Below are 56,104 nucleotides of genomic sequence, written 5' to 3' on the forward strand. Positions count from 1 at the left end.
GCTCGTGGATGCGCGGGAACCTCGACTGGTCGGCCCGGACCAAGCGTTACCGCCTGGAGGGCCTGAGCGCGGCGAGCGGGCCGAGCGACTACCTCGACGCCGTCGCGGAGGCGTGAGGTGACCACCGCTTCCCTTCCATCCGACCACGCGAACCGCCCACCACCCGAAGCCATCGAACGCAGGAAGGCGGTTACGAGCGTGACGAGCACTCACACACCGGTTCTGACGCCGGAAAGCCCGGTGCCGCCCTTTCCCTTCGGGATCGCGCATGCCCGGATGCTGCTTCCGCCGGTCCTGACCCACTGGGTCGACCTGCTCGAACCCGCCCTCCGGGACATCTGCGGATACCAGATCGGGCTGCGCGACGAGCAAGGACGCCCGACCGGCTCGGCGCACGGCAAGCTGGTGCGCCCGGCGTTCACGCTGCTGTGCGCGCGGGCCGCGGGCGGCCGCCTCCAGGACGCGGTCGCGGGAGCCGCCGCCGTCGAGCTGGTGCACAACGCCTCCCTCATCCACGACGACATCATGGACGGCGACCACGAGCGACGGCACCTGCCGACCGTGTGGGCGCGTTTCGGCGTACCCATGGCCATCCTCGCCGGTGACGCCCTGTTCAGCCTCGCCTTCGAGGCGCTGGCCTCCCCGGAACGACCGGAGTCGCGGGCGGCGAGCCACCACCTGGCCCGTACGCTGCGCGACCTGATGGCCGGTCAGAGCCACGACCTGGGTTTCGAGCGACGGCAGAAGCCCTCGATCGCCGCGTGCCTGGACATGATCGAGGGCAAGACGGGGGCGCTTCTCGGCTGCGCGTGCCGGCTCGGAGCGCTGTCGGCGTCGGCGCCCCCCGCCTGGGAGGACGGTTTCGAGCGGTTCGGCACCCACCTCGGAGTGGCGTTCCAGCTCGTGGACGACCTGCTCGGCATCTGGGGCGACCCGCAGGTGACCGGCAAGCCGGTCGGCTCGGACCTTCAGGCGCGCAAGAAGAGCGCCCCCATCGTGGCCGCGCTCACCTGCGACTCCGGCGCCTCGCGCCGGCTGGCCGAGCTGTACGGGAGCCCGGAGCCGTTCCACACCGACGAACTGGTGCTCGCCGCCGAGCTGATCGACCAGGCGGGGGGACGGGCGTGGGCCCGTACCGAGGCGAGGCGGCGGATCGACGCGGCCTGGGCTTGCGTCGACGACATCGACATGCCCGGCGACGCGCGGCTGGACCTGGAAGAGCTCACGGCTCTCCTCGTCGACCGCGACTGGTGAGGCGCCGGCGCCGGCTCATCGAGGGGGCCCGGCGACCGGCTCACCACGGGCGCGACGGACGGCGTTCGACCTCCGTCGCGCCGGGATCGACCGACCATACGCGACCGCTCAACGAGCGCGAAGCGCACGACCCCAGGAGCAGAGCAATGACCGACAACCGACCCGCGAACGATCCGGCCGACGTCATCGAGAAGTGGTTCGAGTACTTCAACACCTACGACTGCGCGCGCTGGGTCGAGTGCTATGCCGAGGACGCCGTCCTGGAGGACATCGCGCTCCAGCGGACCTTCAAGGGACGCGAGGAACTGGTGGAGTTCATGCGGGTATGGGTTGACGCGTGCCCCGACACCCGCATCGAGAAGGGAGACGTCATCCTGGCCGGTGACCGGGCGGCCGTGCCGTGGAACGGCCTGGGAACGCTGCTGGGGCACTTCCCGCACCTGCCGGAGACCGCCGTCAGGGGCAGCCGCATCAACAACCGGGGGCTGAGCCTCATGGAGTTCGCCGAGAACGGCCTCATCAAGCGGCAGACGGACTACTACGACGTCCTCGCCGTCCTGCGCCAGATCGGCGTCGTGCAGTGATGGCGCCGGAGGAGGTGGGCCGGTTCTTCGACGAGAAGGGCGACGTGCTCGGCGAGTTGCTGGGCGGCAACATCCACTTCGGGTACTGGCTCGGTCCCGACGACACCAGCACGTTCGCCGAGGCCGGGGAGCGCCTCACCGATCACATGATCGAGATCCTCGCTCCCAAGCCCGGCGAGCGGGTGCTGGACCTCGGGTGCGGCAGAGGCAGGCCCGCGATCCGGCTCGCCCAGGCCGCGGACGTGCGGATCGTCGGCATCTCGGTCAGCAAGCGGGACGTCGAGGTCTCCAACGCGCTCGCCCAGGCGGAGGGCGTCGCGGACCGGGTCGCCTTCCAGCACGCCGACGCCATGGACCTGCCGTTCGAACCCGGGTCCTTCGACGCGGTGTGGGCGCTGGAGTCCCTGCTGCACATGCCCGACCGGCTCCACGTGCTGAAGAACATCGCCGCCGTCCTCAAACCGGGGGGCAGGCTGGTGCTCTGCGACGTGTCCGGGGCGACACCCGCCACCGAAGAGGGTCGCGAGGCCCTCGCCGCGATCCTGCGGGACTGGGCGGTCGAGTCGCTGATCGGCGCCGACGACTACGCCGCGCTGGTCGCGGACGCGGGGCTGACCCTGACAGAGATCATCGACGTCAGCGAGCGCACGCGGTACTCGCCCGGCAAGGTCGTGGAGCTGTTCCAGAAGATGGTCGAGGCGCAGGGCATCCCGGTGGATTCCGTGGAGTTGCCCATGGACCTGTGGGAGAAGTCGTTCGCCGCGTTCGAGCACATGGGATACCTGCTACTGGCGGCCGAACGCCCCGCCGACCAACCCTGACGCCGCCGGCGGCCGGACGTCCCGCCGGCCGGCCCTGACGGTGCCGGCGGCCTGCGTCCGGCCGACCAGAACCGAAACGTCCGGCCGGAACGGACCTGACGACGTCTCGCCGCGCCCGTGGTTCAGAAGAACGGCGCGAAGGCGTGGCCGCGTTGGAGGCGCAGGCGGTTGAGTTGTTGCTGGACGAGCTCACGGACCTGGTCGGTGAGGTTGAAGACCAGCATCGGATCGTCGGCCTCCTCCGGGTCGTACTCGTCGGTGCGCACCGGCTCGCCGAACTGGATCATCCACTTGGACGGCAACGGGAGCAGGCCGAGCGGCCCGAGCCACGGGAACAGCGGCGTGATCGGGATGTACGGCAGGCCGAGCAGCCGGGCGAGCGACCGGAGGTCGCCGATCTTCGGATAGATCTCCTCCGCGCCCACGATCGAGCACGGGATGATCGGCACCTGGGCGCGGATCGCCGAGGCCACGAAGCCGCCCCGGCCGAATCGTTGCAGCTTGTAACGCTCGGAGAAGGGCTTGCCCACGCCCTTGAAGCCTTCGGGGAACACTCCCACCAGCTCGCCCTTGCGCATCAGCCGGTCGGCGTCCTCGGGGCAGGCCAGCGTGTGGCCCGACTTGCGGGACAGGTGGCCGAGGATGGGAAGCTGGTAGACCAGGTCGGCGCCGAGCAGCCGGAGCGGGCGGCGCGCCGGATGCTCGTCGTGCAGGGCCACCTGGAGCATGAGCGCGTCGACCGGCACGGTCCCCGAGTGGTTGGCGACGACGAGCGCCCCTGTCTCCTGCGGCACGTTCTCAAGGCCGATGGCCTGCACGCGAAACCAGTGCCGGTAGAGCGGGCGGATCAGCTCAAGGAGCACCTTGTCGTTGAGCTCGGGATCGAAGCCGAACTCGTCGACCTCGTACTCCCCGGCGAAGCGGCGCCGCAGGAAGGCCAGGAACTCCGCGACGCGGTCCTCGACGGCTTCGGACCTGCCGTTGCCGGAGCGCCGCCGCGCGGCCGTGATGGGAATGACCTGAGCGTCCCGGGACTCCCCATCGCGGAAGTCGAGCGGTTGCTTCACCGTTTCACACCTCCACCCATGACTGTCGTGACCCAGTCGATCACAGCGAGTGGGAAACCACCAAACAGGCCACGCGAATGGAGAAAATCATCGAACGCCGACGCGGTGGTGAACTTGGGCCGCCAGTCGAGCTCGACCGCGAGCCTGCCGGGATCGACGGCACGCCCGTAGCTCATGAGGGCGAGCTGCTCGGGGGAGAAGTCGACCCGCCCGATGCCGCGGGCGAGGTCGCCGATGACGCGGAAGGCGGTGGCCGGCACCGGCACCGTCGGCCGGCCGCTCCTGCGGACGCACTGCGACAGCAGCATGACGCCGTCGCCGACCACGTTGAACGTGCCGGGGTGGTCCTCCACGGCCATGCGGCGCAGCACCTCCACCCCGTCGTCCTCGTGGACGAACTGCAGCCGGGGGTCGAAGCCCAGCACGGTAGGCAGGACGGGCTGGATGAAGTAGCGCGTCAACGGTGAGTCGACGCCCGGCCCCATGAAGTTCGCGAAGCGAAGGGTGGAGACCGTCACGTCGGGCCGCCGCCGGGCGAAGCCGCGGACGTACGCCTCGACCTCGGTGGCGTCTTTGGCGTAGCCGGAGCTCGCCACCTCGATCGGCTCGGCCTCCTCGGTGAAGACCGCCGGATCGTGCGAGGAGGAGCCGTACACCGCGGTCGTGGATCGGACCACCACCCTGCGCACGGTCGCCGACCGCTGGCAGGCCGCCAGGAGCTGCATGGCGCCGATGACGTTGTGCTCTTTCATGGACAACCGGCCGGCGCTCTTAGAGGGAGCGCTGACCAGGCTCATGTGCACAACGGTGTCGATGTCGGCCGCCGCGATGACCTGTGCGATGTCCGGGCTGCGCAGATCAACCCGGACGAACTCCGTGCGGCCCAGCGCGACGCCGCCGCCTCGCGCGAGCGAGGGCGGCGGCACGGTGTCCACTCCGATGACCCGGTCGATGTCCGGGTCCGCTGCGAGAACGCTCGCCACTCGTGCGCCGATGTGCCGGGAGACCCCGGTGACAAGCACGGTGTGAGTCATCGGTGCCTCGCAGAATCACGTTTGTGGGTCGCGCTTGCTCGGGTGCTTACCGGGCTCGTGATCCCTCACACCCGGCCCGCCGCTCTGCGTCGTCGGTCCGCGCTCTACTTCTTGTTACGCCGCTGGATGCGGGTCTTCTTCAGAAGCTTGCGGTGCTTCTTCTTGGCCATGCGCTTACGACGCTTTTTGATCACAGAGCCCACGGGACCCCCAGGTGAAGGTAGGTTTTTGTCAAATCGGTGCGTGCCCTCCGGCGAGTCGCACGCCGCTCTCGGCCTCTGGACAGGCCGTTGTCACGGCATACCCGGAAACCCAGATCGGCGCCTCGCAAGAAGCACACCGATTCAACAGCCTACCGGCGATTCACGGTCGATCGCTCCCCGGGGGGAACCCGCGTAGTCCGCCGAGGGGTCGCGCCCCACGACCGGCCAGACGTGGGCGGTCCCCCACCCACCCCGTTCCGGTCTGTTTCGCACCCCTGGCGAACCATGCGCTCATAGTCCAGCGGTCTCAGACCCAGGTGACCGGTGATGTCGCTACTGGTCCATTCAACCCGCTTCGATGAACGCATCCCTCAGGTAGTCGTGCACCGCTTGCTCAGGCACCCTGAAGGATCGCCCGACCCGGATGGCCGGTAACTCACCCGAGTGCACGAGCCGGTACACCGTCATCTTGGACACCCGCATGACAGTGGCAACCTCTGCCACCGTCAGGAACTTCACCTCGCTGAGAGGTCTTTCGCCTGCACCCATCGGACGCCTCTTCCGCACGTGTTTCCGGGTTATCCCCACTGGTGCCATTGCTCACGCACGTGTACTGCTGTCAGCGTAGAACGCGTCTCCGATCGCGCAAACCCCCTATTCCACCAGTCTGAGGAGACGCCTGCCACCAGAACGGAGAAAATCGCTGGCCAGCAGCCAAGCCGAGCCCTGATCTCGATCTTGTGGACCGTCTAACTGTGTCCCATTAGAGTCGCTCGGGATCATAAAAAAGTTGGCAAACGGTCGACGCCCGGCTCCGAATGCGCGCGCGAAACGACCTTTAGGACAGGGCCGGATTCGGTGGAGGCCGCCTCACAGGCCACTCTGGACCCGTGAGACCAGATAGAGCGTCATCGGATTGTAATGGCGCGGTAGCACGTTGTCATCGAGTGGCACGGTAACGGCGATCTTCCCCTCGGCCTCCCCGACGAACAGCCCGGGGTCGTTGCTGTCGGCGAATCCGACGGTCTCGACCCCGGCCTCGCCCGCCGCGCCGGCCCAGCCGTGGTCGGCGATCACCAGATCGGGCTTCCCGTCCCCGAGCTCCCCGAGCATCGCCTGCATCGGGGCGGGGTCGTGGGTGTGGACCAGGGCGCCTCCGTCGTCGAGCATCGCCACGTCGTCCAGGTAGCGGATCCTGCGCTTGCGGCCGAGGCCTCCGCTCGCGAAGGACCGCTGCTCCCCGGGGGTGAGGATCGTGGCGCCGTGCTCCCTGGCGAGCCGCGCCAGCGCCAGATGCGTCGTGAGAAGCCCTGTGGGGTGGCCTGTGGCGATCAGGACCCTGGGGTTGTCTCGCTTGAGCACGGCGGCGACGCGATCGCCCATCGCGTCCAGGGCGTCGATCGTGCGATCGGGGTCGATCGTGTCCTGACCGTGGCGGTACTCGGGGTCGGCCACGACCCCGGCGGACTTCGCCATCAGCGCGAGGATGTCGCGGTAGGTCCAGTCCCCGTCCATGGTGAGGCCGAACATGTAGTGGGGATCCCGTACGGCGAGCGAGCGGTAGTGATCTAGGTTGTTCTCCCGGCTGGTGGCCACCTCACCGGCGATCTTCGTCCGGATCAGGTGGTCTCTCAGCTCTTCCCGCGAGAGAGCAGTCGCGGTCTCCATCGTTCACTCCGTCCACTTGGCAGGTTGGTGCGACCTTTGTGCAACCATCACGGCACAAACGCACCGGCGGCCACCATGCCTGGTGGGGTCAGGGCTGGGGGTCCAGCCCATGGAAAGGGAAGATCGCCTTTCGCGTTGCCATGATTGCTCGGTCGATTGCGTCCCCAGGGTCGTAACCACCAGAGAAATCCTGAAATTCCGCGCTACGGCCGTCCGTCATGCTCAGCGGCGGGACCTCGCCCGTACGCGCCCTGACGAACTCGCGCCAGCTCTCCGGCGTCGGCGTGCCCGGCTCGATCGGGTCGCCCGCGGCCTCGGCGATCAGATGGCTCCACGCGCGCGGCACCACCTGGACCAGCTCGTAGCCGCCACCGCCCGTCGCCAGCCACCTTCCGCCCGCCGTCTCGTGCGCCAGCGCGTGCAGCGCGGCGTACGCCTGGCGCTGGCCGTCGAGGCTCAGCATCAGGTGAGCCAGCGGATCGAGCGCGTGGCTGTCGCAGCCGTGCTGGGTGACCAGCACCTCGGGGTCGAACTCCCGGAGCAGCGGCGGGACCACCGCGTGGAACGCCCTGAGCCACCCGGCGTCCCCGCAGCCGGCCGGGAGCGCCACGTTGACGGCCGTCCCCTCAGCGCCGGTCTCGGTGGCGAAGCCGGTGCCGGGGAACAGCGTGCGCGGGCTCTCGTGCAGGCTGATCGTGAGCACCCTCGGATCGTCGTAGAACATCGCCTGGACGCCGTCCCCGTGGTGGACGTCGACGTCGACGTACGCGATGCGCCGCGCGCCCTGCGAGAGCATCCAGGCGATGCCCAGCGCCGGATCGTTGTACACGCAGAAGCCGCTGGCCGACGCCGGCATGGCGTGGTGCAGCCCTCCGGCGATGTTCAGCGCGTGCTCGGCCTCACCCGTCCACACCGCGCGCGCGGCGGCGAGCGTCGCCCCCGCGACCAGGGCCGACGCCTCGTGGACGCCGACGAAGGCCGGGTTGTCGGCCGTGCCCAGCCCGCACGCGAGGTCGGGCCTGCCGTCGGCGGACACGCGCCTCACAGCGTCGATGTAGCCGCGCTCGTGCACCAGGGCCAGCTCGTCGCCGGTCGCCGGGGCGCACCCCACCAGCTCCACCTTGTCGAGCACGCCGAGCTCGCGGGCGAGCGCCATGGTCAGCTCGACCCTGACGGGCGCCAGAGGATGGCCGGGCCCGAAGTCGTACGAGACCAGCTCGTCGTCCCAGACAACCCGCACGGACCGGCTCACGTCATCACCTCGCCCACGACGGATCGGCTCCGGCGACACGTGAAGGCTCGGCCAGGCCGGGGGCGCGGGATCGAAAGCTCACCGCGCACGCTCATGAAACCGACCGTACCGCACGCCTTGTGATCACCCGCAGACGGCCGTCACCCGTACGAGACCGGCCAGGCGTTCACTCGGCGCGCAGGGCGATCACGGGGTCGAGCCGGGCGGCCCTGCGCGCCGGGGCGACGCCGAAGAAGACGCCCACCGCCACCGAGACGCCGAAGGCCAGGACGATCGACCACCAGGTGATCGCGGCCGGCACCGGCGAGACCGCCTGGATCAGCAGGGAGCCGCCCACCCCGATCAGGATGCCGATCACCCCGCCGATCGTCGTGAGCAGCACGGCCTCGATGAGGAACTGCCCGAGGACGTCCCGCTGCCGGGCTCCGAGCGCCTTGCGCAGACCGATCTCGCGTGTACGCTCGCGCACGCTGACGAGCATGATGTTGGAGACGCCCACGCCGCCCACCAGCAGGGAGATGCCCGCGATGGCGGCCAGGACGCCCGTGAGCATGCCCAGCACGCTTCCGATGGTCCCAAGGAGCTGGGTCTGCGTCACCGCGCTGAACCGCTCGCCGGGGTAGCGCCCGCCGAGCGCCTGGACGACCCGCTCCCGAAGCGGCTCGATCTCGTCGGGTCCCGAGGCCCCGACGGCGATGCCGTTGATCCGTGACAGCCCGATCAGGCGCTGCGCGGTCGTGACGGGGACGTGGACCTCCTGGTCCCTGGCCACGCCGAACGTCGCGCCCACCGGCTCGTACAGGCCGATGACCCGGAACCGCACGCCCGAGATCGTGACCTGGCGGCCGACCGGATCGACGTCCCCGAAGAGCTTGGCCCCTACCTCGGAGCCGAGGACCGCGACCCGCCGCCGGGTGTCCACGTCGGTGGCGCTGAGGTACCGGCCCCGGCGCAGCGGCCGGTCGAAGATGTTCGGCAGGTTCTCGTCGGTGCCGGTGATCGTGGCGAAGACCTCGGTGCGCCCCACCCGTACGGACTCGCCCGAGTTGACGGCCACCGTCACCTTCGCCGGATCGCCGACGACACGGCGGACGAACGCGACGTCCGCGAGGTCGAGCCGGCTCTGCGTGGGCGCGGCCCCGAGGCCCACCTGCCCGGGAACGACCAGGATGATGTTGCTCCCCAGCCCCGCGATCTCCCTCTCGATCGCCTCCTTGGCGCCGGTCCCGATCGCGACCAGGATCACCACGGCCAGCACGCCGACCACGACGCCGAACATCGTCAGCGCGCTGCGCAACCGGTTGACCCGCAGCGCCTCCAGCGCCATGCGCGACGCCTCGGCGGTCCTCACAGCGCGTCCCCTCCCTGGATCGCGGTGTCGAGTTCGATGAGGCCGTCGCGGACGTGGATCCGCCGCCGGGCGAGATCGGCGACCTCGCGCTCGTGGGTGACCAGGACGACGGCCACGCCGCGCGCCGCGTTGAGGTCGGCCAGGATGCCCATCACCTCCTGGCCGTTGCGCGAGTCCAGGTTGCCGGTCGGCTCGTCGGCCAGCACCACCTTGGGATCCCCGACCAGCGCGCGGGCGATCGCCACCCGCTGCTGCTCGCCTCCGGACATCTGGGACGGCCGGTGGTCGAGCCGGTGCGCGAGGCCCACCGCGGAGAGCGCCCGCCTGGCCCGTTCCCGCCGCTCGGCCTTGCCCACCCCCCTGTAGACGAGGGGCAGGGCCACGTTGTCCAGCGCCGAGGTGCGGCCGAGCAGGTGGAAGGACTGGAACACGAACCCGACCGCCTGGTTGCGCAGCTCGGCGAGACCGGTGTCGTCGAGTGTTGCCACGTCGACGCCGTTGACCCGCAGCGTGCCGGAGGTGGGCCGGTCGAGGCAGCCCAGCAGATGCATGAGGGTCGACTTGCCTGAACCGGAGGGGCCGATGATGGCGACGAACTCGCCCCGCTCGATGCGGAGGCTCACCCCGCGCAGCGCGTCGACCGACACCCCCTCCAGCTTGTAGGACCGGGCGAGGTCGACCGCCTCGAAGGCGGGAGCGCCCTCCAGGTCGTTCACGTGAGCTTCTGACCCGGCCGTACGGTGTCGGCGCCCCTGACGACGACCCGCTCGCCGGACGAGAGACCCCGCGCCACCTCGACCACGGCCTCGCCCTGAGCGCCGAGCTTGACCACCCGGCGCTCCGCCGAGCCGTCGGCGCGGACGACCCACACCACGGTCTCCCTGCCGCTGGTGACGATGCTCGACGCGGGCACGGCCACGGCGTCCGGCGACTCGCGCACGGTCAGCCGGACGACCGCGCTCATGCCGGGCTTCGGTACGGGCGCGTCTCCCCCGTCGTCGTACGCGCCCCGGCCGAGCGTGAGGCGTACGGGATAGCTCACCCCTCCTGTGGTGCCCTCCTTCGGGGTGATTCCGACCCCGGTGACCTTCGCCCGGTAGGTGGCCCCCGAGACCGCGTCCAGCTCGACCTCTGCCCTGGTGCCGGGAGCGACCATGAGCACGTCGGTCTCGTCTACGTCGGCCGAGAGTGTCAGCTTGGACACGTCCGTCACGGTCACGATGGCGTCGCCCGCCGCGACCGGCACGCCCGTGGCGACCGTGCCGCCGGACGTGGAGGCTCCCGCGCCGCCGGACGGCCCCGCGGCCGTACCCGCCTGGGCGGCGAGCCCCGCGGGGAGCTGGCCGAGCAGGGAGCCGAGGCCCGGGGAGCCGCCGCCTGAGGGCCCGCCCAGGGTGACCACGCCGTCGAAGGGCGCCTTGATCACCAGGCCCTTCACGTTCGCCTCGGCGATCTTCACCGCCGCCTTCGCCTGCGACGTGGAGGCGGCCTGGAGGGAGGACATGGACGAGGCCAGCCCGCCCAGCCCTGCCCCGATCTGGCCGCTGACCTGCGAAAGCGCCTGGTTGACCGAACGCGTCAGGCTCTGGGTGAGCTGGTTCAGCGCGGCGCGCTGGGCCCGGTGCCGCGTCTCCGCGCCGTCGATGGCGGCGAGCAGTTTCGTCCTCACCTGGCGGTCCTTGATCTTCCTCGCCGCCGCACGCGCCCTGGTGAAGCCCCGCGCGACCTCGCGATCGAGGGACGAGGTGGCGTTCAGGCCGGCGAACCGGATGGCCGGCACCGCGACCCCGCCGCCGAACCGAACGGGCCTGGACGCCTGCCGCTCCGCCTGACGCGCCTGTTTCAGCTGGTCCTCGGCCTGCGGGGAGCTGATCCTCGCGAGGATCTCGCCCTTGTCGACCGTCTCGCCCTCGCGGACGTACAGCTTGGTGAGCGTGCCCGCGGCCGAGGACCGCAGCGTGGCGGTGGCGCGGGCGCCGACGGTCGCCGGGGCCTCGACCACCTCGCTGACCGGGGCGCGCCTGGCCTCACCGATCTGCACCTTGGGCGTCTCGTCCTGCGAACACGACGAGAGCAGCAGCGTGAGGCCGAGGAGAAGCGGGGGGATACCGCGACGAATCGTCACTCGGCCATCGTAGGAGCGGAATTCCCGCCCCGCTGGGGTCCCGGACAACCCGGACGCGCATCCCGTAACCGGCAGCCGCACGCCGAGTCCGTACCTGGGCACGCACGCGGAGTCCGTACCCGGGCACCGCACGCGGAGTCCGTACGGGCGGGTGCGGAGCGCGGGGGCTACGACGGGCCGGGGACGCGGCGCAGGCGGCGGATCGCGGGGACCGAGAGCATGACGACGCACCCGGTGACGGCCACCACCGAGGAGACCGCCAGCACCTCCCTCGCCCCGAGCAGCGACGCGACCGGACCGGCGAGGGACTGGCCGACCGGCAGGGCCATGACAGAACCGGCGACCTCGTAGGCGTGGACACGGTTCAGCACCTCGGGGGCCACCTGCGTCTGCACGCTGGTCATCCACATGACGCCCCAGAACGCGGACCCCGTACCCGCGGCGAGATGGCAGGCCGCCATCAGCGCGAGCGGCAGGCCGAGCGTGATCGACAACGGCTGGAGCGCGAAGAGGAACATGGCCATGGCCCCGGCGGCGAGCGGGCGGGGAGGTTTGACCCTCATGGCGACCACGCCGCCGAGGATCGTCCCCGCCCCGAAAGCCGAGGTGACGAACCCGTATCCGGTGGCGTGGTACGAGGCGTTGATCAGGGTGGAGCCGAGAGGGAGCACGGGACCGAAGGCCGCGACGCCCATGACCGCCCAGATGACGATCACGCCCCACATCCAGGTGCGGGAGCTGAACTCATGCCACCCCACCCTGAGGTTCGACCAGATCGACCCCTCCTCGGCCGCGCGCGTGACGGCCGTCAGACGCAGAAGCGCGAGGCAGAGCGCGCTGACGCCGTAGCCGAACGCGTCGATCAGGAACACCAGCCCCACGTCGGCGAACGCCACCAGGAGCCCCGCGACCGAGGGGCCGAGCAGGAACATCGCGTTCTCGGACGTGCGCTGGGTCGCCACGGCCCGCTGCACGTCCCTGGCCATCTGGGGGACGAGGCTCGCCAGGCCGGGCTGGAACATGGCCGCGGCCGTCCCGTTGACGGCCGAGATGACCATGAGCTGCCAGAGCGCGGGCGTGCCCGTGAGGAACAGGGCCGCCGTGACCGACTGCGAGACCAGTCGGGCGAGATCGGCGCCGACCATCATGCGGCGCGGCGTGAACCGGTCGGCGAACACCCCGCCGAAGAGCACGAGGAGCGCCATCGGCACCGTCGAGGAGGCGAGGGTGAAGCCGACGCCGCTGGCTCCGTACCCGGCCTGGATGACACCGAGCGCCATCGCGACCGGCACCATGGCCGTGCCGAGCGTGGAGACGGACCTGGCGGTGAAGAAGAGCCGGAACTCCCGGGTCCAGACCGCAGGCCCTTCCAGCCCCTCCGTGTCCTGCCTCGCCGCCCCTGCGGTGCTCGCCACGATGCCCCCATGTCCGCCGTTCCCCGCCGGCCATGATGCACTCTAACTACAAAGTTTCCTAACGATTTTGTCGGCTCCCTAGCACCCACCTGGGATGATTCCACCGTCACCCGGCGGCACGGCATCCTTGCCCCTCGTACATGGCCCCGAGGATGGGCCCGCGCTCGTCTTGGCGATATGTCCGAACTATGGTGTTCGCCGTACGAGTCACTTCTCGCGTCGGAGGCAGATCTCCTTGTCGGCAGTACCCGCGGATCAGCGATGGGCGCAGCTCAAGCAGCAGTTCGAGTCGATCGACAGCGATGGTGACGGCTTCATCACCCATGCGGAGTTCACCGAGCACTTCCCGCACCTCCCCGCCGAGGCGCTCGGAGCGCTGGACAGGGACGCCGACGCGGACGGCGACGGCCGCCTGTCGCTGGAGGAGTTCATCAGGCTGGCATCCGGCCACTGACCACCCCCGCGCGAGCCCCCCCGAAGCGGCCCGGTCCGTACGTACGGACCGGGCGGTGGCTTCGGGTCACTCCCGGGTCAGCCAGAGGCGAGTTGGCGGCTGCGGTCACGCGCGGCCTCGATGGCGGCGAGGAACGCGGCCCGGACGCTGTGGCGCTCAAGCTCGGCGATCGCGGAGATCGTGGTGCCGCCGGGCGAGGTGACGGCCTCGCGAAGGATCACGGGATGCTCGCCGGAGTCGCGGAGCATGATCGCCGCGCCGACGATCGACTGGGTCACCATGTCGAGCGCCGCCGCCCGGGGCATGCCCAGCAGGATGCCCGCGTCGACCATGGCCTCGACCAGGTAGAAGAAGTAGGCCGGGCCGCTGCCGGACAGCGCGGTCGCGGCGTCCTGCTGGGACTCGGGGATGCGCAGCACCTTGCCCACCGGCCTCAGCAGGTCTTCGGTGTGCTTCAGGTGGATCTCGGAGGCATGGGCCCCTGCCGAGATCACGCTCATGGCCTCGTCGACCAGCACCGGCGTGTTGGACATGACCCGCACCACCGGCACCTCGTCGCCCAGCCGGGACTCGACGAAGGACGTCGTGATGCCGGCCGCCACCGAGATGACGAGCCTGCCGGCGGGCACGTGGGCGCCGATCTCACCGAGCAGCGCCGCCATGTCCTGCGGCTTGACGGCGAGGATCAGGGTGTCGGCCATCTTGGCGGCCTCGCTGTTGGACACGATCTGCACGCCGTAGCGCTCGCGGAGCGCCCGGGCCCGCTCCTCGCGCCGCGCCGTGGCCATGATCTCACCCGGATCGACGCCGGCGCGCAGCAGCCCGGACAGCAGGGCCTCGCCCATCTTGCCGGTTCCGAGAATCGCGATCATTTGAAGGCACCTCGCGTAGGAGTCGGGAATCGCTCGCAGCCTACCGACTCTCCGCTGGTACGGGCCTGCCACCGGCCCGCCTGTGGACAACGCCGTGTCAGCGCCTCACCAGCGAGCGCGCGAGCAGGGTGATGTTGGCCGGACGCTCGGCCAGGCGGCGCGTCAGATGGCTGTACCAGTCGACCCCGTACGGAATGCGCACGCGCACCTGGGAGCCCAGATCGGCGAGCCTCCGCTGCTCCGCCACGCGCACGCCGTACGACATCTGGTACTCGAAGCCGCCGGGCTCACGCTCGTTCAGGACGGCGAGCGCGGAGGCGACCTCGATGAGCCGCCGGTCGTGCGTGGCCACCATCGGGTGGCCCTGGCCGGACATGAGGACCTTGAGGCAGCGCACGTACGAGCGGTCGATGTCGGCGGGCCGGGCGTAGGCGACCGAGGCGGGCGCGTCCAAGGCGCGCCTGCTCAGCCGTACGCGGCCCGAGACCAGCGCCCGGCAGTGATCGTCGGCGAGGCGCAGGGACGACGGGATGACGACGCCGGTGGTGGGGTGGTCCTCCAGCAGGGCGGCGTGGACGCCCAGCGCGGACTCGATCACCGCGGCGTCCTCGATGTCGAGGGTCACCGTGGCGCCGGCCTCACGGGCCGCCTCGCAGACGCGCGCGGCGTTCTCCTTCGCGAGCTTCTCGTCGACGTGGAGCCCCACGGAGGTGAGCCGCAGCGACAGATCGGCTCCCTTCGCGATGCCGCGCCGGGCGAGGCCGTCAAGGAGGGCGAGGGACGCCTTGACCGCGCGGGCGGCCTCGTCGGGATGCCGGGTCTCCTCGCCGAGGTGGTCGAAAGTCACCAGCAGGCCGTCGGCGACGAGACCCGCGGCCACCGAGGCGGCGTCCTCCGCGGTGTTCCCCGCCACGTAGCGGCCCATCAGCCTGCGGGTCACCCCCGCGGTCCTGACGACGCTCTCGACACGGTCACTGCTCGACGCGGCCTGCAGAACCTCACGCAACACCATTGGCACCCTTCCGGCACGGCGGTCGTTGGGGAGAGACCTCCCCACCCTACGGCGGTTCAGGCGTCGATCATCGAATCAGGACCTCATGTTGCGGTTTGACAACCAAGTGAAGACGCGTGTCGTCTTACTAATTCCTTATCCGCATGATCTACCCGATGGTGCCCATAAGTCGGTTCCAACGATGGATCCGCGGGCGTCGAAGGGGTGATCGTGAAGAAGATCCTCATTGCGCTTGCCACGGCCGGCCTGAGTCTGAGCGGAGCGTTGGTCGCGGCACCCGCGACGGCCGGCACTCGGCAGGCCCCCGACCACACGCCACCCGCTCCGCAGTGGGCGCAGTGCGCCGGCATGGCGGAGGGCATCGAGTGCGCGGCGATCTCGGTCCCGCTCGACTACGACCGCCCCTGGGGCAGGAAGATCAAGATCGCCGTCTCACGCAAGAAGGCGACCGACACGGCCCACTACCAGGGCGCGATCCTTTTCAACCCCGGCGGCCCCGGCGGCAGCGGCCTCTCCTACCCGGCCGTGATGCAGAACCGGCTCGGCGCCCCGCTGGCCGCGCAGTACGACCTGATCGGCTTCGACCCCCGCGGCGTCGGCTCCAGCGAGCCCGCCCTCCGCTGTGACACCCACTTCTTCGACCCGGTGCGCCCGGACTACGTCCCGGCCAACTGGGCCGAGGAGGCGGCCTGGGTGAAGAAGATGCAGGCCTACTCCAAGGCCTGTGACACCGCCTACGGCGATCTGCTCAAGAACATGACCACGGTCGACGCCGCCAAGGACATGGACCAGATCCGCAAGGCGCTCGGCCAGCGGCAGATCAGCTACGTCGGTTACTCCTACGGCACCTACCTCGGCGCCACGTACGCCACCCTGTTCCCCGACAACGTGCGCCGCCTGGTCCTGGACAGCATCATCAACCCCGAGCGTGTCTGGTACGGCACCAACCTCGACCAGAACCAGGCGTTCGAGGCCCGCGCCAAGGCCTTCTTCGCCTGGATCGCCCAGTACGACGCGAACTACCACCTCGGCACGGCCGCGGCCGACGTCGAGAAGGCGTTCTACGCTGCCCGCGCCAAGCTGAAGGCCGCTCCCGCCGAGGGCAGGGTCGGCCCGTCCGAGTTCGACGACACCTACCTGGCGGGCGGCTACCTCAAGAGCCGCTGGCCGCTCCTCGCCAACGCGCTGTCGAGGTTCGTCACCGCCGGCGAGACCGCTCCGATCGCGCAGGCGTACGCCACCTACGGCGACAGCAGCGGCGACGACAACGCCTTCGCCGTCTACTCCGCCGTGGAGTGCACTGACGCCCGCTGGCCCCGCGACTGGAGCACCTGGCAACGTGACTGGTGGGAGTCCTACCGCACCGCTCCCTTCCTGAGCTGGGGCAACGCCTGGTTCAACGCCCAGTGCCAGTCCTGGCCGGTCCGCGGGCACGACCTGCGCGTCAACGGCAAGTGGATCAAGAACGCCCTGTTCTTCCAGGACACCAAGGACGCGGCGACGCCGTACCAGGGCGGTGTCGAGATGCACAAGCGCTTCCCGGCCTCGCGCCTGGTGGTCATGGACGGCGGCGGCAACCACGGCCTCACCGGCCGGGGCAACGCCTGCATCGACACGATCTGGAAGGCGTACCTGACCGACGGCACGCTGCCCGCGAGCCTGCCCGGCCCGGACGTCCACTGCGCGCCGTTCGCCGACCCGGTCCCGCCCGCGGCGAGCCTGCGTTCCACGCCCACGGCCGACGACGACTGGGTGCCCGGCGAGCGCTGAGCCCCGCCGAGCCACCCCGAAGGGCCCCCGACCGCCGCGGTCGGGGGCCCTTCCCCGTACGGCGGGACGATCCGGCGGCCCGGCGACGTTCGAACCCGCGCGAGATCGGATACGTCAAACAGGTATGCGGATGATGACGGCGACACTGGCGACCGGATCCCTGCTACTGAGCCTGGGCTGCGGCAACGCTCCGAGCGCCACGACCACGAGCCCTGTGCCCGAACCCCCCGTCGCGTCGAGCGTCGGCTCGGCCAGTGCCGGGACCACGCCGGCCAGCGGCCCCTCCCCCACGAAGCCGAAAGGCCACACGATCAAGCCGCACAAGGTGCGGTGGCTGAAGGCGACCCCCTCGCGCGACGGCCGAAAGCTCAAGATCATCTGGTGGTCGGGCGTCGAGCCGTGCAACGTGCTCGACCACGTGAAGGTCAGGGAGACCGCCAAGACCGTGACCGTCACCCTGTACGAGGGGCAGGCCCGCCGGTCGCCGGACGTGGCGTGCATCGAGATCGCCATCCAGAAGACGACGACCGTCAAGCTCAAGGCGCCCCTCGGCAACCGCAAGGTGATCGACGGCGCTCGCCACTGAGCCACTGGGGCCCTGGCGATGCTCGTCACTGAGTCACTGAGTCACTGAGTCACTGAGTCACTGAGCCGCTGGGGCCCTGGCGGCGCCCCGGCGCTAAACCACTGCGGTCGTGAGAGTCGCGCCACCTGCGCTTTTGCTGGAACTCGGGATGAGTGCCGCCCGTTTTCCAGGTATTTACGAGAGATCGACCATCTTTCTTGCCCCTGGATCCACGGAATGCTTCCGGCGCACGTAGGGTTGAGCCGGTTAGACTCAAGTCGCTTGACAAACAGCCGAGCGGGGTCCAGCATTGAGTCATACAGACTCAACTTTGACTACAAGGACGTACTCATGGCACGTGCGGTAGGTATCGACCTGGGGACGACCAACTCCGTCGTCTCGATCCTCGAGGGCGGTGAGCCCACGGTCATCGCCAACGCGCAGGGCTCGCGGACCACGCCGTCCGTGGTCGCCTTCGCGAAGAACGGCGAGGTCCTCGTCGGCGAGGTGGCCAAGCGGCAGGCCGTCACCAACGTCGACCGGACCATCCGTTCCGTGAAGCGGGAGATGGGCTCCAACTGGAGCGTCGAGATCGACGGCAAGAAGTTCTCTCCCCAGCAGATCAGCGCCTTTGTACTGCAGAAGCTCAAGACGGACGCGGAGGCCTACCTCGGCGAGAAGATCACCGACGCGGTGATCACCGTCCCGGCATACTTCAACGACTCGCAGCGCCAGGCCACCAAGGAGGCCGGCACCATCGCGGGCCTCAACGTGCTGCGCATCATCAACGAGCCCACCTCGGCCGCTCTGGCCTACGGGCTCGACAAGGACAAGGACCAGACCATCCTGGTCTTCGACCTCGGCGGCGGCACCTTCGACGTGTCCCTGCTCGACGTCGGCCAGGAGGACGGCCACGGCTTCGTGGAGGTCAAGGCCACCAGCGGCGACAACCACCTCGGTGGCGACGACTGGGACCAGCGCGTCGTCGACGAACTGGTGACCCGCTTCAAGAACGCCCACGGCGTCGACCTCTCCAAGGACAAGATGGCGCTCCAGCGCCTGCGCGAGGCCGCCGAGAAGGCCAAGATCGAGCTGTCGGCGCAGACCGAGACCTCGGTCAACCTGCCCTACATCACCGCCTCCGCCGAGGGCCCGCTCCACCTTGAGGAGAAGCTGACCCGCTCGGAGTTCCAGCGCATCACCTCCGACCTGCTTGAGCGCTGCAAGGGCCCGTTCCACCAGGTCATCAAGGACGCCGGCATCAAGGTCGCCGACATCGCCCACGTGGTGCTCGTCGGCGGGTCCACCCGCATGCCGGCCGTCAGCGAGCTGGTGAAGGAGCTGACCGGCGGCAAGGAGCCCAACAAGGGCGTCAACCCCGACGAGGTCGTCGCCATCGGCGCCGCCCTCCAGGCCGGCGTCCTCAAGGGCGAGGTCAAGGACGTCCTGCTTCTCGACGTCACCCCGCTGAGCCTCGGCATCGAGACCAAGGGCGGCATCTTCACCAAGATCATCGAGCGCAACACCACGATCCCGACCAAGCGGTCGGAGGTCTTCACCACCGCCGAGGACAACCAGCCGTCGGTGCAGATCCAGGTGTTCCAGGGTGAGCGCGAGATCGCGGCCTACAACAAGAAGCTGGCCACCTTCGAGCTGACCGGCATCGCCCCGGCGCCGCGCGGCATCCCGCAGATCGAGGTCACCTTCGACATCGACGCCAACGGCATCGTCAACGTCGGCGCCAAGGACCTCGGCACCGGCAAGGAGCAGTCGATGACGATCACCGGCGGCTCCGCGCTGCCGAAGGACGACATCGAGCGCATGATGCGCGAGGCCGAGTCCTACGCCGAGGAGGACAAGCAGCGCCGCGACGACGCCGAGACGCGCAACAACGCGGACGCCCTCGCCTACCAGACCGAGAAGTTCCTCCGCGAGAACGACGAGAAGGTCCCGGCCGAGGTCAAGACCGAGGTCGAGGAAGCCCTCTCCGAGCTCAAGAAGACGCTGGAGGGCACCGACTCGGCCGCCATCCGCGCCTCCGCCGAGAAGCTCGCCACGGTCAGCCAGAAGATGGGTTCGGCGATCTACGCCCAGTCGCAGGCCTCCGGAGAGGCCCCGGCCGACGCCGCCGGCGCCACCGGTGCGCCCGGAGCCGGTGCCAAGTCCTCCGACGACGACGTCGTCGAGGCCGAGATCGTCGACGACGAGCCGAAGCGGGAGGGCGGTGCCGCGTGACGTCCCCAACCTCTGGGAGCGAGCACGAAGGCCTGGTGATCCGCGACAACCGGCGCATCGACCCCGAGACCGGGGAGGTGCGTGAGGGGGCGGGCAAGACGACCGGCAAGTCGTCGCCCGCCGCCCCGGCCGAGGCGCCCAAGCCGGACGACGGTCTGGCCGCCGACCTGACCGCGCAACTCGCCGAGCGCACGGCCGACCTCCAGCGGCTCCAGGCCGAGTACTCCAACTACCGCAAGCGCGTCGAGCGCGACCGGGTCGTCGTCCGCGAGCAGGCGGTCGCCAACGTGCTGACCGAGCTGCTCCCGGTGCTCGACGACATCGGCAGGGCGCGCGACCACGGCGAGCTCACCGGCGGGTTCGCGAAGGTGAGCGAGGCGCTGGAGAGCTCGGTGGGCAAGCTGGGCCTCACGACCTTCGGCACCAAGGGCGACGCGTTCGACCCGACCGTGCACGAGGCGCTGATGCACAGCTACTCCTCCGAGGTCACCGAACCCACCTGCGTCGAGATCCTCCAGCCCGGCTACCAGATCGGTGATCGGATCCTGCGCCCGGCGCGGGTCGCCGTCGCCGAGCCCGAGGCGCCGGCGGCCGGCTCGGAGCGGTCCGAGCCGGGGGCGGGCGAGGCGGGGGAAGCCGCGGCCGACCCCGAGGACAATTGAGCGACTACCCCTTTGGCTCGCGAAGGAAGCGATAGATGAGCACCAAGGACTACCTGGAAAAGGACTATTACGCGGTCCTTGGTGTGTCGAAGACCGCCACCGCCGAAGAGATCAAGAAGGCGTACCGGAGACTTGCCAGGAAGTACCACCCGGACGCCAACCAGGGCAACACCGAGACCGAGGCCATGTTCAAGCAGGTCTCGGAGGCCTATGACGTCCTGTCCGACACCAAGCGCCGCAAGGAGTACGACGAGGCGCGCGCGTTGTTCGGGTCGGGTCTCGGCGGGTACGCGGGGGGCGGCGCCCCCCGCGGCGGTGGCGGTTTCCCGTTCGAGTTCGGCGACCTCTTCGGAGGCACCGCGCAGAGCGGAGGAACGGGCGAGCGCATCGGCGACCTGTTCGGCGGGCTGTTCAACCGTGGCGGGCGCCCCAACTCCACGACCGCGACCAGCCGTCCCCGCCGTGGGCAGGACATCGAGTCCGAGGTCACCCTGTCCTTCACCGAGGCGGTCGACGGCACCACGGTGGCCCTCCGGCTGACCAGCTCATCGGCCTGCACTGCCTGCCACGGCACGGGCGCCAAGGCCGGCACGACCCCGAGGGTCTGCCCGACCTGTGAGGGCACCGGAGCGGCCAGCCGCAACCTCGGCAACTTCGCCTTCTCCGAGCCGTGCCGCGACTGCAAGGGCCGAGGGCTGCTCGTCGACGATCCCTGCCCGGTGTGCGAGGGCAGCGGGCGCGGCAAGAGCACCCGCACGCTCCAGGCCCGCATCCCCGCCGGGGTGGCCGACGGCCAGCGCATCCGGCTCAAGGCCAAGGGCGCGCCCGGCGAGAACGGCGGGCCCGCCGGCGACCTGTACGTCCAGATCCACGTGAAACCACACACGATCTTCGGCCGCTCGGGCGACAACCTCACCATCACCGTGCCGGTGACCTTCACTGAGGCGGCTCTCGGCGCCGAGATCAGGGTACCGATCCTGCAGGGCCTGCCCGTGACGCTGAGGATCCCCGAAGGCACGCCCAACGGCCGCACATTCCGCGTGCGCGGCCGGGGTGTCACCCGCAAAGACGGCACCAAGGGTGATCTGCTCGTCACCGTGGAAGTGGCGGTGCCCCAGCACCTCGACGACAAGGAAAGGTCCGCCCTGGAGGAGTTCCGGTCGGTCTCCGACTCGGCAGACCCCCGGGCCGACCTGCTCAAACAGGCGAGTAGCGAGTAGCCCGAAGGGAGGCGACGCCGATGGACGCCAACTACTTCGACCTGTCCGACGACACTCCCGTGTACGTCATCTCGGTCGCCGCCCAGCTTTCCGGGCTGCACCCGCAGACACTCCGGCAGTACGACCGTCTCGGTCTGGTCAGCCCGGGCCGTACGGCCGGCCGGGGCCGGCTCTACTCCACACGCGACATCGTGATGCTGCGCGAGGTCCAGCGGCTCTCCCAGGAGGAGGGCATCAACCTGGCCGGCATCAAGCGCATCCTGGTCCTGGAGACCGAGAACCTCCGCATGCGCGAGGAGATCAGCCGCCTCCGGGGCGAGATGGCGATGATCCGAGCACTGATCCAGTACCAGCTCCCGCCCGCGTGAGGGCATCCACGCCGAGTTCCCGGGCGCGACCCGCACCGGGGTCTGCGGCGCACATATAGCGAAGCGGCGCGGCACCGCCGGCCCGGCGAGCGTCCGGCCGGCCGCCATGCGAGAAAGGCGAGGAACCGTGGACTACAAGCTGACGCGAAAGAGCCAGGACGCCCTGTCGGGAGCCGTCCGGCGCGCCGCCGCCGAGGGTCACCCCGAGGTCGCCCCGGCCCACCTGTTCACCAGCCTCCTCGCCCAGAACGACGGCACCGCCGTACACCTGCTGGAGGCCGTCGGCGCCGACTGGAAGGCCCTGCGCACCGAGGCCGAGCAGCAGCTCGAACAGCTTCCGAAGGCCCAGGGCTCGACGGTCAGCGCGCCGACCTCCTCCCGCCAGTTGCTGGTCGCGCTCAACACCGCGGCGGCCCGTGCCAAGCAGCTTGAGGACGAGTACGTCTCCACCGAGCACCTGCTGGTCGGCCTCGCCACCGACGGCGGCCAGGTCGCCCAGTTGCTCAAGTCACGGGGCGCCACCCCGAGTGCCCTGCTGGACGCCTTCGAGAAGGTGCGCGGCCACGCCAGGGTCACCAGCGAGAGTCCTGAGGACACCTACCGCGCCCTGGAGAAGTACGGCGTCGACCTCACCGAGCAGGCGAGGGCCGGCAAGCTCGACCCGGTCATCGGCCGCGACAACGAGATCCGCCGCGTCATCCAGGTGCTGAGCCGCCGTACCAAGAACAACCCGGTGCTGATCGGCGAGCCGGGCGTCGGCAAGACCGCCGTGGTCGACGGCCTCGCCCAGCGCATCGTGGCCGGCGACGTCCCCGAGAGCCTGCGCGGCAAGCGCCTGGTCTCGCTCGACCTCGGCGCGATGGTCGCGGGCGCCAAGTTCCGCGGCGAGTTCGAGGAGCGGCTCAAGGCCGTGCTGAACGAGATCAAGGAGAGCGACGGCCAGGTCGTCACCTTCATCGACGAGCTGCACACCATGGTCGGCGCGGGCGCCGCCGAGGGCGCGATGGACGCCGGCAACATGCTCAAGCCCATGCTGGCCCGGGGCGAGCTGCGCATGATCGGCGCGACCACCCTCGACGAGTACCGCGAGCGCATCGAGAAGGACCCCGCGCTGGAGCGGCGCTTCCAGCAGATCTACGTCGGCGAGCCGACCGTCGAGGACACCATCGCGATCCTGCGCGGCCTCAAGGGGCGCTACGAGGCCCACCACAAGGTGCAGATCTCCGACAGCGCCCTGGTGGCCGCCTCCACGCTCTCCGACCGCTACATCACCGCGCGTTTCCTGCCCGACAAGGCGATCGACCTGGTCGACGAGGCCGCCAGCCGCCTCCGCATGGAGATCGACTCCCGTCCCGTCGAGATCGACGAGCTCCAGCGGGCCGTCGACCGGCTCAAGATGGAGGAGCTCGCCCTCACCAAGGAGACCGACGAGGCCGGCATCCAGCGCCTGGAGAAGCTCCACAAGGAGCTGGGCGACCGCCAGGAGGACCTCGACGCCCTCGTGGTCCGCTGGCAGAAGGAGAAGGCCGGGCTCAACCGGGTGGGCGAGCTGAAGAAGCAGCTCGACGAGGCCCGCTCCGCTGCCGAGCGCGCCCAGCGCGACGGCGACTTCGAGGCGGCCTCCCGCATGATGTACGGCGACGTGCCCCGCCTTGAGAAGGAGCTGGAGGAGGCGAGCGCCCAGGCCCAGCCCGAGGACCCCATGGTCAAGGAGGAGGTCGGCGCCGACGACATCGCCCAGGTGATCTCCGCGTGGACCGGCATCCCCGCCGGGCGCCTCCTGGAGGGTGAGACGGCCAAGCTGCTCCGCATGGAGGACGAGCTGGGCAGAAGGCTCGTCGGGCAGCGCGAGGCCGTGCAGGCCGTCTCGGACGCCGTACGGCGCGCGCGGGCGGGCGTGGCCGACCCCGACCGGCCGACCGGCTCGTTCCTGTTCCTCGGCCCCACCGGCGTCGGCAAGACCGAGCTGGCCAAGGCCCTCGCGGAGTTCCTGTTCGACGACGAGCGCGCGATGACCCGCATCGACATGAGCGAGTACGGCGAGAAGCACAGCGTGGCCCGCCTGGTCGGCGCCCCGCCCGGCTATGTCGGCTACGAGGAGGGCGGCCAGCTCACCGAGGCGGTGCGGCGCCGGGCGTACACCGTGGTGCTGCTCGACGAGATCGAGAAGGCCCACCCCGAGGTGTTCGACATCCTGCTCCAGGTGCTCGACGACGGGCGGCTCACCGACGGGCAGGGGCGCACGGTCGACTTCCGCAACACGATCCTGATCCTGACCTCCAACATCGGCTCGCAGTACCTCGTCGATCCCACGCTCGACACTTCGGTCAAGCGCGACAAGGTGATGCAGGCGGTCAGGGGTTCGTTCAAGCCCGAGTTCCTGAACCGGCTCGACGACGTGATCCTCTTCGACGCGCTCGGCTCCGAGGAGCTGTCCCAGATCGTCGAGCTGCAGGTGGCGAGGCTCGCGCGGCGGCTGTCCGACCGGCGGCTGAGGCTGACCGTGACGCCCGCGGCACGCGACTGGCTGGCGCTCACCGGCTACGACCCGATGTACGGCGCGCGTCCGCTCCGGCGGCTGGTGCAGTCGGCGATCGGCGACAAGCTCGCCAAGAGCCTGCTGGCGGGCGAGGTGCACGACGGCGACGAGGTCACCGTCGATCTGGACGACGCCGGAGACACCTTGACCGTGCTGGCCTCACGGTAAGGAATTCACCAGCATTGGGTTAACGACCCGCCGACGATCAGCCTCCCTGGCTACGTTCAGTGCTCGTCAAAGCACTGGAAGTAGTCAGGGAGTCTTCATGCGTACGTCACTCAGTATCCGGGGAGTTCTCGCGGTGGCCGCGGTCACGGCGGGCGCCGGCTGGCTAGGCATGGGCAGCGCGCTCGCCGCGACGCCCGCCGAGACCCGCCCGCACACCACGTCGACGGCGGCCGACGTCGCGCCGAACTCCGTCAACGGGCTCAGGCTGCCGTCGCTGCGCGTGTCGGGCCGCGACGGCTACGGCTACCGCGACGGAGGCGACCTGCTCGTCGGTATCGAGCAGATCGGGCGGTCGTCCGGCATGCCCACCCGCACCACCACGGTGGTCGGGCTGACCGATCTCCCCGCCATCGTGCGGAGCACCGGCATCCCCCGTGCCCTGAGGGGACAGAACGTCTACGACGCGACCCGCGGCGGGGGCCTGTCGCACGTGCTCCGGCGCGAGGACCCGCCCGTCCCGGGCGAGGAGGCCGGGCTGGACACGCCGGCGGTGGACCCCGAGCAGAGCCTGGACGTCACCCAGGGCCTGGACCCCGAGCAGAGCCTGGGATCCGCGACGGGCGCGGACGCCACACAGGGCCTGGACGCCACGGGCCTGAACGCCGCGCCAGGCCTGGACGCCCCGCAGGGAACGGGCCCCGCGCCGGCGATCTTCGTACTGCCCGTCGAGCCCCAGACCCCCGCCATCGTGCGCCCGGGCGCCGACGGCACCGTGGTCACCGCCGAGATCCCCTCACTCGGCACGTCCCTCAGGGATCTCCGAGTCCGCTGACGAGCACGCCCGAGGGCGGCCACCAGCGCCGTGCGGGCCGTGGCACTTGGGGGTCACGGCCCGTACGGCCCCTCACGCGACCCGGCCCGTACGGCACATCACGTGGGGGCGCGGCCCAGAACAAGACAGCCCAGAACAAGACGACCCAGCACCAGACGACCGGGCACCAGAGGGCTCAGCACGAGACGTCGAGGAGCGCGTCGATGTCGTCCTCGGGGAGGCCGAGGTCGACACGGATGCGGTAGCGCGTGCGCAGGAGCGCCTCACGCGTGCCGCCGCTCGTGCCGTCGCCCGCGAGGACTCCCTGGGTGGCCCACTCGTGCGCCCCGTCGAGGTCGCCGTAGGCCAGCAGGGTCTCGGCGACGTTCAGTGCGGTGCCGGGGTCCACCGGCCCGTCCGCCTTGATCGAGGCGACCAGCTCCTGGGCCTCGTCGGGGCGGTCGAGCTCGAACAGGGTGTCGGCGATGCCGGCCCGGGGGTCGACGCTCACCTCACCCCCGTCGTCCAGCGCCCGCTGGAAGCATTCGAGAGCTCTCGCCGGCTGGCCCGCCTGCCGCCACTCCTCGGCGGCCAGCACCAGGATCGCGGCACGGGACACCTCACCGGACGCGTAGCCGCGCGCCAGATCGTCGAGCCTCCCGGCGAGAGCCCCGTGATCATCGTGCAGGAGCGCCTGTTCGAGCAGCCGATCAAGCTGCCCACGTGTCACATGTGCCACAAGACGAGATTACCGAGCGCCGCTCAACTATGCGCGGACAACAGCAGGCATTGCTCCAGTACTGATTCGCACATGTTTGACTACGCTCCGCGTGTCGACCGAGGCGAGCGGGCATATTTGCTCCGCCTGGAAGGTCACAAACGCCGTTCGAGGAGCTGCGATGGACATGTCCTGGCAGACGACCTTCGCCCTCGCCTGCGCCGCCGTGTTCGCCGCGATCGTCCCGGGAACCCTCGGATACACCAGCGCCCGGCTGGAGACCGCCGCCCAGCAGCGCCAGGAGCTCGTCCGGTTACGCGCTGAGCTCCAGACGGCCCGGCAGGCCGTCCAGCAGGTGTCCACGCCCTGCAAGGCGCAGGCCAGGAGCGGCGACTCGACGGCGACCGGCCCCTCCGACGACCAGGCGGTCCCCGCCCCGGGCCACCCGCAGGCGAAGTCGGACACCTCCGTGGACCCGCCCGCCGACGCGCCGGGCACGGACCCGGAGCTCGATCCGGGTCTCGGCCCAAGGGGTCAGGAGTAGCCGCGGAGGACCTCGCGCAGCCGTACGGCGAAGGCCTTCGGATGGGTCGTGGGCCCGTTGTGCCCGCCGGGGAACTCCGCCACCCCGGTCCCGAGGTGGCGTGCCAGCTCCTGGACGCACTGGAAGTCGAAGAACCCCCGCGACGTCGTACGTCCCGCCGCGGGCACGACGCGGACCTGTGCCGCCTTCAGCGCGGCGAGGTCCGCGACGTCCACCTCGCAGCGGCGCATCGCGGGGATGTCGTACGTGAAGAAGAACTTCATGTCGGCGATGCGCTGCCTGGAGAGCGGCGGAGGCAGCTCGACGTCGGGCTCCCTCCCTTCGGAGCCGGAGCCGGTGATCTCCGCCAGCTTCTTGAACGCGGCGCCCCAGCCCTCACCGCGGAAGGTCTCCTCCAGTTCGTCGAGGACGCGTTCCGTGCCGGCCCGCGCGGGCTCGGGCAGGAGCCGGACCGCGGGAGGCTCGTGGGCGACCAGCGTGCCGATCTGGTGCGGGTGGCGTGCGGTCAGCGTGAGCCCGACGAGGCCGCCGAAGCTGGAGCCGAACACGATCGCGGGCTCGGCGGTCAGCGCGGCCAGCAGGCGATGGGCGTCGTCGGCGTGCGTCTCCATCGTCAGCGGGCCCGCCGGATCGTCGGGCGTGCTCCGTGACAGGCCCCGGCGGTCGTAGGTCACCACCGTGTAGTCGGCGGCGAGCCGCGTGACCAGACCGCCCGTGCGCCCGGCGTCGCCCTCCCCGCCCTGCGACACGAGCAGGAGCGGCCCCGACCCGTGTACCTCGTAGTAGATACGGGCACCGGGCACGGCCAGCATGTCGCTCTCGACGAAGCTCATCGGTCTCCTCCCCTGCGGGGGGATACCCACCCTCAGCCGTGCCTGCCCTCCCGCCACTCACCGACCACCGCCGCCGCGCCGGCGACGGTCCCCGTTGTTCAGGCCGAGCGCGCGCCCCGCCTGAGCTGGCTGGAAAGGTATTCGCGGATCAGGCGCTTGGCCTCCTCGATGAGAGGGGGCCAGCCCATCGGGTCGCGGCGGAACGCCAGCGCGAGCACCGCGCCACCGGCCTCGACGGCGACCGTGAGGCTCAGGTCGAGCTCCTCGCTGTCGGCCATGCCGAACTCCGCGAGGAGCAGGCCGCGGAGCCGCCCGGCGATCACGGTGTTGTTCTCGGAGACCGAGTCGAGGAGGTTGAGGTCGACGGCGTCGCCGAAGCGGAGCGAACGGAAACCTGGAACGGTCCTGTGCATGTCGACGTACTCGCCGATGATGGCGTCGACCGCGTGCCACCAGCCGGGATAGTCCTCGGTCATGAAGCGCCTGCCGACGCGGGCGATGAACAGCTCCACGTTGCGCTGGGTGAGCGCCTGGGTGATCGCCCGCTTGTCGGGGAAGAACTGGTACACCGAGCCGATCGCGACGTCGGCCCGCTCGGCTATGCGCGTGGTCGAGAGGGCCTCGTAGCCGATCTCGTCGAGCAGCTCGGCACAGGCGTCGAGCATGCGTTCGACACGCCGCGCACTACGGCGTTGGGACGGTTTACGACGCAGCGGGGCCTGTTCGTCGCAATGATCAGCGGGCGGGCCGGACACAGAATTCATATTGCCTCTTCCAGGTCCAGCGGTCAGTCCTTCCCGGCCAGTCGTCCTATATCGGAAGCCGCAATTCGGGCGAGCCCCCGCATCAGCCCCGGGGACAGGCGCGACAGCGCGTACCCTATCTTGCCCTCGGCGTTCACCGGGACCACCGCGGTGTTGTGGTGAACGGCCCGCAGGATGTGCGCGGCGACCCGCTCCGGCGGGTACCCGCGCTTCCGGAGCGCCCGCTCGCTCAGCGACCGGTCTCCCCCTCGGTACGTCGCGTTGCCGGCGATCGCGGTGGAGATGAACCCGGGGCAGATCACGCTCACGCCGATGCCCTTGCCCGCCAGCTCGGCGCGCAGGCAGTCGCTGAGCATCTTCACGGCGGCCTTGGACGTCGAGTACGCGGGCAGCAGCCGCGACGGCGCGAAGGCGGCGAGCGAGGCGATGTTGACGATGTGCCCGCCCTCGCCTCGCTCGACCATCTGCCGCCCGAACAGGCGGCATCCGTGGATGACGCCCCAGAGGTTGACGCCGATGGTCTGTTCCCAGTCGGCCAGCTCGTGGTCCAGGAAGGGGCCGGCCACGGCGATACCGGCGTTGTTGACCACGATGTCCGGGGTGCCGTGCTCGTCCCGCACGGCCGTGGCGAACCGTTCCATCTCGTCCGCGCGGGAGACGTCGACCTGGTAGGCGTGGGCGGTTCCGTAGAGGCGCCCGATCTCGCCGGCCGTACGGCGGGCGGCGTCGAGGTCGAGGTCCGCGCAGACCACCTCGGCGCCGTGGGACGCGAAGGCCCGTGCCGTGGCCCTGCCGATGCCGCTTCCCGCTCCGGTGACGACCACGAGCCGCTGGTCGTACGGCTTGCGCCTCTCAGTGACCCGCATACGCCCCACTCCACACCCTGGAAGGCTGTTGGACAAGATGTCCAAAGCTAGGACGTGAAGAAAGCCTTCCTCAGGCCTTGGATTCCAGCCCCGCGCAGCTCCGCAGGGCCTTCCAGCTCGTCACGGCCTGCTGCTTGGCCGCGCCGGTCACGGGGAGCGGGATGCCCCCGCTGATGCGCGCCGGAGTCCACTGGTCCTTGAGCACCTTCCTGCCGTTGATCGTCAGCGTCAGCACGCCCGTCGCGCCGGTCTCCGGTCCGGAGTTGTAGAAGACGAAGTTCCCCATCCCGTAGTTGACGTAGCGGCCCTGGAGGTACCCGCTGCCGAGCAGGATGTGGGCGTGACCGCCGATGATCACGTCGGCGCCCGCCGCGATCAGCTTGGGCGCGAGGTCCCGCTGCGCGGGGTTCGGGCATTTCTGCAGCTCGGTGCCCCAGTGGAGATGGACGATCACGGTGTCGGAGGTCTTGCGGGCCTGCTTGACGGCCTGGATGAGCCGCTCCTCGTTCTTGGCCGAGGCGAGACCGCCCTGGGTGTTCGTGGCCGTCCACGACTGGATGAACTCGGAGTCCAGCACCTGGGTGGCGCCGATGATGGCGACCCGGTTGCCGTTGACGGTCCTGCGGAACGGCTTGTACGCCTCCGCGGCGTTCTTCCCGATGCCGACGATCGGGAACTTCGAGCTGCGAATGGCCGCCAGGGAGTCGCGCAGCCCCGTCTGCATGTAGTCCATGCCGTGGTTGTTGGCCATGGAGGCGACGTCGACGCCCGCCGCCTTCAGCGCGGTCAGCGCGCTCGGCGGCGCGCGGAAGGTGAACTGCTTGCCCGGTGCGGGGGTGCCGCCCGTGGTGATGGCGGTCTCCAGGTTGACCATGGCCAGGTCGGACCGCCGCAGCACCGAGGAGATCGGGCCGAGGGCGGTGCGCGGGGCGGCGAGGCGGTTTCTGAGCACGCCCTCGAAGTGCACGTCGCCACCGAAGGAGATGGTGAACGGTCTGCGCTGCGGCTTGTCCTTGGCGGGCGCCAACGTCGGCGTGGAGGCGGTCGAACCGGTCTCTTTGGTGTCGGGACCGGCCGACTCCGCGGCCGAGCAAGCTGCCGCCGGCACGGCGGCGAACGAGGCCGCCAGGGCGACGGCGACGAAACGCCGGGCGCGTGCTCCGGCGAGGGGCAACTTCGGCGAATCGGACAGGACGGATGTGACGGGGTGACTTCTCATCGCTCCAAGAGCATGCCATCTTCCGCCCGTAGATGGACACCGCCACCCCAGACCGATCGACAATCGCCAAACTGGGATGATTCCTTCACTTGAATGATTCAGGTTTAGCGCCTAGGGTGCAGGTAGTGGGTGATGTGGAGCGACTTCGTGACGCCGGGCTACGGGTGACCGCCGCCCGAGTCGCGATCATGCGCACCGTTCGAGCGGGTGACCACCTCGATGTGGACGCCATCCACCGCGGTGTGCGCGACCGGGTCGGCCAGGTGTCCCTCCAGGCCGTCTACGACGGGTTGCACGCATTGCACCGCGCCGGGCTCCTTCACAAGATCGAGCCCATGGGCAGTCCGGCCCGCTACGAGGCCCGGGTGGGCGACAACCACCACCACCTCGTCTGCCGCCGGTGTGGCACGGTGACCGACGTCGACTGCGCGACCGGGAAGGCACCCTGCCTCGACCCCGTGGACGCCGCCGGCTTCCTCGTCGAAGAGGCCGACGTCATCTATTGGGGCACCTGCCCCGACTGCCGATCCCCAGGCGATTGACCGCCGCGCCCCGATACTTCAGCGGAGTTCAGGGCATTAGCCGTACTCCATCAACGACGACACGGAGGACCGCGCGATGACCGACCGGCCCATCACCACCACGGACGCTGGCATTCCCGCGCCGAGCGACGAGTTCTCGCTCTCCGTCGGCCCCAATGGCCCCCTGCTGCTGCAGGACCACTACGTCATCCAGAAGATGGCCCAGTTCAACCGTGAACGGGTTCCCGAGCGCGTGGTGCACGCCAAGGGCGGCGGCGCCCACGGCGTGCTGCGGATCACCGAGGACATCAGCCAGTACACCAAGGCCGGCCTTTTCCAGAAGGGGAAGGAGACCGACCTCTTCATCCGCTTCTCCTCGGTGGCGGGCGAGCTCGGCAGCCCCGACACCCAGCGTGACCCCCGCGGCTTCGCGATCAAGTTCTACACCGACGAGGGCAACTACGACCTCGTCGGCAACAACACCCCGATCTTCTTCATCCGGGACCCCTCGAAGTTCTCGGACTTCATCCACAGCCAGAAGCGGCGCGCGGACACCAACCTGCGCGACCACAACATGCAGTGGGACTTCTGGACGCTGTCCCCCGAGTCGGCCCACCAGGTCACCTTCCTCATGACCGACCGCGGCACGCCGGCCAGCTGGCGGCACATGCACGGCTTCGGCTCGCACACGTTCCTCTGGTACAACGCGAGCGGCGAGAAGTTCTGGGTGAAGTACCACTTCAAGACCGACCAGGGCGTGGAGAACTTCACCGACGCCGAGGCCGGCGCCGTGATCGCGCAGGACGCCGACCACCACATCCGCGACCTGCACACCGCGATCAGGAACGGCGACCACCCGTCCTGGACCGTCAACGTGCAGATCATGCCGTTCGAAGAGGCCGCGGACTACCGCTTCAACCCCTTCGACCTGACCAAGGTGTGGCCACACGGCGACTATCCCGAGATCACGATCGGCAGGTTCACCCTCAACCGCAACCCGGAGAACTACTTCGCCGAGGTCGAGCAGGCCGCCTTCGAGCCGGCCAACCTCGTGCCGGGCATCGGCGCGTCCCCGGACAAGATGCTCCAGGGCCGGCTGTTCTCCTACCCCGACACCCATCGCTACCGCATCGGGGCGAACTACCTCCAGCTCCCGATCAACCAGCCCAAGTCGCCCGTCCACAGCTACAACAAGGACGGCGCGATGCGCTACAGCAACCCGGGCGACCCGGTGTACGCGCCGAACACCGCCGGCGGCCCCGCGGCCGACCCGGCGTTCTTCGCGGGCGAGAACTACCAGGTGGCGGGCGAGATCATCCGTAGCGCCTACCAGAAGCACGCGGAGGACGACGACTTCGTCCAGCCGCGCGCCCTGTGGGAGAACGTCCTGTCGGAAACCGACCGCTCGCACCTCGTGAGCAACATCGTCGGCCACGCCTCCGCCCCGGAGGTCACCGGCGACATGAAGAAGCGCGTCGTGGAGTACTGGACCAACGTCCACAAGGATCTCGGCGACAGCGTCGCCAACGGTCTGGGCGTTCTCTGACCGCCAGACGACCGCCAGACGACCGCTGGACGAGCAGCCGCCTGGAGAGGCCGGGCCGAAGGCTGCCACCTCACGGCCCGGCGGGGGGTTGAGAACACAGAATCCGAGAACCGTCGAAGGGCGTCTCTGATCGCGCGACCACGGTACCAAGCCGGTCCTTTGATTCTCAGGGTTTGTGGTCCACAGTCCTCCACAGACGCTCCGGCCGTTCCACGGGCAGGCCGCCTCGCCCTTCCATGCGAGCGGCATGCGCGGTAAAGATGGGTCTGTCCCTCGAACCCAGGAGGCGGACCATGCGTACGGCGCACCGAACGTGCCCGCTCTGCGAAGCCGTCTGCGGCCTCACGATCACGCTGGACGACGACGACCATGTGGTCGACGTGCGAGGGGACGCCGCCGACCCCTTCAGCAAGGGGTTCGTCTGCCCCAAGGGCGCGAGCCTCGGCCGTCTGGACGAGGACCCTGACCGCCTGAGCGGGCCGCTGATCCGCGAGGGCGGCCAGTGGCGCGAGGCGAGCTGGGAGGAGGCCTTCGCGGCGGTCGAGCGCGGCCTCGCTGCCGTACCCGGACCTTCGCGCGGCGTGTACCTCGGCAACCCGAGCGCGCACACGATGGCCGGAGCGCTGTACGGGGCTCCGCTGATCCGCAGCCTGGGCACCCGGCAGGTCTACTCCGCCAGTACCGCGGACCAGATGCCCAAGCACGTGGCGGCGGGCCTGATGTTCGGCCACCCGCTCGCGATCCCGGTGCCGGACCTCGACCGCACCGGTTACCTGCTCATGCTCGGCGCCAACCCGCTGGAGTCGAACGGCTCGCTCTGCACCGCCCCCGACTTCCCCGGACGCCTGAAGGCGCTCCGCAAGCGGGGAGGGCGCCTGGTCGTCGTCGACCCACGCCGCACGCGCACGGCCGCGCTCGCGGACGAGCACGTCTTCATCCGCCCGGGAACCGACGCCTACCTGCTGATGGGCATCGCCCACACGCTGTTCGCCGAGAAGCTCACGAACGTCCGCGTACCGGTGAGCGGGCTGGCCGAGGTCGAGGCGGCGGTGGCCGGATTCACCCCCGAGTCCTGCGCCACCGCGTGCGGGGTGCCCGCCGAGCTGATCGTACGGCTGGCGCGCGAGCTGGCCGCCGCCCCCACCGCCGCCGTGTACGGCCGCATCGGCACCTGCACGGTGGAGTTCGGCACGATCGCGCAGTGGCTGGTCGACGTGGTGAACGTGCTGACCGGCAACCTCGACCGGCCCGGGGGCGCCATGTTCCCCCGTCCGGCCACCGAGGCCCCGCGCAGGCGCAGGCCGTACGCCATCGGACGCTGGCACAGCCGCGTGCGCCACCTGCCCGAGGCCAACGGGGAACTGCCGGTGGCGACGCTGGCCGACGAGATCGAGACGCCCGGCGAGGGACGGATCAGGGCGCTGATCACGGTCGCGGGCAACCCGGTCCTGTCGGCGCCGAACGGCTCGCGACTGGACCACGCCCTCGCCGGGCTGGACTTCATGGTCAGCGTCGATCCCTACCTGAACGAGACGACGCGGCATGCGCACGTCATCCTTCCTCCGCCCCGCGTGACGCAGGCGGGGCACTACGACTTCGCTCTCCTCGGCTTCGCCGTGCGCGACTACACCCGGTACTCGCCGCCCGTGGTCGCCCTTGAGCCGGGACGGCCCACCGAAGCGGTCATCCTGGCCCGCCTGGCCATGATCGCGTCTGGGCAGGGCGCGGGCGCCGACCCCTCGGCCCTGGACGAGCTGATCCTCGACCAGATGCTCCGCAAGGCCACGGAGACGCCGGGGTCTCCCGTCGAAGGGCGCGACCCGGCGGAGCTGCGAGCCCTGCTCACCGGCTCCAGCGGCGCCGAGCTGCGTCTCGACGCGATGCTGCGCCTCGGCCCGTACGGCGGCTGGGGCGGGGACGACGCACGGGAGCTGACCCTGGAGCGGCTGCTGGAGAACCCGCACGGCATCGACCTCGGCCCTCTGAAGCCCCGCCTCCCCGGCATCCTCAGCACCGCGTCCGGGACCGTCGAGCTGGCCCCGGAGGCGATCCTGGCCGACGTCGAACGGCTCCGCGAGGCGCTCGCGAGAGAGGCGGGCGGCTTCGTCCTGATCGGGCGGCGGCACCTGCGCTCCAACAACAGCTGGATGCACAACGTGGCCCCGCTGGTGGGCGGCACCAACCGCTGCACGCTCCAGATCAACCCGGAGGACGCCGCCGAGCTCGGGCTGGCCGAGCGGGCCGTCGTACGGTCGGCGGCGGGCGAGCTGACCGTACGGCTCGAACCGACGGACACGATCATGCGAGGGGTGGTGAGCCTGCCCCACGGCTGGGGCCACGCGGGCACCGCGCAGCTCGTCGCGGCCAAGAACGCCGGCGTGAGCGCCAACACGCTGACGGACGAGTCGATCGTCGACCCGCTGTCAGGAAACGCGGTGTTCAACGGGGTGCCGGTCACGCTCACGCCCGCCTGATCGGAGATCAAGGCGCGGGCCTGGGCAAATCCGGGCGCTTCCGGTAATAGGCTGTGGCGGGTGACCACCGTGCCCGATAAGGAACGTCTGCTGGCCCAGGTCGGTTTCGCCGTTGAAATCGACAAGTTGAAGCGCGTGCTCCGCCGCAACACCCTGATGGACGGCTCTCGCAGGGAGAACGACGCCGAGCACTCGTGGTACCTCGGGATGCTGGCCATGGTCCTCGGCGAGCACGCGCCACCCGGCACCGACCTCGACCGTGTCTCGGCCATGCTGCTCGTGCACGACATCGTCGAGATCGACGCGGGCGACACGTTCATCTACGACCTCGCGGCGGTCGAGCTGCAGGAGAAGGCCGAGCGCGCCGCGGCCGACCGCATCTTCGGCCTGCTGCCCGAGGACCAGACCACCGCACTGCGTGCCCTGTGGGAGGAGTTCGAGGAGCGCAAGACCCCCGAGGCCAAGTTCGCCAAGGCCCTCGACCGGCTGGCCCCGATGATGGCCAACCACCACAACGAGGGCGGAAGCTGGGTACGCCACGGGGTCACCATCGATCAGGTGATGGAGAAAGTCGAGATCATCCGGGAGGGCTCACCCGCCCTCGGCGACTACGCCACCGAGATTGTCGAGCTGTCGGTGGCCCGAGGCCATCTGGCCCGGAGCCGCGCGTAGTCGCCTTCGCGGTGTTCTCTTCGGCTCTGGGGGGTAGGTCCCCTAGGGCGAGAGGGGGCGAAAGTGGAGGAAACTTCGAAGGCCATCAACTCGCGACGCCGTACGCTCAGGGAATCCCTGGGCTTCGGCCGTATGTCACTTCCTGTGGGCGTCACCCATCGCCTTGAGCACGCCAAGGCGCTCGATCGCGTGATCCTGCCGGTGGCGAAGACCATCCGGCGCGGGCTGCCGTCCGGTAGCGCGCTCAGGGACCTGCTGCACGGCGTGCCCACCGGGCATCCCCTGCATCCCCCACTGGCGACCATCAGCCTGGGCTGCTGGACGGCCACGGCGGTGCTCGACCTCATCGACGTGGATCCCCGGGCGTCCCGGGCCGTGCTGGCCACGGGTATCGCCGGCGCCATCCCGGCCGCCGCGGCGGGGCTGACCGACTGGTCGATGCTCCACCTGGAGCAGCAGAGGGTGGGATTCGTCCACGCGCTGGTCAACTTCGCGGCGCTCGGGCTCTACTCGGGGTCGCTCATGCTGCGGCTGTCCGGGAGGCACCAGGCCGGGCGCACGCTCGCGTTCGCCGGTCTCGGCGCGGCCGGCCTGGGCGGCTACCTCGGCGGGCACCTGGCCTACCGCATGGCGGCCGGGCCGACCCACGCGGAGCCGACGACGCACCTCGTGCCGCTCGGCTGGCACGATCTGTGCCGGCTGTGGGACCTGCCCGACGGGCGTCCGGTCTCTCGCCGCCTGGGCTACATCAACCTCTTCGTCCTGCGCCACGGCGCCCAGGTGAAGGTCCTCGCCGATCGCTGCTCGCATCTCGCGGGCCCGCTGCACCAGGGGCGGCTGAAGCTGGAGAACGACGAGGCGTGCGTCGTCTGCCCGTGGCACGGCAGCACGTTCCGCCTGGAGGACGGCGCCGTGGTACACGGCCCCGCCACCGCGCCCCAGCCCGCGTTCGACGTCAACATCCGGGGCGACGGCATCGTCCAGGTCCGCCCCCGCCAGGCCTAGAAAACCGGCAGGCCGTACGGGCCCCGACCGCCGGCAGGGCTGTTGGGCCTCAACCGCCGGCAGGGCTTATACGGCCTCAACCGCTCGCGGGCCGTACGGCCCGAGCCGCCGGGCGGCCGGAGGTCACTCGTCCTCGCGGTCGTCGGCGGCCGGGTACTCGACGAGGGCCAGGATGCGGCTCGCCATGAAGCGGGCGGTCCGCACGGCCGTACCGCTCCTGGTCACCTCGCTGACCTCCACGAGCCCTCTCCGGGTGGCGACGTCGACCCGCCGCCCGGCCTTCGTCGCCACGACCTCGTACGTACGCGGAGCATTGCCCGCGTCTATGACGATCTCGACCCGGTCACCCTTCATATCCAGATAAATACCCACTTGCGGGGGTGGTTAGCCGTACACCAGTTTGACAATCGCGATGATGCCGACGCACACGATGATGCCGCGCAGCACCCGGGCCGGCAGCCTGCGGCCGGCGCGCGCGCCGACGAAACCGCCGACCAGGGAGCCCAGCGAGACCAGCAGCACGGCCCACCAGTCCACGGGCGCGATCAGTGCGAAAAGGACGGCCGCCGTAGCGTTGACCACCAGCGACAGCGCGTTCTTCGCGGCGTTGATCCGTTGCAGGTGGTCGTCGAGGAAGATGCCGAGCAGCCCGATCAGCACCACGCCCTGCGCGGCGCCGAAGTAGCCTCCGTAGACCCCGGCGCCGAACACGCCCAGCCACAGCCACGGTCCGCCGTGCGGGTGAGGGCTGTCCTGCCGCTTGGACAGCCAGGCGTTGAGCCGGGGCTGCGCGACGACCAGCACGCAGGCGAGCGCGATGAGGAGGGGGACGATCACCTGGAAGGCCTTGGCGGGCAGGGAGAGCAGCAGGAGCCCCCCGGCCAGCGAGCCGAGCATCGAGCCCACGCCGAGCCGCACCAGCCGCTCACGCTGGCCCTTGAGCTCGTCCCTGTAGCCCAGCACGCCGGTCACGTTGCCCGCCACGAGCCCGATGTTGTTCGACACGTTCGCGACGATCGGCGGGTACCCCAGCGCGAGCAGCGTCGGAAACGTGATCAGCGAACCCGATCCGACGACGGCGTTGATGCCCCCCGCCGCGAACCCGGCCGCGAGGACCGCGACCACCTCCCACGGTGTCAACGTGCCACCTTTCGTACGGCTTCGCCCGATGGTAGGCGGCACCCGTACCCAGTCGGCGGGAGGGGTCTCACCGGGAGGCTCGAAAGGGAACGGCTGGCGAAAGCCCCTCAAGAGTACGGCCTCGCCCCGCGCGGGGGCGGGACCCGGGCTCAGCGGGAGGGCGGGCCCTCCTTGGGCTGGGAGAAGAGACCGCCCAGGCCCTCAAGGGCCTTGCCCATCTCGGAGGGCACGATCCAGAGCTTGTTGGCGTCGCCCTTGGCGATCTCGGGAAGCGTCTGGAGGTACTGGTAGGCGAGCAGCTGCTGGTCGGGGTTTCCCTCGTGGATGGCCCGGAACACCATCGCGATGGCGTCCGCCTGGCCCTTGGCGCGCATGGCCTGGGCCTCCGCGTCGGCCTGGGCGCGCAGCACCGCGGCCTCGGCCTCGCCGCGCGCCCTGAGGACGGCGGCCTGCCGCTCGCCCTCCGCGGTGAGGATCGCCGACTGCTTCTGCCCCTCGGCCGACAGGATGGAGGCGCGCTTGTCGCGGTCGGCCCGCATCTGCTTCTCCATCGAGTCCTGGATGGAGGCCGGGGGATCGATGGCCTTCAGCTCGACGCGGTTGACCCGTATGCCCCACCTGCCGGTGGCCTCGTCGAGCACCCCGCGAAGCTCGGAGTTGATGTCCTCGCGGGAAGTCAGCGTGCGCTCCAGATCCATGCCGCCGACGACGTTGCGCAGAGTGGTGACCGTCAGCTGCTCGACGCCGGTGAGGAAGTTGGCGATCTCGTACGTCGCGGCCTTGGGGTCGGTCACCTGGAAATAGATCACCGTGTCGATCGACACCACGAGGTTGTCGGAGGTGATCACAGGCTGCGGGGGAAAGGAGACGACCTGTTCGCGCAGGTCGACCGTGGTCTTCACCCCGTCGATGAAAGGCACGACGATGTTGAGCCCCGGAGTGAGCGTGCGATGGTAACGCCCGAGCCGCTCGATGATGAACGCCTGCGCCTGCGGCACGATGCGAATGGTGCGATATAAAGCGAACCCCGCGATGGCCACCACGATCATGGCGACGACGAGCTGTGTCATGAGCACTCCGACCCGACGAATCCGATGAGCCCCCGGCCGGAATGATATTTGGTCTGGCCTTTACTTGTTCGTTTAACCACGCGAGTGAATCGCGCGAATCAGAGAATCACCCGGCCGCGTGGCCGATTTCTTTGATCATCCGGGAAGCGCGCGGGCGTACCACCGGCCTTCGGCGCTGCGCTCAAGGCTCAGGGGCACGCCGAAGGTGCGGGAGAGGTTGTCGGCGGTCATGACGTACTCGATCGGGCCCTGGGCCACCACGGACCCGTGACGCAGCAGCAGCACGTGCGTGAAGCCGCTCGGCACCTCCTCCACGTGGTGGGTGACCAGCACCATGGTCGGGGCCTTCGCGTCGTAGGCGAGCGTCGACAGGCGGCGCACGAGGTCCTCACGGCCGCCGAGGTCGAGGCCGGCCGCGGGCTCGTCGAGCAGCAGCAGCTCGGGGTCGGGCATGAGCGCCCGCGCGATCTGCACGCGCTTCCGCTCTCCCTCGGAGAGGGTGCCGAACTTCCGCCTGATCAGATGGGCGCAACCGAGCTGGTCGATGAGCTCGACCGCCCGCGTGACGTCGCCCGAGTCGTACTCCTCGTTCCAGCGGCCGAGGATGGCGTACGACGCGGTGAGCACGAGGTCGATCACCTTCTCCTCCGGCGGCACCTTCTCGGCCAGCGCCGCACTGGCGAGGCCGATGCGAGGCCGCAGGTCGAAGACGTCCGTCTGGCCGAGCCGCTCGCCGAGGATCTCCACCGAGCCCTCGCTGGGGTACAGAAGGGCCGCCGCGACCTGCAGCAGCGTCGTCTTCCCCGCCCCGTTGGGGCCGATCACGACCCAGCGCTCGTCCTCCTCGACGGTCCAGTCGATGCCCCGCAGCAGGGCCGCGCCATCTCTGCGGACGGCGACGTCCTGGAGCCGAAGCACCTGACCACCCATCCCGAATACCTCCTGACATGTTCCCCCGGATCAACCCAGCTCATCTGGATCAACCCGGTGCCACCGGGCGAGTCGCCCCGCCCAGTGTCCCTCCGGACCAAACCTATTGCAGCATCAGCGCATATCGTGGTTCGGTGCACCCGGATTCACCGATCTCCGCCACCTTGGTCGCATGGGGCAACGCTTGGCTTGCCGGACATGTTGGCCTCGACGAGGCTGTCGACCGGCTGGAGCGCGCGGCGGGACCGCAGGTCGTCTCAAGTGAGGTGACCGACGCCCCTCTGCGCGGCTTCCTCGCCGACCTGCGCGTCGAGGGCATGAGTGCCCTGCGCCTGGCCCTTCCGGCCGCGGGCGACCCGCTCGGCCTGACCGGCCCTCCCCCCTTCACCATGGCCGCCGTGGACGCCGGGCAGGCGGCGACGGCCGTGCTCCCCGGCAGGTCCCTGGGCATGGTCCCCTCCGCGGACCGTCGTGGGTCGTCCTACTCCGGAGTCCGCTGGACCCTGATGGAGGCGGGCACCGCCACGCCGGACATCCCCGGGCTCACCGACGCGGAGCACGCGCTGACCATGGCCATGCTCTCGGCCACCGACGCGTTGCTCTCGGTCGAGGGCCCGGCCAAGGGTCAGCCCTCGATCAGGACCACCGACGACGGCCTCGCGCCCGGCTACCCCGCGCGGGCTCACAGGGTCGCCGCCCTCACGGCGCGGCTCGCCTCGGTGCTGCGCGTCGCCGACGAGCGCGGGCTCACCTCGGGCCAGATCGCGGTGCGGAACGAGGCCCTGCGCGACCTCGACCGCGCGGTGCGGCGCGCCCGCGTGGCCGCCCACCACGCGATCATCGAGACCCGCACCTCGCCGGAGTCCCTGAGGACCCCTCCGGGCGGCTCCCGCTCGCGGCCGGGCAACGCTCATCCGCGTGGCGTGTAGCCGTGGCGCACGGCGTACAGGGCCGCCTGGGTGCGATCCTGCACGCCGAGCTTCATCAGCACGTTCGACACGTGGGTCTTGACGGTCTTCTCGGCGACGACGAGCGCCCTGGCGATCTCGCGGTTCGACCGGCCTGAGGCGATCAGCGCGAGGACCTCGCGCTCCCGCTCGGTCAGCACGGCGATGGGCGCGTGCCCGGCGGGCTCCTCCGCGCCGGTCAGCATGGCCTCGGCCGCCTCCGGCGCCAGCAGCACCTGTCCGCCGTGCACCGAACGGATGGCCTGCACGAGCGCGGCCGGGTCCACGTCCTTGTAGAGGAAGCCCGAGGCGCCCGAGCGCATGGCGGGAGCCACGTCCCCCCTGTCGCTCACCGACGTCAGCACGATCACCCGTACGTGGAGGCCACGCCCGGACAGCTCGCGCAGGGCGCCGAGGCCGTCCAGCACGGGCATTTTGAGGTCGAGCAGGAGCACGTCGGGGGACAGTGACGCGACCAGGGCGACGGCCTCGGCCCCGTCGGCCGCCTCACCCACGATTTCGAGGTCGTCCTGCAGTTCGAGGAACGTGCGCAGGCCCTGGCGCACGACGGGGTGGTCGTCGGCGATGAGGACCCGGATCACGCGGCCACGTCCAGCCGTACGGTCGTGCCCGCGCCCGGCTCCGAGGAGACCAGCAGCGAGCCGCCGGCGGCCTCCGCCCGGTCTCTCATCGACAGGAGCCCGAGGCCGCGGGTCGTGGGCGTCTCCACCTCGAAGCCCTCCCCGTCGTCGCTGACCTCCAGCCTGAGCCGGGATCCCTCGGTCTGGAGGCACACCTCTATCGACGACGCGTTCGCGTGCCTGAGCGCGTTGTGGAGGGCCTCCTGGGCCACACGAAGCACGGCCACCTCCGTCGCGGGGGGCAGATCGCAGAACGGGGTGGAGGTGAAGGAGATCGTCACGGGGTACAGGCGGTCGAGCAGGGCGACGTGCTTGCGCAGCGTCTCGGCCAGCCCGTGCCGGTCGAGCTCGGCCGGGCGCAGCTCGACGATCACGGCCCTGAGCTCGGCCAGCGCCTCTCCCGCCAGCCGCTGGACACGGTCGATCTCGGTCATGGCACGCCGCGGGTCGGAGGCGACCAGCGAGGCCGCCGCCTGGGCGGTGAGCCGCAGCGAGAACAGCTTCTGGGTCACGGCGTCGTGCAGCTCGCGCGCCATGCGGTTGCGCTCCTCGACGATCGTCAGCTCGCGGCCCCGCTCGTACAGCCGGGCGTTGGTGATCGCTATCGCCGCGTGCGCCGCGAACAGGGTGAGCAGATCCTGGTCCTCCTCGGTGAACCCGCCGGGGGCGCGCTTGTCCGACAGGAAGACGATGCCGAGGACCTGGTCGGCGTCGCGGATCGGCACGCCGATGAAGTCCTTGAGCACCGGGTGCGCGGCCGGCCACCACTCGAAGCGCGGGTCCCGGCGGATGTCCGGCAGGCGCACGGGAGCCGCCTCCTGGAGCATCGCGGCCAGCATGCCGTGCTGGCGAGGGAGCGGGCCGATGGCCTCCCACTGCTTGTCGCTGACGCCCTCCGCGACGAACTCCGCGAACGAGCCGTCGTCGTCGGGCACGCCGAGCGCCGCGTAACGGGCGTCGAGCAGCGTGCGCGCCGAGCGCACGATCACCTGGAGCACCTCGCGGACCGACAGGTGCCGGGTGACGGCGAGCACCGCGGAGCTGACCGCGTGCAGCACGGCGTCGCGCTCTGTGTCACGCCGGCTGGCCGGTTCGGTCGTCACGACCACACTGTAGGCGCGACGCACGCGTGGGACGGCTCGGCCGATGGTCCTAGGTCCACGCACACGCACCGCCTAGGCCTATGAGCCCGGCCAGGAGCGGCCGGAGGCCCGATGTCCGGCGGGCCTGCCGTTCCTAGCGTCGTGACCATGACAGAAGACATCCGAACCACCCCGGACACACGCCCCACGGCCCTGGTCACCGGGGCCTCCCGAGGCCTCGGACGCGCCCTGGCCCACGCCCTCGCCGCCGAGGGCTGGCGGCTCGTCGTCACCGCGCGCGGCGCCGCCGACCTGGAGGAGACCGCGCGGGAGACCGGCGCGACCGCGCTGGCAGGGGACGTCGCCGATCCCGCGCACCGCGAGCGCCTGGCGCGCGCCGCACACGAACTCGGCGGCCTGGACCTGCTGGTCAACAACGCCGGCTCGCTCGGGGCCGTACCGCTGCCCCCGCTGGCGGCCTACCCCCTGGACGCGCTCTCCGGCGCCCTCACGACCAACGTGCTCGCGCCCCTCGCGCTGATCCAGGCGACGGTGTGCGGGCTGCGCGAGCGCGGGGGCGCCGTGGTGAACGTCTCGTCCGACGCCGCGGTGGAGGCGTACGAGGGCTGGGGCGGGTACGGCCTGACGAAGGCGGCGCTCGACCAGCTCTCCCACGTGCTCGCTGTCGAGGAGCCCGAACTCGCCGTCTGGTGGGTGGACCCCGGCGAGATGCGCACGCGCATGCTGGCGGACGCGATCGGAGAGGAGGACGCCGCCGGCGCGGCCGATCCGGAGACCGTGGCCGCGTTCCTGGTCGACCTGGTCAAGAGGCGGCCCGCGAGCGGCCGGGTGACCCGGTGATCGCCTTCGACCTCCCGAGGGTCCGCGAGGCGCACGAGCCGCCGGAGGCGCGCGGGCTGGCGCGCGACGCCGTACGCCTCATGGTGACCGGCACGGACTCCGGCTCCGTCACCCACCACACCTTCACCGACCTGCCCGGCCTGCTCCGTCCCGGTGACGTGCTCGTGGTCAACGACTCGGCCACCCTGCCCGCGGCCGTGCCGCTGGACCGGCTCACCGTCCACTTCTCCACCGAGCGCGAGGACGGCTCGTGGCTGGTGGAGTTGCGGCGCCGATCGGCGGGCGCCACCGGGCCGTACGCGGGAGGGGAGCCCGGGGAGTGGCTGCCGCTCCCGGGAGGCGCGACGCTGCGCCTGCTGGGGCGCGAGACGCCGAGACTCTGGCGGGCGGCCCTCGACCGGGACGTGCCGGGCTACCTGCGGGAGTACGGGCTGCCCATCCGGTACTCCTACGTGGAGCGCGACTGGCCGCTGTCGGCCTACCAGACCGTCTTCGGCGTGCGGCCGGGCAGCGCCGAGATGCCGAGCGCCGGGCGGCCGTTCAGCCACGAGCTGGTCACGGCCCTCGTCAGCCGGGGCATCGTGGTCGCCCCGATCACCCTGCACACCGGCGTCGCGTCGCCGGAGAAGGACGAACCGCCCTACCCCGAGCGCTTCGCGGTGTCGTCACAGACGGCGCGGCTGGTCAACCAGGCCGAGGGCCGGGTCATCGCGGTCGGCACGACGGTCGTGCGGGCGCTGGAGACGGCCGTGCCGCCCGGCACCGGGGAGGTACGCGCGGCCGAGGGCTGGACCTCGCACGTCGTCACCCCCGAGGCCGGGGTCCACGCGGTGGACGGGCTGATCACCGGCCTGCACGAGCCCCATTCGAGCCATCTAATGATTCTGTCGGCCATCGCGGGCGAGGAGCTTGTCTCCAGGTCTTACGAGGAGGCGTTGCGCGAAGGGTACCTGTGGCACGAATTCGGGGACCTGAATCTGATCATCTCAGATCAACTCCGCATAAAGTGATGCACAAGGACGTTCCAAGTCGATAGTTCGATGCTGGGTCACGTCCGAATCCGAGCCACCTCTACGGGAGATCACCCATGCGTCGGCACCTCTCCGCACTTGCCGCACTGACCCTCGCCGGGTCCCTGGCGGGCGCCTCGCTCGCCGTTCCCGCGTTGGCGGACGCCCCGGCCGCGACCGCGACCGCGAGCGCCACCCAGGCGGTCGCCGCCCCGCAGTCACCGCTTTACACCAGCGTGGTCTGGAACAAGTACGTGCGACGCGGGGGTTACATCACGTATACGCTGAAGAGCACCAACAAGGGCGAATGGTCGACGGACCTCGCCGGCATCTTCGGCAGGCTTCCCAAGGGCGCCAGCAAGGCCCGCGTGGTCGGAAAGGCCTCCGGGACCTACTGCGGGATCTCGGGCCGCGACCTGTTCTGCATCTACGACACCCTCAAGCCCAACCGCTCGACCACCCTCAAGGTCCGGGTGTGGCTGAAGAAGAGCACCACGGGCACTGCCGCCGCGCAGTTCGGCCACTTCTCCATTGACGTCCCCGAGGGTGTCGACGTCACCAACGAGGAGGAGCTGGAGAAGCTCGACATCCAGAGCCAGGTCAAGTACCGCACGTTCAAGACCCGGATCCTCCGCTGACCTACCCCTTTCGACGAGCCTTTTCCGGAGCGGCCACCGCACACGCGGTGGCCGCTCCGTCGTCTTCGTTCGAGGGAACTCCTTGGAGCGTCAGGCCGTTGCGCGGGGGAGACAGCTCATGTGCGGGGGAGATGGCTCATAGCGCTTTTGTAAGCGCATGAGCAGCGATGTCTTTATAAAGGCCAAATAGGTGGCCACAACGCAGTGGATCATGATAGAAACACTGCGGTTCACTCATGGACTTTCCGGTCCGCGATCTCGTTCCCCGGAGAAGTCCGTGTTCCCTGCCCGGGAACCTTGAGTTCCCACCCCCTGCTCTTTGACCCCCCTGGGAGACGTGCATGCGCCACCCCCTTGCCAAAATCGCGACGACGGTCGTCACCGTCCCGCTCGCGGGCGCTCTGCTGTTCGGCGTCGCCCCCGCCTCCGCCGCCCCGGCCACCAGCGCCGCGGCCAAGACCACCACGGTGAAGACCGCCGACGACCCCTACTCCGCCTTCTCGGTCAAGGTGACCGCGACCAAGAAGGTCAGGCGCGGCGGCACGATCACCTACCGGATCAAGGGCCTCAACAAGGGCCCATGGCTGGCGGACGCCTTCTATCTCGGCGGCATCCTGCCGAAGGGCATCCGCGGCACCATCTACTACGACGGCCCCAAGGGCACCACGTGCGACTTCTTCCCCGACGGCTTCTGGTGCTGGCCGCCCTACGCCCTGGAGAAGGGCGAGGACAGCTGGCTGACCATCTCGTTCAAGCTCAAGAAAAGTGTCAAGGGCACTGTGAAGGCCGACCTGGGCGTGAACACCTGGGACTGGCCGACCGGTGCTGAGGACCTCAGCAGGGAAGAGCTGAAGAGGATGGGCATCAAGAGCTGGTACTTCACCAAGAAGGTGAAGACCACGGTCGTCGGCTAGCCGTACGAACGCAAGGGCCGCCCGCCGACGCGCGGGCGGCCCTTTCAGGCGGCGATGGCGGCGTCGTGCCGCACGCGGGGGCCGCCCGACACCGTGGCCTGCGCGATGCCGGCGAGGACGCGCCTGGTGACATGCTCCTCGGACCCGTACGCGATCACCGGGAACATCGTCACCTCCACGACGAGGCCCCTGGCCGCGATCACCCGGCCAAGGGAGGCCAGCAAGGTGTCGTCTCCCACGAAGGCGGGACCGGTCGCCAGCTCGCCGTCACGGTCGCAGAACCGCAGGCCGATCGGCCTGACCGGTGCGCCCGCGTCGATCGCCGCCTGGAACATCGCCGGGCGGAACGGCCCCACTCCCCTCCCGCACCAGGTGGTGCCCTCCGGGAAGGCCGCCACCGACTGGCCGGCGCGCAGCGCGTCCGCGACCGTGCGCACGGTGGCGGGAAGCGTGGAGAGACGGTCGCGATCGATGAAGATCGCGCCGCCGCCCGCCACGAGGGACCGGATCACGGGCCATTCCGCGATCTCGCTCTTGGCGAGGGGCCGGCACTGCATCGTGGCGGCGATCACCAGGGGATCCAGCCAGGAGACATGGTTGGCGACCAGAAGGGCGCCGCCCGTTTCCGCGGGAGCCACCGCCGAGCCGCCCGCCACCACCGGGCCGCCCCTCTCCGCGGGCATCATCGAGCCGCCCGCCTGACGGACCTCCAGGCGCACTCCCAGGACCCACAGGAAGAGCCGGGCCCAGACCATGGCCACGACGGCGCGGCGGGCGTCGCCGAACCGGGGCGCGACGAAGGCCCACGGAAGGCCAACCAGCATCACCGCGACGGCTCCCAGCAGCCGCAAGGCCCGCCGAGCCGGTCCGGCCATGTCCGCAGGGGCCGAGACGCAGGCCGCGACCGTGCACGGCGCCACGGGCAGCCAGGGGCTCATGCCGTCACCCCGAGGAAGTGCCGCAGGTAGCGGGTGTCGATGTTGGCCAGCGAGAGCAGCACGAAGAAGTCGGCCGCGCCGAAGGCGGGGTCGTGCGCGGGCGCGCCGCAGATCCACGAACCGAGCCTCAGGTAGCCGCGCAGCAGCTTCGGCATCACGAACTCGCCCGGACGCGGCACGCCCTCGCCGGACCAGGGGGTGCGCGGCGTCACGCGGTACTCCTCCGGCCCGAGGGGATCCGGTCGAGCACGCCCGCGGCCGTCGCCCCGCCGTCGTCCAGCGGGATCGAGCAGCACCCCCCGAGCCAGGTGTAGCCCCCGCTGACCATGTACCGGGCGATCCCCGCCCACATCAGCCCGACCACCGTTCCACCGCGATGGTCGGGGTGAACGCACGTACGCCCGACCTCGACCATGCCCTGGCGGATGCCGGCCAGCGCCGACAGGTCGAACTCGCTGTCTGAGTAGAGCCGGTCGGCCCGGCCCGGCGCCAGCATCCGGTACGTCCCGACCACCGTGTCGCCGGAGCGCACGAGCAGGTGGTCGCAGTAGGTGTCGAACCGGTCCACGTCCAGCCCGGAGATCGGAGAGTCCAGGCGGGCCCCCATCTCCTCGGCGAACACCTCGTAGCGGAGCCGTTGGGCCGCCCGCATGTCGGCGGCGGTCCTGGCGAGCCCCACGGTGTAGCGGCCGCGCGCGTCGGACAGGACTCGTTCGTCGAGACGGACACGGGGATCGGGCCCGGATTCCGTGAGGGCGCCGACGCTGCTCACGCCGTGGACGGGATGGGCAAAAGCCTGGGTCATGGCATGCCTCCTCATGTGGCACACCCATGAAGACATGGGCAGATGGCCATCTGCCGTCCGTATGGTGAACCGCTTGCACGCTCACTCTGAGCGGTCGGTAGCGTTGTCCGCGATGAAGCAGAGAACGCTTTTGATCACGCTGACCGGCCCCGACCGGCCTGGAGTGACATCCAGGTTGTTCACCGTGCTGGCCTCATTTCCCGTCAACGTCGCCGACGTCGAGCAGGTCGTGATTCGCGGCCGGCTGATCCTCGGCGTTCTTGTCTCGTACGCCGGCGGGCCGCCGACCGGCACCGGCGGCACGCTCGGCGCCATGTGGGCCGCGGTGGAGCGCGTCGCGGAGGACCTCGGCATGGAGGTCGAGCTGACCACCGGCTCCGACCTGAAGGAGAAGCGCCGAAGGGGGCGCCTCCACGTGACCGTCCTCGGCAACCCCCTGCAACCCGCCGCCATGGCCGGGATCGCGGGCCGCATCGCCGCGGCCGGGGCCAACATCGACCGCATCGAACGGCTGGCGCTCCTGCCGGTCACCTGCATCGAGCTGGCGATCTCCGGGGCCGACTCCGTCGCGCTGCGCGCCGAGCTGACCGCCGAGGCCGTGCTCCAGCAGGTCGACGTCGCCGTGCAGCGCTCCGGCCTCCACCGCAGGGCCAAGCGGCTGATCGTGATGGACGTCGACTCCACGCTCATCCAGGGCGAGGTGATCGAGCTGCTGGCCCGCCACGCGGGCTGCATGGACGAGGTGGAGAAGATCACCACGTCCGCCATGCGCGGCGAGCTCGACTTCGCGGCCTCGCTGCGCGAGCGCGTGGCGCTGCTCGAAGGGCTCCCTGAGAGCGTCTTCGACCTCGTCCGCAAGGAGGTCGTGCTGACTCCTGGGGCTCGCACCCTGGTGCGCACCCTGAAGCGGCTCGACTACCGCTTCGCCATCGTCAGCGGCGGCTTCACGCAGATCACCGACTCGCTGGTCTCCGAGCTCGGCATCGACTACTCCGCCGCCAACACCCTTGAGGTGGTCGACGGCAAGCTCACCGGCCGCGTGGTGGGCGAGATCGTCGACCGTCCCGGCAAGGCACGCGCCCTGGAACGGTTCGCCCAGCAGGCGGGCATCCCCATCAGCCAGACCGTGGCGATCGGCGACGGCGCCAACGACCTCGACATGATCGCCGCCGCGGGGCTGGGCATCGCCTTCAACGCCAAGCCCGTGCTGCGTCAGGCCGCCGACGCCGCGGTGAACGTGCCCTACCTGGACGCGATCCTGTACCTGCTCGGCATCTCACGCGACGAGGTCGAGGCCGCCGACGCCGAGGACGGCCTGCCGCCGCAGGGGCCCACCCTGCCCCCTGAGTGACCCTCAGGCCTGGCGGGTCCTTGGGGTCCGGCCAGGCCCGCGGTCCTCGGGGTCGCAGCCGGTCTGCGGTCTTCGGGGTCGCGGCTAGGCCGGGCGGTCCTTGGGGTTCCAGCGGCTGACCAGGCGCCCGTCTCCCGGGCCGAGGTCCGCCCAGCCGCCCGTCTCCAGCACGGCGAAGGCGCCGGGCGGGAAGCCCTCGTCGTCGTGGGAGAGGGTGAGGTTCATGATCAGCTCGTGTACGCCGGGATTGTGCCCCACCAGCAGGAGCGTCGACACCTCGTCATCGGTGCGTCCGATGAGCTCCAGCAGCTCGTCGGGGTACGCCTCGTAGATCTCGCTCTCCAGGTGCACCGGGGCGTCCGGGGCGAGGCCGGCCAGAGCGAGCTCGGCGGTCTGCCGGGTCCTCGTGGACGGCGAGCACAGCACCAGATCGGGTGACAGGCCCATCTGTCTCAGGGTCTCACCGGCCCGCCCGGCGTCCTGCTCGCCGCGATCGGTCAGGGGACGTTCCCTGTCGGCCAGCCCGGGCACGTGCGCGGCCTTGGCATGTCTCAGGACGATGAGCGTGTTCACTCCCCCAACTATCCCATTACACGCGTACGGCTACCGCCCTGATCGGACGGTAGCCGTACGTTCTTGGGAAAGGCTTCCCGGGCACCGCGCCTGGCGCCCCCGGCCTTCACCGGGTCTTGCCAGGCACTAGGTCAGGCACTAGGTCAGGCCGGGGCTGTGACTGGGTCAGGCCGGGACGAGACTGGGGTCAGCTCGACACCTTCTCGGTCTCGACCTTCTCGCTCTCGTCGCCGTTGGCCGTGGCGATGGTGTTCGAGCGCCGCTTGGAGACGACGATGGCACCGACCACGATCACGACCGCGACCACCGTGACGCCGATGCGCAGCACCGCGTTGTCGGCGTACGTGACGACGGCGGGAGCGATGAGCAGGGCCACGAGGTTCATGACCTTGATCAGCGGGTTGATCGCCGGACCGGCGGTGTCCTTGAACGGGTCACCGACGGTGTCACCGATGATCGTGGCCTCGTGCGCGGCCGAACCCTTGCCTCCGTGGTGGCCGTCCTCGACGAGCTTCTTGGCGTTGTCCCAGGCGCCACCGGAGTTGGCCAGGAACACCGCCATCAGCGTGCCGCAGGCGATCGCGCCAGCGAGGTAGGCGCCGAGCGGCCCGTACCCGAGGGCGAAGCCGACCGCGATCGGCGTCATGACGGCGAGCAGGCCGGGCGTGGCCAGCTCGCGCAGCGAGTCACGGGTGCAGATGTCCACCACGCGGCCGTAGTCGGGCAGCTCGGTGCCGGCCATGATGCCCGGCTTGGTGCGGAACTGCTCACGCACCTCGAACACGACCCGCCCGGCCGCGCGGCCCACGGCGCTGATGGCGAGCCCGGAGAACAGGAACACCACCGCCGCGCCGATGATCAGGCCGACGAGCACGTTGGGCGAGTCGACGCTGAGGCTGAACGTGCTGAAGGTGCCCAGCGCCTCCTTGACCCCGGCGCTCGCCTTGGCCAGTTCGAGCTCGACCGCCGTACGGAACGAGCCGAACAGCGCGGTCGCCGCGAGCACGGCCGTCGCGATCGCGATGCCCTTGGTGATCGCCTTGGTGGTGTTGCCCACCGCGTCGAGGGAGGTGAGGATGCGAGCGCCCTCGCCCTCGACGTCGCCGGACATCTCGGCGATGCCCTGGGCGTTGTCGGAGACCGGGCCGAAGGTGTCCATGGACACGATCACGCCGACGGTGGTGAGCAGGCCGGTGCCGGCCAGGGCGACCGCGAACAGCGCCACGGTCACGTTGCCGAAGCCCAGCAGGAACGCCCCGTACACCGCACCGCCGATGAGCAGCGCGGAGTAGACGGCCGACTCCAGCCCGACGGCGATCCCGGACAGGATGACGGTGGCGGGACCGGTCAGCGAGCTCTCACCGATGTCCTTGACCGGACGGCGGTTCGTCTCGGTGAAGTACCCGGTGAGCACCTGGATGGCGCTCGCCAGGACCAGGCCGATCAGCACCGCGCCGATGGCGATCAGGCGCGGGTCGGAGTTCAGGCCGGCGATGCTGTCGCTGACGTCGGTGAGCTGCGAGAAGGAGCTCGGCAGGTAGGCGAACGCCGCGACCGCGACCAGGACGGCCGAGATCGCCGCCGAGATGAAGAACCCGCGGTTGATGGCCGCCATGCCGTTGCGGTCGCCGCTCCGGGGAGCCGTGGTGAAGATGCCGATGATCGCGGTGAGCACACCGATCATGGGAACGATCAGCGGGAACACCAGGCCCTCGGTGCCGAAGGCTGCCTTGCCGAGGATGAGGCTCGCGACCAGCATGACCGCGTAGGACTCGAACAGGTCGGCCGCCATGCCGGCGCAGTCGCCGACGTTGTCGCCCACGTTGTCGGCGATGGTGGCGGCGTTGCGCGGGTCGTCCTCGGGGATCCCCTGCTCGACCTTGCCGACCAGGTCGGCGCCCACGTCGGCGGCCTTGGTGAAGATGCCGCCGCCGACTCGCATGAACATCGCGAGCAGCGCCGCGCCGAAGCCGAAGCCCTCAAGCACGCTCGGGGCGTCGCCCTTGTAGACGAACACCACGATCGCGGCGCCCAGCAGGCCGAGCCCGACGGTGAACATGCCGGCCACGCCACCGGTACGGAAGGCGATGCGCATCGCGACCTTCTCGCCCGCGTCACGGGCGGCGGCGGCGACGCGGACGTTCCCGCGCACGGCAAGCCACATGCCCATGAAGCCGGTCAGCGCGGAGAACACCGCGCCGACCACGAAGAACACCGACCGGCCGATGGCCACGCCGGTCGTCTCCGCGGGAAGCAGGAAGAGCAGGAACGGGATGATCACTACGAAGATCGCAAGTGTCCGGAACTGCCGCGTGAGATACGCGGCGGCGCCTTCCTGTACGGCTCGCGAGATGTTCTGCATCCGCTCGGTGCCTTGACCGGCGGCGAGCACCTCTCTGACGAGACCACCGGCGACGGCGAGCGCGAGCAGCGCCACCGCGGCCACCACGATCACGATCGTGAGATGGGAACCACTAAGGGATACCGCTGCGGCGTCGTCAGCGGCGAGATAGAGCCTAGACATCCGTCCTCCTCGGCCAGACGGGTAGGTCCACGCGCGGACCGCGCAGCGAAGTCAGTCGGGGGGGCGGCGCGCATCCGAGCTGGATTGGCAGTGCCGCTTCCGGTAGCGTCCGCAGACCTGCCCGCAGGGCGACGTCGATCTGCGGGGACAAAACCTTGGCCGGTGCGGGGAGTCTACGCAGGCACGCGCGAGATATGAAGCCTCTTCAGCCAGCCAATTAGGCACTCGTCCAGTAAGCGACGCGGCTTTGCCCAGTAACAACGCGGTTTTCCCCGCCCGGCCCGCCGCGACGTCCGGATTACGGACAGTCCTTTATTGCCAAATTATTAGGCCCTATAGACCTACGGACATGCCGAAACCCAGCACCGAACCGGTCGGCGCTCGCCCGGGAGTCGGGAATGATCCCCTTGACCTGCGGGGACCCCAGGTACGCGAGCCGGCGCCGCGAACGCGAGTCGTCCGGGCATACGCGGGCGTACGCGAGTGGTCCGGCGTAGGCGAGTCGTCCGGGCGTACGCGAAAGGGAGCCCACGGCGCGGGAGCCTCTCGGACGTACACGAGGGGAAGTTCCAACACGGAGGAATTCCGCCCGGGACGTACGGACCGGTCGCGCGGGCGAGCTGGTGGGCACCGTGCCGGAGGGAGGCACCCGACCTGGCTCGGGAGTTGTCCGAGCTGGTCGGGCGGACGTCTTCGCCGCTTCAGGCGGTCACCCCGGGCAGCCCTTCAGTCGGCCGCTGCGGGTGATCGCTTCAAGCGGATGGCCAAGTGACCGCTGCGAGCGGCTGCTCAAGCGGTCTCCTGGAAGCCGTTTCAAGCGGTGGCGAAGCCGGTGGTGGCCGCGGGCCAGCTCATCCTGATCCGCAGCCCTTTCGCACTCGGATACACCTCGACGTCATCCGCCAGCGCGGCGATGACGGCGATGCCGAACCCGGACATCAGCGTGTCGGCGGGGAGAAGGCTGGCCAACGCGGTGCCGTTGACCGGCGTTGGCGCCCCATCCTCATCCATGTACGCCTGTTCCAGGTCGTCACTCGGTGCCGAGTCGGTGACCGTGACCTCGAAGCGTCCCGACTCGTCGCACAACTCGATGCGGATCGGCTCGCCGGGGCAGTGAACGCGATGTGCCTCCACTGCCCGCGAGCAGGCCTCACCCACAGCGAGCCGCACTTCGTCCAGCAACGCCTCCGCGACTCCAGTGCGGCGGGCGATGGCCGTAGCGACCAGCCGCGCCGTGCGCACGTGAGCCGGAAGTGCGCTGAACGTCAGCTCAACGGTGGCCATGACTACTTGTCTCGGCCGTGAGCTTCCTTGGCCTCTTCGACCGAGGCGTAAATCCCGAAGACCTTGGTGAGACCGGTGATCCGGAAGATCTTCAGGATGCGCTCCTGCGTACAGACGAGCTCCAGGGAGCCGTCGTGCGCACGAACGCGCTTGAGCCCGCCGACCAGGACGCCAAGTCCAGTGGAATCCAGGAAGTCCACCTTCTCCATGTTGACGAGAAGGTGGAAGTTACCCTTGTTGACCAGGTCGATCAGCAGCTCACGCAGCCTCGGCGCGGTATAGACGTCGATCTCACCCTCGACTTCCACGATGGTGAGTCGGTCTTCAGTGTGGTGGTCCAACTTCAGATCCACAGATCCTCCAGCGCCTTGCCTGCCGAGTCCACGACGAGGGGTCTGACATGCTGGGACCCCAAGTCCCAGCGCGCAATACCCTGACGCGCGGCATTCAACCACGCCCCGCCTTCGTGTCTATACGAAATCACGACTCCGGGCGACTCTCCCCCAAGATGCCAAACTGGAAACCAGTGACTCCGACCACCTCACCCTCACGGCGAGCCGGCCCGATACTCTCGCGCCTGCTCGCGGCACCCGCGCGCCGGGAGCGTGTCACCCATGTAGAGCACGTTCCCGCACGTCAGGCGGGCGAAGCGCGTTGGCCCGACTGGGTCGACGAGCTTCTTGTAAGCCGTCTGCGAAATCAGGGCGTGGACGGCCTCTGGGAGCATCAGGTGACCGCCGCCGAGCTGGTTCATCGTGGCCAAAACGTGATCATTGCCACAGGCACGGCTTCGGGAAAATCACTCGCCTACCTGGTGCCGGCCGTGTCGGAGATACTCTCCGGGGGTTCCGTCCTCTACCTCACGCCGACCAAGGCGCTCGCCGCCGACCAGTCGCGGACGTTGAGAGACTTAAAGCTCGCGCAGTTGCGGGCCGCCACCTACGACGGGGACACCCCGCCCGAGGAGCGTCAGTGGGTGCGCCGGCACGCCAACTACGTGTTGACCAACCCCGACATGCTCCACCGGTCGATGCTGCCCCACCACTCGTCGTGGTCGTCCTTCTGGCGGAGGCTGAGGGTGGTGGTGATCGACGAGTGCCACGGGTACCGCGGCGTGTTCGGCTCGCACGTGGCCCAGATCGTCCGCCGTCTGCGCCGGATCTGCGCGAAATACGGCTCTGATCCGGTGTTCGTCCTCGTCTCGGCTACGGTCAGCGACCCAGCGGCTGCGGCGATGCGCCTCACGGGCCTTGAGATGGCCGAGGTGACCACGGACGCCTCTCCCCGGGGTTCCACTACGTTCGCGCTGTGGGAGCCGCCTCTGACGGACCTGCGGGGCGAGGGCGGCGCACCGGTCAGGCGCACGGTGACGGCCGAGACCGCCGACCTGCTGTCCGATCTGGTGATCGACGACGTGCGGACCCTCGCCTTCGTCCGGTCCCGCCGCGCCGCCGAGACGGTCTCGCTGATCGCCCGGGGCAATCTTGAGGAGATCTCACCCGAGCTTCCGGGCCGGGTGGCCGCCTACCGGGCCGGGTACCTCGCCGAGGACAGGCGCGTGCTGGAGAAGGCGCTGCGATCGGGCTCGCTCATGGGGCTGGCGACGACCAACGCCCTGGAGCTCGGAATCGACGTCTCCGGGCTGGACGCCGTGCTCATCGCCGGGTGGCCGGGCACGCGGGCGTCGCTGTGGCAGCAGGCCGGGCGCGCCGGCCGCGACGGCCAGGACGCCCTGGCGGTGCTGATCGCCCGTGACGACCCCCTGGACACCTACCTCGTCCACCATCCCGAGGCCCTTTTCGGGCAGCCCGTCGAGGCGATCGTGCTCGACCCGGACAATCCGTACGTCCTCGGGCCTCACCTGTGCGCTGCCGCGGCCGAGATCCCCCTGAGCGAGGCCGACCTCGCCGTGTTCGGCCCCTCGTCGGAAGAGGTGCTCGACGACCTCGTACGGCAGGGCATGCTGCGGCGTCGCCCGCGGGGATGGTTCTGGACCCGCCGGGAGCGCGCCGCGAACCTGGCCGACATCAGGGGCTCGGGCGGAGCCCCCATACAGGTCGTGGAGTCCTCGACGGGACGACTGCTCGGCACCGTCGACGAACCCTCCTCCCACACCGCCGTCCACACCGGCGCCGTCCATCTCCACATGGGGGACACCTATCTGGTGGAACTGTTGGATCTGGACGCCGGGGTCGCCCTGGTCTCGGCCGCCGAACCCGACTACTCGACCTTCGCCAGGGACGTCACCGAGATCTCGGTGCTGGAGTCCCTGCGATCCCACCCTTTCGGGCCGGGTGAGCTGCACTTCGGCACAGTGGAGGTGACCCGGCAGGTCGTCTCCTTTCTCAAGCGCCGCGTCCAGACCGGGGAGATCCTCGGCGACGAGCCCCTGGACCTGCCGCCTCGCACCCTGCGCACGCGGGCCGTGTGGTGGACGCTGCCCGACGACGCCGTGGCCCCCCTCCTCGCCGACGGCCTGGACCTCGGCGGCGCGGCTCACGCGGCCGAGCACGCCTCTATCGGCCTGCTCCCGTTGTTCGCCACCTGCGACCGCTGGGACATCGGCGGCGTCTCCACGGAACTGCACCTCGACACCGGGCTTCTCACGGTCTTCGTCTACGACGGGCACGAAGGCGGAGCCGGGTTCGCCGAACGCGGCTACGCACGCGCCCTCGACTGGCTCACCGCCACGCGCGAGGCCATCGCCTCCTGCGAGTGCGAACGAGGCTGCCCCTCCTGCATCCAGTCCCCCAAATGCGGCAGCGGCAACGAACCCCTGGACAA

Annotated in this window: 55 protein-coding genes and 1 pseudogene (2 of these 56 only partly in view); 26 read left to right on the plus strand and 30 right to left on the minus strand. The window is 70.1% G+C overall.

Annotated features, from left to right (window positions below):
• The 4 genes from ACGFIV_RS00285 to ACGFIV_RS00300 all read left to right on the plus strand — a co-directional run.
• Positions 1-116 carry the final stretch of a hypothetical protein gene (locus tag ACGFIV_RS00285; protein ID WP_392830572.1) on the plus strand. It extends 970 nt beyond the left edge of the window, so only the last 116 of its 1,086 coding nucleotides appear in the window; its start codon lies beyond the left edge, outside the window; its stop codon occupies positions 114-116.
• Between the two features lie 160 nt (positions 117-276).
• Positions 277-1,254 (plus strand): polyprenyl synthetase family protein, encoded by a 978-nt coding sequence (locus tag ACGFIV_RS00290; protein ID WP_392830575.1) that lies wholly within the window; start codon positions 277-279, stop codon positions 1,252-1,254.
• 146 nt (positions 1,255-1,400) lie between these two features.
• Positions 1,401-1,838, plus strand: a complete 438-nt coding sequence (locus tag ACGFIV_RS00295) for a nuclear transport factor 2 family protein (protein WP_358548326.1) — start codon at positions 1,401-1,403, stop codon at positions 1,836-1,838.
• Complete coding sequence (locus tag ACGFIV_RS00300; RefSeq protein WP_392830578.1) at positions 1,838-2,659, plus strand: SAM-dependent methyltransferase; 822 nt, start codon at positions 1,838-1,840, stop codon at positions 2,657-2,659. Before ACGFIV_RS00295 ends, ACGFIV_RS00300 begins: the two co-directional genes overlap by 1 nt.
• Positions 2,660-2,781: 122 nt before the next feature.
• On the opposite strand, the gene ACGFIV_RS00305 is transcribed toward ACGFIV_RS00300, so the two are convergent.
• From ACGFIV_RS00305 to ACGFIV_RS00350, 10 genes are all read right to left on the minus strand, one after another.
• The gene (locus ACGFIV_RS00305; RefSeq protein ID WP_358548322.1) at positions 2,782-3,726 is read right to left on the minus strand and encodes a lysophospholipid acyltransferase family protein; all 945 of its coding nucleotides are present in this window, start codon (positions 3,724-3,726) and stop codon (positions 2,782-2,784) included.
• Positions 3,723-4,760, minus strand: coding sequence for an NAD-dependent epimerase/dehydratase family protein (locus ACGFIV_RS00310; RefSeq protein WP_392830580.1), 1,038 nt, complete (start codon positions 4,758-4,760; stop codon positions 3,723-3,725). Before ACGFIV_RS00310 ends, ACGFIV_RS00305 begins: the two co-directional genes overlap by 4 nt.
• Before the next feature lie 104 nt (positions 4,761-4,864).
• Positions 4,865-4,963, minus strand: a complete 99-nt coding sequence (locus ACGFIV_RS00315) for a 30S ribosomal protein bS22 (RefSeq protein ID WP_018654693.1) — start codon at positions 4,961-4,963, stop codon at positions 4,865-4,867.
• Positions 4,964-5,308: 345 nt separating this feature from the next.
• Positions 5,309-5,512, minus strand: a complete 204-nt coding sequence (locus tag ACGFIV_RS00320; RefSeq protein WP_030456159.1) for a helix-turn-helix domain-containing protein — start codon at positions 5,510-5,512, stop codon at positions 5,309-5,311.
• 321 nt (positions 5,513-5,833) lie between these two features.
• Complete coding sequence (locus ACGFIV_RS00325; protein ID WP_392830586.1) at positions 5,834-6,631, minus strand: phosphatase; 798 nt, start codon at positions 6,629-6,631, stop codon at positions 5,834-5,836.
• Between the two features lie 88 nt (positions 6,632-6,719).
• A complete protein-coding gene (locus ACGFIV_RS00330) occupies positions 6,720-7,883 on the minus strand; it encodes an acetoin utilization protein AcuC (RefSeq protein ID WP_392830589.1) in 1,164 nt (387 codons plus the stop codon).
• 166 nt (positions 7,884-8,049) lie between these two features.
• Entirely contained in the window at positions 8,050-9,234 is a 1,185-nt protein-coding gene (locus tag ACGFIV_RS00335) for an ABC transporter permease (RefSeq protein ID WP_358548310.1), read from the minus strand.
• Complete coding sequence (locus tag ACGFIV_RS00340; RefSeq protein WP_392830592.1) at positions 9,231-9,950, minus strand: ABC transporter ATP-binding protein; 720 nt, start codon at positions 9,948-9,950, stop codon at positions 9,231-9,233. The genes ACGFIV_RS00335 and ACGFIV_RS00340 overlap by 4 nt, the downstream gene beginning before the upstream one ends.
• Positions 9,947-11,359: an HlyD family efflux transporter periplasmic adaptor subunit gene (locus ACGFIV_RS00345; RefSeq protein WP_358548304.1), complete on the minus strand. Its 1,413-nt coding sequence runs from the start codon at positions 11,357-11,359 to the stop codon at positions 9,947-9,949. Before ACGFIV_RS00345 ends, ACGFIV_RS00340 begins: the two co-directional genes overlap by 4 nt.
• A 167-nt stretch (positions 11,360-11,526) precedes the next feature.
• Positions 11,527-12,774 carry an MFS transporter gene (locus ACGFIV_RS00350; RefSeq protein WP_358548301.1) on the minus strand — a complete coding sequence of 416 codons (1,248 nt, stop codon included), beginning with the start codon at positions 12,772-12,774 and terminating at the stop codon, positions 11,527-11,529.
• Between the two features lie 235 nt (positions 12,775-13,009).
• Here ACGFIV_RS00350 and ACGFIV_RS00355 point away from each other — a divergent pair, with 235 nt between their 5' ends.
• On the plus strand, positions 13,010-13,228 hold the full coding sequence (locus tag ACGFIV_RS00355) for an EF-hand domain-containing protein (protein ID WP_358548298.1): 219 nt from the start codon (positions 13,010-13,012) through the stop codon (positions 13,226-13,228).
• Positions 13,229-13,305: 77 nt separating this feature from the next.
• On the opposite strand, the gene proC is transcribed toward ACGFIV_RS00355, so the two are convergent.
• Together proC and ACGFIV_RS00365 are read right to left on the minus strand one after the other, a co-directional pair.
• Entirely contained in the window at positions 13,306-14,100 is a 795-nt protein-coding gene (proC, locus tag ACGFIV_RS00360; RefSeq protein ID WP_358548295.1) for a pyrroline-5-carboxylate reductase, read from the minus strand.
• Positions 14,101-14,197: 97 nt separating this feature from the next.
• Positions 14,198-15,112 carry a proline dehydrogenase family protein gene (locus ACGFIV_RS00365; protein ID WP_358548293.1) on the minus strand — a complete coding sequence of 305 codons (915 nt, stop codon included), beginning with the start codon at positions 15,110-15,112 and terminating at the stop codon, positions 14,198-14,200.
• Between the two features lie 210 nt (positions 15,113-15,322).
• Between ACGFIV_RS00365 and ACGFIV_RS00370 the strand changes: the two genes are divergently transcribed.
• The 8 genes and pseudogenes from ACGFIV_RS00370 (at position 15,323) to ACGFIV_RS00405 (ending at position 25,471) form a co-directional block, all read left to right on the plus strand.
• Positions 15,323-16,882, plus strand: coding sequence for an alpha/beta hydrolase (locus ACGFIV_RS00370; RefSeq protein ID WP_392830599.1), 1,560 nt, complete (start codon positions 15,323-15,325; stop codon positions 16,880-16,882).
• Between the two features lie 130 nt (positions 16,883-17,012).
• The gene (locus ACGFIV_RS00375; RefSeq protein ID WP_392830602.1) at positions 17,013-17,468 is read left to right on the plus strand and encodes a hypothetical protein; all 456 of its coding nucleotides are present in this window, start codon (positions 17,013-17,015) and stop codon (positions 17,466-17,468) included.
• Between the two features lie 330 nt (positions 17,469-17,798).
• Positions 17,799-19,682: a molecular chaperone DnaK gene (gene dnaK, locus ACGFIV_RS00380; RefSeq protein ID WP_358556854.1), complete on the plus strand. Its 1,884-nt coding sequence runs from the start codon at positions 17,799-17,801 to the stop codon at positions 19,680-19,682.
• Positions 19,679-20,344: a nucleotide exchange factor GrpE gene (grpE, locus tag ACGFIV_RS00385; protein WP_358556851.1), complete on the plus strand. Its 666-nt coding sequence runs from the start codon at positions 19,679-19,681 to the stop codon at positions 20,342-20,344. Before dnaK ends, grpE begins: the two co-directional genes overlap by 4 nt.
• Positions 20,345-20,379: 35 nt before the next feature.
• On the plus strand, positions 20,380-21,564 hold the full coding sequence (gene dnaJ, locus ACGFIV_RS00390; RefSeq protein ID WP_358556848.1) for a molecular chaperone DnaJ: 1,185 nt from the start codon (positions 20,380-20,382) through the stop codon (positions 21,562-21,564).
• 20 nt (positions 21,565-21,584) lie between these two features.
• Positions 21,585-21,837 (plus strand): annotated as a pseudogene (locus ACGFIV_RS00395) (heat shock protein transcriptional repressor HspR); the annotation flags it as partial.
• A gap of 222 nt (positions 21,838-22,059) precedes the next feature.
• A complete protein-coding gene (clpB, locus tag ACGFIV_RS00400; RefSeq protein ID WP_358556845.1) occupies positions 22,060-24,639 on the plus strand; it encodes an ATP-dependent chaperone ClpB in 2,580 nt (859 codons plus the stop codon).
• A 97-nt stretch (positions 24,640-24,736) separates the two neighbouring features.
• Positions 24,737-25,471, plus strand: coding sequence for a hypothetical protein (locus ACGFIV_RS00405; RefSeq protein ID WP_358556842.1), 735 nt, complete (start codon positions 24,737-24,739; stop codon positions 25,469-25,471).
• Between the two features lie 175 nt (positions 25,472-25,646).
• Here ACGFIV_RS00405 and ACGFIV_RS00410 read toward each other — a convergent pair whose 3' ends face one another.
• Positions 25,647-26,189 carry a tetratricopeptide repeat protein gene (locus ACGFIV_RS00410; protein WP_358556840.1) on the minus strand — a complete coding sequence of 181 codons (543 nt, stop codon included), beginning with the start codon at positions 26,187-26,189 and terminating at the stop codon, positions 25,647-25,649.
• Positions 26,190-26,349: 160 nt separating this feature from the next.
• On the opposite strand from ACGFIV_RS00410, the gene ACGFIV_RS00415 reads away from it, so the two are divergent.
• Entirely contained in the window at positions 26,350-26,712 is a 363-nt protein-coding gene (locus ACGFIV_RS00415) for a hypothetical protein (protein WP_358556837.1), read from the plus strand.
• Here ACGFIV_RS00415 and ACGFIV_RS00420 read toward each other — a convergent pair.
• The 4 genes from ACGFIV_RS00420 to ACGFIV_RS00435 form a co-directional block, all read right to left on the minus strand.
• Positions 26,703-27,545, minus strand: a complete 843-nt coding sequence (locus ACGFIV_RS00420) for an alpha/beta hydrolase (protein WP_358556834.1) — start codon at positions 27,543-27,545, stop codon at positions 26,703-26,705. The genes ACGFIV_RS00415 and ACGFIV_RS00420 overlap by 10 nt on opposite strands.
• Before the next feature lie 98 nt (positions 27,546-27,643).
• Positions 27,644-28,210, minus strand: a complete 567-nt coding sequence (locus tag ACGFIV_RS00425; protein WP_358556831.1) for a TetR/AcrR family transcriptional regulator — start codon at positions 28,208-28,210, stop codon at positions 27,644-27,646.
• Between the two features lie 122 nt (positions 28,211-28,332).
• Positions 28,333-29,175, minus strand: coding sequence for an SDR family NAD(P)-dependent oxidoreductase (locus ACGFIV_RS00430; protein ID WP_358556828.1), 843 nt, complete (start codon positions 29,173-29,175; stop codon positions 28,333-28,335).
• A gap of 70 nt (positions 29,176-29,245) precedes the next feature.
• Positions 29,246-30,394 carry a CapA family protein gene (locus tag ACGFIV_RS00435; RefSeq protein WP_358556825.1) on the minus strand — a complete coding sequence of 383 codons (1,149 nt, stop codon included), beginning with the start codon at positions 30,392-30,394 and terminating at the stop codon, positions 29,246-29,248.
• A 125-nt stretch (positions 30,395-30,519) separates the two neighbouring features.
• Here ACGFIV_RS00435 and ACGFIV_RS00440 point away from each other — a divergent pair, with 125 nt between their 5' ends.
• From ACGFIV_RS00440 to ACGFIV_RS00460, 5 genes are all read left to right on the plus strand, one after another.
• Positions 30,520-30,936 (plus strand): Fur family transcriptional regulator, encoded by a 417-nt coding sequence (locus tag ACGFIV_RS00440; protein ID WP_392830615.1) that lies wholly within the window; start codon positions 30,520-30,522, stop codon positions 30,934-30,936.
• Between the two features lie 76 nt (positions 30,937-31,012).
• Entirely contained in the window at positions 31,013-32,461 is a 1,449-nt protein-coding gene (locus ACGFIV_RS00445; RefSeq protein WP_358556819.1) for a catalase, read from the plus strand.
• A gap of 293 nt (positions 32,462-32,754) precedes the next feature.
• On the plus strand, positions 32,755-34,935 hold the full coding sequence (locus ACGFIV_RS00450; protein WP_392830619.1) for a molybdopterin-dependent oxidoreductase: 2,181 nt from the start codon (positions 32,755-32,757) through the stop codon (positions 34,933-34,935).
• Between the two features lie 60 nt (positions 34,936-34,995).
• Complete coding sequence (locus ACGFIV_RS00455; RefSeq protein ID WP_358556813.1) at positions 34,996-35,607, plus strand: HD domain-containing protein; 612 nt, start codon at positions 34,996-34,998, stop codon at positions 35,605-35,607.
• Positions 35,608-35,670: 63 nt separating this feature from the next.
• Entirely contained in the window at positions 35,671-36,612 is a 942-nt protein-coding gene (locus tag ACGFIV_RS00460) for a Rieske (2Fe-2S) protein (protein WP_358556810.1), read from the plus strand.
• A gap of 123 nt (positions 36,613-36,735) precedes the next feature.
• Here the strand turns inward: ACGFIV_RS00460 and ACGFIV_RS00465 are convergent, their stop codons facing one another.
• The 4 genes from ACGFIV_RS00465 to ACGFIV_RS00480 all read right to left on the minus strand — a co-directional run bounded on the left by ACGFIV_RS00465 (position 36,736) and on the right by ACGFIV_RS00480 (position 39,752).
• Positions 36,736-36,966 carry a hypothetical protein gene (locus ACGFIV_RS00465; protein ID WP_358556807.1) on the minus strand — a complete coding sequence of 77 codons (231 nt, stop codon included), beginning with the start codon at positions 36,964-36,966 and terminating at the stop codon, positions 36,736-36,738.
• Positions 36,967-36,996: 30 nt separating this feature from the next.
• A complete protein-coding gene (locus ACGFIV_RS00470; RefSeq protein WP_392830625.1) occupies positions 36,997-37,752 on the minus strand; it encodes a sulfite exporter TauE/SafE family protein in 756 nt (251 codons plus the stop codon).
• A gap of 149 nt (positions 37,753-37,901) precedes the next feature.
• Positions 37,902-38,822, minus strand: coding sequence for an SPFH domain-containing protein (locus tag ACGFIV_RS00475; RefSeq protein ID WP_358553108.1), 921 nt, complete (start codon positions 38,820-38,822; stop codon positions 37,902-37,904).
• A 135-nt stretch (positions 38,823-38,957) separates the two neighbouring features.
• Entirely contained in the window at positions 38,958-39,752 is a 795-nt protein-coding gene (locus ACGFIV_RS00480; RefSeq protein ID WP_358553110.1) for an ABC transporter ATP-binding protein, read from the minus strand.
• Positions 39,753-39,886: 134 nt separating this feature from the next.
• Here ACGFIV_RS00480 and ACGFIV_RS00485 point away from each other — a divergent pair, with 134 nt between their 5' ends.
• On the plus strand, positions 39,887-40,681 hold the full coding sequence (locus ACGFIV_RS00485; protein WP_358553112.1) for a hypothetical protein: 795 nt from the start codon (positions 39,887-39,889) through the stop codon (positions 40,679-40,681).
• Here ACGFIV_RS00485 and ACGFIV_RS00490 read toward each other — a convergent pair.
• On the minus strand, positions 40,663-41,301 hold the full coding sequence (locus ACGFIV_RS00490) for a response regulator transcription factor (protein WP_358553114.1): 639 nt from the start codon (positions 41,299-41,301) through the stop codon (positions 40,663-40,665). The genes ACGFIV_RS00485 and ACGFIV_RS00490 overlap by 19 nt on opposite strands.
• A complete protein-coding gene (locus tag ACGFIV_RS00495) occupies positions 41,298-42,443 on the minus strand; it encodes a GAF domain-containing sensor histidine kinase (RefSeq protein ID WP_358553116.1) in 1,146 nt (381 codons plus the stop codon). The genes ACGFIV_RS00490 and ACGFIV_RS00495 overlap by 4 nt, the downstream gene beginning before the upstream one ends.
• A 147-nt stretch (positions 42,444-42,590) precedes the next feature.
• On the opposite strand from ACGFIV_RS00495, the gene ACGFIV_RS00500 reads away from it, so the two are divergent.
• The 4 genes from ACGFIV_RS00500 to ACGFIV_RS00515 all read left to right on the plus strand — a co-directional run bounded on the left by ACGFIV_RS00500 (position 42,591) and on the right by ACGFIV_RS00515 (position 45,845).
• Positions 42,591-43,283, plus strand: coding sequence for an SDR family NAD(P)-dependent oxidoreductase (locus tag ACGFIV_RS00500; protein WP_392830631.1), 693 nt, complete (start codon positions 42,591-42,593; stop codon positions 43,281-43,283).
• Positions 43,280-44,293, plus strand: coding sequence for an S-adenosylmethionine:tRNA ribosyltransferase-isomerase (locus tag ACGFIV_RS00505; RefSeq protein WP_358553120.1), 1,014 nt, complete (start codon positions 43,280-43,282; stop codon positions 44,291-44,293). Before ACGFIV_RS00500 ends, ACGFIV_RS00505 begins: the two co-directional genes overlap by 4 nt.
• Before the next feature lie 77 nt (positions 44,294-44,370).
• Positions 44,371-44,931 carry a hypothetical protein gene (locus ACGFIV_RS00510; protein ID WP_358553122.1) on the plus strand — a complete coding sequence of 187 codons (561 nt, stop codon included), beginning with the start codon at positions 44,371-44,373 and terminating at the stop codon, positions 44,929-44,931.
• A gap of 341 nt (positions 44,932-45,272) precedes the next feature.
• Positions 45,273-45,845: a hypothetical protein gene (locus ACGFIV_RS00515; protein WP_358553124.1), complete on the plus strand. Its 573-nt coding sequence runs from the start codon at positions 45,273-45,275 to the stop codon at positions 45,843-45,845.
• Positions 45,846-45,889: 44 nt separating this feature from the next.
• Here ACGFIV_RS00515 and ACGFIV_RS00520 read toward each other — a convergent pair whose 3' ends face one another.
• Genes ACGFIV_RS00520 through ACGFIV_RS00530 form a run of 3 tightly spaced genes read right to left on the minus strand, consistent with a single transcriptional unit; the run spans position 45,890 to position 47,588 of the window.
• A complete protein-coding gene (locus tag ACGFIV_RS00520; RefSeq protein WP_358553126.1) occupies positions 45,890-46,783 on the minus strand; it encodes a lysophospholipid acyltransferase family protein in 894 nt (297 codons plus the stop codon).
• Positions 46,780-46,995: a hypothetical protein gene (locus ACGFIV_RS00525; protein ID WP_392830637.1), complete on the minus strand. Its 216-nt coding sequence runs from the start codon at positions 46,993-46,995 to the stop codon at positions 46,780-46,782. Before ACGFIV_RS00525 ends, ACGFIV_RS00520 begins: the two co-directional genes overlap by 4 nt.
• Complete coding sequence (locus ACGFIV_RS00530) at positions 46,992-47,588, minus strand: GNAT family N-acetyltransferase (protein WP_392830640.1); 597 nt, start codon at positions 47,586-47,588, stop codon at positions 46,992-46,994. The genes ACGFIV_RS00525 and ACGFIV_RS00530 overlap by 4 nt, the downstream gene beginning before the upstream one ends.
• A gap of 112 nt (positions 47,589-47,700) precedes the next feature.
• Between ACGFIV_RS00530 and serB the strand changes: the two genes are divergently transcribed.
• Complete coding sequence (gene serB / locus ACGFIV_RS00535) at positions 47,701-48,939, plus strand: phosphoserine phosphatase SerB (protein WP_358553130.1); 1,239 nt, start codon at positions 47,701-47,703, stop codon at positions 48,937-48,939.
• A gap of 84 nt (positions 48,940-49,023) precedes the next feature.
• On the opposite strand, the gene ACGFIV_RS00540 is transcribed toward serB, so the two are convergent.
• The 4 genes from ACGFIV_RS00540 to ACGFIV_RS00555 all read right to left on the minus strand — a co-directional run bounded on the left by ACGFIV_RS00540 (position 49,024) and on the right by ACGFIV_RS00555 (position 53,673).
• Positions 49,024-49,512, minus strand: a complete 489-nt coding sequence (locus ACGFIV_RS00540; protein ID WP_358553132.1) for a histidine phosphatase family protein — start codon at positions 49,510-49,512, stop codon at positions 49,024-49,026.
• Between the two features lie 187 nt (positions 49,513-49,699).
• A complete protein-coding gene (locus ACGFIV_RS00545; RefSeq protein WP_358553134.1) occupies positions 49,700-52,036 on the minus strand; it encodes a sodium-translocating pyrophosphatase in 2,337 nt (778 codons plus the stop codon).
• Positions 52,037-52,849: 813 nt separating this feature from the next.
• Complete coding sequence (locus ACGFIV_RS00550; RefSeq protein ID WP_358553136.1) at positions 52,850-53,320, minus strand: ATP-binding protein; 471 nt, start codon at positions 53,318-53,320, stop codon at positions 52,850-52,852.
• Positions 53,321-53,322: 2 nt separating this feature from the next.
• Entirely contained in the window at positions 53,323-53,673 is a 351-nt protein-coding gene (locus ACGFIV_RS00555; protein WP_114029683.1) for an STAS domain-containing protein, read from the minus strand.
• Positions 53,674-53,828: 155 nt separating this feature from the next.
• Between ACGFIV_RS00555 and ACGFIV_RS00560 the strand changes: the two genes are divergently transcribed.
• On the plus strand, positions 53,829-56,104 hold the 5' portion of the coding sequence (locus ACGFIV_RS00560; protein WP_392830646.1) for a DEAD/DEAH box helicase. Its footprint extends 46 nt past the window's final position; only the first 2,276 of its 2,322 coding nucleotides appear in the window; the start codon lies at positions 53,829-53,831; its stop codon lies off the right edge, out of view.

It is taken from the genome of Sphaerisporangium sp. NPDC049003, from assembly GCF_043197795.1.
In the GTDB taxonomy this organism is placed as follows: Bacteria; Actinomycetota; Actinomycetes; order Streptosporangiales; family Streptosporangiaceae; genus Sphaerisporangium.

Bases quoted from the DNA above. Each gene is read 5' to 3' on its own strand.
- ACGFIV_RS00290 (WP_392830575.1), top strand. From the start codon at position 277: ATGCTGCTTCCGCCGGTCCTGACCCACTGGGTCGACCTGCTCGAACCC.
- ACGFIV_RS00295 (WP_358548326.1), top strand. From the start codon at position 1,401: ATGACCGACAACCGACCCGCGAACGATCCGGCCGACGTCATCGAGAAG.
- ACGFIV_RS00300 (WP_392830578.1), top strand. From the start codon at position 1,838: ATGGCGCCGGAGGAGGTGGGCCGGTTCTTCGACGAGAAGGGCGACGTG.
- ACGFIV_RS00310 (WP_392830580.1), bottom strand. From the start codon at position 4,760: ATGACTCACACCGTGCTTGTCACCGGGGTCTCCCGGCACATCGGCGCA.
- ACGFIV_RS00320 (WP_030456159.1), bottom strand. From the start codon at position 5,512: ATGGGTGCAGGCGAAAGACCTCTCAGCGAGGTGAAGTTCCTGACGGTG.
- ACGFIV_RS00325 (WP_392830586.1), bottom strand. From the start codon at position 6,631: ATGGAGACCGCGACTGCTCTCTCGCGGGAAGAGCTGAGAGACCACCTG.
- proC (WP_358548295.1), bottom strand. From the start codon at position 14,100: ATGATCGCGATTCTCGGAACCGGCAAGATGGGCGAGGCCCTGCTGTCC.
- ACGFIV_RS00365 (WP_358548293.1), bottom strand. From the start codon at position 15,112: ATGGTGTTGCGTGAGGTTCTGCAGGCCGCGTCGAGCAGTGACCGTGTC.
- ACGFIV_RS00375 (WP_392830602.1), top strand. From the start codon at position 17,013: ATGATGACGGCGACACTGGCGACCGGATCCCTGCTACTGAGCCTGGGC.
- dnaK (WP_358556854.1), top strand. From the start codon at position 17,799: ATGGCACGTGCGGTAGGTATCGACCTGGGGACGACCAACTCCGTCGTC.
- dnaJ (WP_358556848.1), top strand. From the start codon at position 20,380: ATGAGCACCAAGGACTACCTGGAAAAGGACTATTACGCGGTCCTTGGT.
- ACGFIV_RS00405 (WP_358556842.1), top strand. From the start codon at position 24,737: ATGCGTACGTCACTCAGTATCCGGGGAGTTCTCGCGGTGGCCGCGGTC.
- ACGFIV_RS00415 (WP_358556837.1), top strand. From the start codon at position 26,350: ATGGACATGTCCTGGCAGACGACCTTCGCCCTCGCCTGCGCCGCCGTG.
- ACGFIV_RS00420 (WP_358556834.1), bottom strand. From the start codon at position 27,545: ATGAGCTTCGTCGAGAGCGACATGCTGGCCGTGCCCGGTGCCCGTATC.
- ACGFIV_RS00425 (WP_358556831.1), bottom strand. From the start codon at position 28,210: ATGCTCGACGCCTGTGCCGAGCTGCTCGACGAGATCGGCTACGAGGCC.
- ACGFIV_RS00430 (WP_358556828.1), bottom strand. From the start codon at position 29,175: ATGCGGGTCACTGAGAGGCGCAAGCCGTACGACCAGCGGCTCGTGGTC.
- ACGFIV_RS00435 (WP_358556825.1), bottom strand. From the start codon at position 30,394: ATGAGAAGTCACCCCGTCACATCCGTCCTGTCCGATTCGCCGAAGTTG.
- ACGFIV_RS00445 (WP_358556819.1), top strand. From the start codon at position 31,013: ATGACCGACCGGCCCATCACCACCACGGACGCTGGCATTCCCGCGCCG.
- ACGFIV_RS00450 (WP_392830619.1), top strand. From the start codon at position 32,755: ATGCGTACGGCGCACCGAACGTGCCCGCTCTGCGAAGCCGTCTGCGGC.
- ACGFIV_RS00465 (WP_358556807.1), bottom strand. From the start codon at position 36,966: ATGAAGGGTGACCGGGTCGAGATCGTCATAGACGCGGGCAATGCTCCG.
- ACGFIV_RS00475 (WP_358553108.1), bottom strand. From the start codon at position 38,822: ATGACACAGCTCGTCGTCGCCATGATCGTGGTGGCCATCGCGGGGTTC.
- ACGFIV_RS00480 (WP_358553110.1), bottom strand. From the start codon at position 39,752: ATGGGTGGTCAGGTGCTTCGGCTCCAGGACGTCGCCGTCCGCAGAGAT.
- ACGFIV_RS00500 (WP_392830631.1), top strand. From the start codon at position 42,591: ATGACAGAAGACATCCGAACCACCCCGGACACACGCCCCACGGCCCTG.
- ACGFIV_RS00510 (WP_358553122.1), top strand. From the start codon at position 44,371: ATGCGTCGGCACCTCTCCGCACTTGCCGCACTGACCCTCGCCGGGTCC.
- ACGFIV_RS00515 (WP_358553124.1), top strand. From the start codon at position 45,273: ATGCGCCACCCCCTTGCCAAAATCGCGACGACGGTCGTCACCGTCCCG.
- ACGFIV_RS00520 (WP_358553126.1), bottom strand. From the start codon at position 46,783: ATGAGCCCCTGGCTGCCCGTGGCGCCGTGCACGGTCGCGGCCTGCGTC.
- ACGFIV_RS00530 (WP_392830640.1), bottom strand. From the start codon at position 47,588: ATGACCCAGGCTTTTGCCCATCCCGTCCACGGCGTGAGCAGCGTCGGC.
- serB (WP_358553130.1), top strand. From the start codon at position 47,701: ATGAAGCAGAGAACGCTTTTGATCACGCTGACCGGCCCCGACCGGCCT.
- ACGFIV_RS00545 (WP_358553134.1), bottom strand. From the start codon at position 52,036: ATGTCTAGGCTCTATCTCGCCGCTGACGACGCCGCAGCGGTATCCCTT.
- ACGFIV_RS00550 (WP_358553136.1), bottom strand. From the start codon at position 53,320: ATGGCCACCGTTGAGCTGACGTTCAGCGCACTTCCGGCTCACGTGCGC.